The 55,670-nt window shown below is 73.7% G+C and carries 54 protein-coding genes and 1 pseudogene (1 of these 55 running past the window's edge); 16 read left to right on the plus strand and 39 right to left on the minus strand.

All coding sequences use genetic code 11. From position 1 onward, the window contains the following. Positions 1-155 precede the first annotated feature (155 nt). Positions 156-506 (minus strand): winged helix-turn-helix transcriptional regulator, encoded by a 351-nt coding sequence (locus tag ACWEJX_RS17160; RefSeq protein ID WP_403791467.1) that lies wholly within the window; start codon positions 504-506, stop codon positions 156-158. Between the two features lie 112 nt (positions 507-618). Between ACWEJX_RS17160 and ACWEJX_RS17165 the strand changes: the two genes are divergently transcribed. Next, positions 619-1,515 carry an NAD(P)-dependent oxidoreductase gene (locus ACWEJX_RS17165; RefSeq protein WP_451608252.1) on the plus strand — a complete coding sequence of 299 codons (897 nt, stop codon included), beginning with the start codon at positions 619-621 and terminating at the stop codon, positions 1,513-1,515. Positions 1,516-1,518: 3 nt separating this feature from the next. On the opposite strand, the gene ACWEJX_RS17170 is transcribed toward ACWEJX_RS17165, so the two are convergent. Further along, on the minus strand, positions 1,519-2,691 hold the full coding sequence (locus tag ACWEJX_RS17170) for an alpha-hydroxy-acid oxidizing protein (RefSeq protein WP_451608253.1): 1,173 nt from the start codon (positions 2,689-2,691) through the stop codon (positions 1,519-1,521). 97 nt (positions 2,692-2,788) lie between these two features. Then, complete coding sequence (locus tag ACWEJX_RS17175) at positions 2,789-3,370, minus strand: Type-2Aa cytolytic delta-endotoxin (RefSeq protein ID WP_451608254.1); 582 nt, start codon at positions 3,368-3,370, stop codon at positions 2,789-2,791. Between the two features lie 384 nt (positions 3,371-3,754). Between ACWEJX_RS17175 and ACWEJX_RS17180 the strand changes: the two genes are divergently transcribed. From ACWEJX_RS17180 to ACWEJX_RS17195, 4 genes and pseudogenes are all read left to right on the plus strand, one after another. Next, positions 3,755-4,849: a molybdopterin-dependent oxidoreductase gene (locus ACWEJX_RS17180; protein WP_451608255.1), complete on the plus strand. Its 1,095-nt coding sequence runs from the start codon at positions 3,755-3,757 to the stop codon at positions 4,847-4,849. 42 nt (positions 4,850-4,891) lie between these two features. Continuing rightward, entirely contained in the window at positions 4,892-6,262 is a 1,371-nt protein-coding gene (locus ACWEJX_RS17185) for an MBL fold metallo-hydrolase (RefSeq protein ID WP_451608256.1), read from the plus strand. Between the two features lie 167 nt (positions 6,263-6,429). Further along, positions 6,430-7,585: pseudogene (locus ACWEJX_RS17190) on the plus strand (YncE family protein). 59 nt (positions 7,586-7,644) lie between these two features. Continuing rightward, positions 7,645-8,160 carry a nucleotide triphosphate diphosphatase NUDT15 gene (locus tag ACWEJX_RS17195; RefSeq protein ID WP_451608257.1) on the plus strand — a complete coding sequence of 172 codons (516 nt, stop codon included), beginning with the start codon at positions 7,645-7,647 and terminating at the stop codon, positions 8,158-8,160. Here ACWEJX_RS17195 and ACWEJX_RS17200 read toward each other — a convergent pair. Then, entirely contained in the window at positions 8,145-8,927 is a 783-nt protein-coding gene (locus ACWEJX_RS17200) for a methyltransferase domain-containing protein (RefSeq protein WP_451608258.1), read from the minus strand. The genes ACWEJX_RS17195 and ACWEJX_RS17200 overlap by 16 nt on opposite strands. A gap of 28 nt (positions 8,928-8,955) precedes the next feature. On the opposite strand from ACWEJX_RS17200, the gene ACWEJX_RS17205 reads away from it, so the two are divergent. The 3 genes from ACWEJX_RS17205 to ACWEJX_RS17215 all read left to right on the plus strand — a co-directional run bounded on the left by ACWEJX_RS17205 (position 8,956) and on the right by ACWEJX_RS17215 (position 11,203). Continuing rightward, on the plus strand, positions 8,956-9,378 hold the full coding sequence (locus tag ACWEJX_RS17205; RefSeq protein WP_451608259.1) for a MerR family transcriptional regulator: 423 nt from the start codon (positions 8,956-8,958) through the stop codon (positions 9,376-9,378). A gap of 25 nt (positions 9,379-9,403) precedes the next feature. Continuing rightward, on the plus strand, positions 9,404-10,285 hold the full coding sequence (locus ACWEJX_RS17210) for a hypothetical protein (RefSeq protein ID WP_451608260.1): 882 nt from the start codon (positions 9,404-9,406) through the stop codon (positions 10,283-10,285). A gap of 126 nt (positions 10,286-10,411) precedes the next feature. Then, complete coding sequence (locus ACWEJX_RS17215; protein WP_451608261.1) at positions 10,412-11,203, plus strand: VOC family protein; 792 nt, start codon at positions 10,412-10,414, stop codon at positions 11,201-11,203. 91 nt (positions 11,204-11,294) lie between these two features. On the opposite strand, the gene ACWEJX_RS17220 is transcribed toward ACWEJX_RS17215, so the two are convergent. From ACWEJX_RS17220 to ACWEJX_RS17275, 12 genes are all read right to left on the minus strand, one after another. Further along, positions 11,295-12,833, minus strand: coding sequence for a hypothetical protein (locus ACWEJX_RS17220; protein ID WP_451608317.1), 1,539 nt, complete (start codon positions 12,831-12,833; stop codon positions 11,295-11,297). Between the two features lie 197 nt (positions 12,834-13,030). Continuing rightward, entirely contained in the window at positions 13,031-13,225 is a 195-nt protein-coding gene (locus ACWEJX_RS17225) for a hypothetical protein (protein WP_451608262.1), read from the minus strand. A gap of 125 nt (positions 13,226-13,350) precedes the next feature. Next, the gene (locus ACWEJX_RS17230; protein WP_451608263.1) at positions 13,351-13,482 is read right to left on the minus strand and encodes a hypothetical protein; all 132 of its coding nucleotides are present in this window, start codon (positions 13,480-13,482) and stop codon (positions 13,351-13,353) included. Next, positions 13,476-14,168 (minus strand): ABC transporter ATP-binding protein, encoded by a 693-nt coding sequence (locus tag ACWEJX_RS17235; RefSeq protein ID WP_451608264.1) that lies wholly within the window; start codon positions 14,166-14,168, stop codon positions 13,476-13,478. Before ACWEJX_RS17235 ends, ACWEJX_RS17230 begins: the two co-directional genes overlap by 7 nt. Continuing rightward, positions 14,161-15,294, minus strand: a complete 1,134-nt coding sequence (locus ACWEJX_RS17240; protein WP_451608265.1) for an ABC transporter ATP-binding protein — start codon at positions 15,292-15,294, stop codon at positions 14,161-14,163. The genes ACWEJX_RS17235 and ACWEJX_RS17240 overlap by 8 nt, the downstream gene beginning before the upstream one ends. Then, a complete protein-coding gene (locus ACWEJX_RS17245; protein WP_451608266.1) occupies positions 15,291-16,127 on the minus strand; it encodes an ABC transporter permease in 837 nt (278 codons plus the stop codon). Before ACWEJX_RS17245 ends, ACWEJX_RS17240 begins: the two co-directional genes overlap by 4 nt. After that, positions 16,120-17,085, minus strand: a complete 966-nt coding sequence (locus tag ACWEJX_RS17250; protein WP_451608267.1) for an ABC transporter permease — start codon at positions 17,083-17,085, stop codon at positions 16,120-16,122. The genes ACWEJX_RS17245 and ACWEJX_RS17250 overlap by 8 nt, the downstream gene beginning before the upstream one ends. A gap of 68 nt (positions 17,086-17,153) precedes the next feature. After that, the gene (locus tag ACWEJX_RS17255) at positions 17,154-18,752 is read right to left on the minus strand and encodes an ABC transporter substrate-binding protein (protein WP_451608268.1); all 1,599 of its coding nucleotides are present in this window, start codon (positions 18,750-18,752) and stop codon (positions 17,154-17,156) included. Between the two features lie 89 nt (positions 18,753-18,841). After that, a complete protein-coding gene (locus tag ACWEJX_RS17260; protein WP_451608269.1) occupies positions 18,842-19,984 on the minus strand; it encodes an acyl-CoA dehydrogenase family protein in 1,143 nt (380 codons plus the stop codon). Then, on the minus strand, positions 19,981-21,174 hold the full coding sequence (locus ACWEJX_RS17265) for an acyl-CoA dehydrogenase family protein (protein ID WP_451608270.1): 1,194 nt from the start codon (positions 21,172-21,174) through the stop codon (positions 19,981-19,983). The genes ACWEJX_RS17260 and ACWEJX_RS17265 overlap by 4 nt, the downstream gene beginning before the upstream one ends. Then, on the minus strand, positions 21,171-22,139 hold the full coding sequence (locus tag ACWEJX_RS17270; protein WP_451608271.1) for an NADPH:quinone oxidoreductase family protein: 969 nt from the start codon (positions 22,137-22,139) through the stop codon (positions 21,171-21,173). Before ACWEJX_RS17270 ends, ACWEJX_RS17265 begins: the two co-directional genes overlap by 4 nt. 104 nt (positions 22,140-22,243) lie before the next feature. Further along, a complete protein-coding gene (locus ACWEJX_RS17275; RefSeq protein WP_451608272.1) occupies positions 22,244-22,891 on the minus strand; it encodes a helix-turn-helix domain-containing protein in 648 nt (215 codons plus the stop codon). Positions 22,892-23,103: 212 nt separating this feature from the next. Here ACWEJX_RS17275 and ACWEJX_RS17280 point away from each other — a divergent pair, with 212 nt between their 5' ends. After that, on the plus strand, positions 23,104-23,880 hold the full coding sequence (locus ACWEJX_RS17280; RefSeq protein WP_451608273.1) for a VOC family protein: 777 nt from the start codon (positions 23,104-23,106) through the stop codon (positions 23,878-23,880). A 178-nt stretch (positions 23,881-24,058) separates the two neighbouring features. On the opposite strand, the gene ACWEJX_RS17285 is transcribed toward ACWEJX_RS17280, so the two are convergent. From ACWEJX_RS17285 to ACWEJX_RS17335, 11 genes are all read right to left on the minus strand, one after another. Next, positions 24,059-24,805 carry a PIG-L deacetylase family protein gene (locus ACWEJX_RS17285; protein WP_451608274.1) on the minus strand — a complete coding sequence of 249 codons (747 nt, stop codon included), beginning with the start codon at positions 24,803-24,805 and terminating at the stop codon, positions 24,059-24,061. Positions 24,806-24,869: 64 nt separating this feature from the next. Continuing rightward, positions 24,870-25,763: an SIS domain-containing protein gene (locus ACWEJX_RS17290; protein ID WP_451608275.1), complete on the minus strand. Its 894-nt coding sequence runs from the start codon at positions 25,761-25,763 to the stop codon at positions 24,870-24,872. Positions 25,764-26,013: 250 nt separating this feature from the next. Further along, entirely contained in the window at positions 26,014-27,330 is a 1,317-nt protein-coding gene (locus ACWEJX_RS17295; RefSeq protein WP_451608318.1) for an alpha/beta fold hydrolase, read from the minus strand. 121 nt (positions 27,331-27,451) lie between these two features. After that, the gene (locus ACWEJX_RS17300) at positions 27,452-27,841 is read right to left on the minus strand and encodes a VOC family protein (RefSeq protein WP_451608276.1); all 390 of its coding nucleotides are present in this window, start codon (positions 27,839-27,841) and stop codon (positions 27,452-27,454) included. Positions 27,842-27,991: 150 nt separating this feature from the next. After that, a complete protein-coding gene (gene nadE / locus ACWEJX_RS17305) occupies positions 27,992-28,822 on the minus strand; it encodes an ammonia-dependent NAD(+) synthetase (protein WP_451608277.1) in 831 nt (276 codons plus the stop codon). 86 nt (positions 28,823-28,908) lie between these two features. Continuing rightward, positions 28,909-30,036 (minus strand): sulfite oxidase, encoded by a 1,128-nt coding sequence (locus ACWEJX_RS17310; RefSeq protein ID WP_451608278.1) that lies wholly within the window; start codon positions 30,034-30,036, stop codon positions 28,909-28,911. Positions 30,037-30,138: 102 nt separating this feature from the next. Beyond that, the gene (locus ACWEJX_RS17315) at positions 30,139-31,749 is read right to left on the minus strand and encodes a molybdopterin-dependent oxidoreductase (protein WP_451608279.1); all 1,611 of its coding nucleotides are present in this window, start codon (positions 31,747-31,749) and stop codon (positions 30,139-30,141) included. 45 nt (positions 31,750-31,794) lie between these two features. Next, entirely contained in the window at positions 31,795-32,712 is a 918-nt protein-coding gene (locus tag ACWEJX_RS17320; RefSeq protein WP_451608280.1) for an amino acid ABC transporter permease, read from the minus strand. Next, positions 32,709-33,374, minus strand: a complete 666-nt coding sequence (locus ACWEJX_RS17325; RefSeq protein WP_403790368.1) for an amino acid ABC transporter permease — start codon at positions 33,372-33,374, stop codon at positions 32,709-32,711. The genes ACWEJX_RS17320 and ACWEJX_RS17325 overlap by 4 nt, the downstream gene beginning before the upstream one ends. A gap of 10 nt (positions 33,375-33,384) precedes the next feature. After that, positions 33,385-34,260: a glutamate ABC transporter substrate-binding protein gene (locus ACWEJX_RS17330; protein WP_451608281.1), complete on the minus strand. Its 876-nt coding sequence runs from the start codon at positions 34,258-34,260 to the stop codon at positions 33,385-33,387. Further along, positions 34,260-35,015 (minus strand): amino acid ABC transporter ATP-binding protein, encoded by a 756-nt coding sequence (locus ACWEJX_RS17335; RefSeq protein WP_451608282.1) that lies wholly within the window; start codon positions 35,013-35,015, stop codon positions 34,260-34,262. Before ACWEJX_RS17335 ends, ACWEJX_RS17330 begins: the two co-directional genes overlap by 1 nt. 396 nt (positions 35,016-35,411) lie before the next feature. Here ACWEJX_RS17335 and ACWEJX_RS17340 point away from each other — a divergent pair, with 396 nt between their 5' ends. Beyond that, on the plus strand, positions 35,412-35,870 hold the full coding sequence (locus tag ACWEJX_RS17340) for a Crp/Fnr family transcriptional regulator (protein ID WP_451608283.1): 459 nt from the start codon (positions 35,412-35,414) through the stop codon (positions 35,868-35,870). Between the two features lie 22 nt (positions 35,871-35,892). Here the strand turns inward: ACWEJX_RS17340 and ACWEJX_RS17345 are convergent, their stop codons facing one another. Both ACWEJX_RS17345 and ACWEJX_RS17350 read right to left on the minus strand, forming a co-directional pair. Beyond that, complete coding sequence (locus tag ACWEJX_RS17345; protein WP_451608284.1) at positions 35,893-36,459, minus strand: hypothetical protein; 567 nt, start codon at positions 36,457-36,459, stop codon at positions 35,893-35,895. 71 nt (positions 36,460-36,530) lie between these two features. Next, the gene (locus tag ACWEJX_RS17350) at positions 36,531-36,965 is read right to left on the minus strand and encodes a GNAT family N-acetyltransferase (RefSeq protein ID WP_451608285.1); all 435 of its coding nucleotides are present in this window, start codon (positions 36,963-36,965) and stop codon (positions 36,531-36,533) included. Positions 36,966-37,159: 194 nt separating this feature from the next. Between ACWEJX_RS17350 and ACWEJX_RS17355 the strand changes: the two genes are divergently transcribed. The 3 genes from ACWEJX_RS17355 (at position 37,160) to ACWEJX_RS17365 (ending at position 39,698) form a co-directional block, all read left to right on the plus strand. Beyond that, the gene (locus ACWEJX_RS17355) at positions 37,160-38,539 is read left to right on the plus strand and encodes a diacylglycerol/lipid kinase family protein (protein ID WP_451608286.1); all 1,380 of its coding nucleotides are present in this window, start codon (positions 37,160-37,162) and stop codon (positions 38,537-38,539) included. A 79-nt stretch (positions 38,540-38,618) separates the two neighbouring features. After that, the gene (locus ACWEJX_RS17360) at positions 38,619-39,164 is read left to right on the plus strand and encodes a phosphatase PAP2 family protein (protein WP_451608319.1); all 546 of its coding nucleotides are present in this window, start codon (positions 38,619-38,621) and stop codon (positions 39,162-39,164) included. 102 nt (positions 39,165-39,266) lie between these two features. Further along, positions 39,267-39,698, plus strand: a complete 432-nt coding sequence (locus ACWEJX_RS17365; protein WP_451608287.1) for a PPOX class F420-dependent oxidoreductase — start codon at positions 39,267-39,269, stop codon at positions 39,696-39,698. Between the two features lie 58 nt (positions 39,699-39,756). Here the strand turns inward: ACWEJX_RS17365 and ACWEJX_RS17370 are convergent, their stop codons facing one another. The 9 genes from ACWEJX_RS17370 to ACWEJX_RS17410 form a co-directional block, all read right to left on the minus strand. Further along, on the minus strand, positions 39,757-40,473 hold the full coding sequence (locus ACWEJX_RS17370; RefSeq protein WP_403790350.1) for a GntR family transcriptional regulator: 717 nt from the start codon (positions 40,471-40,473) through the stop codon (positions 39,757-39,759). Positions 40,474-40,513: 40 nt separating this feature from the next. Next, positions 40,514-41,503, minus strand: a complete 990-nt coding sequence (locus tag ACWEJX_RS17375) for an ornithine cyclodeaminase family protein (RefSeq protein ID WP_451608288.1) — start codon at positions 41,501-41,503, stop codon at positions 40,514-40,516. Further along, positions 41,500-42,564, minus strand: coding sequence for a proline racemase family protein (locus ACWEJX_RS17380; RefSeq protein ID WP_451608289.1), 1,065 nt, complete (start codon positions 42,562-42,564; stop codon positions 41,500-41,502). Before ACWEJX_RS17380 ends, ACWEJX_RS17375 begins: the two co-directional genes overlap by 4 nt. Further along, a complete protein-coding gene (locus ACWEJX_RS17385) occupies positions 42,561-43,565 on the minus strand; it encodes a proline racemase family protein (RefSeq protein WP_451608290.1) in 1,005 nt (334 codons plus the stop codon). The genes ACWEJX_RS17380 and ACWEJX_RS17385 overlap by 4 nt, the downstream gene beginning before the upstream one ends. Before the next feature lie 146 nt (positions 43,566-43,711). Then, on the minus strand, positions 43,712-44,620 hold the full coding sequence (locus ACWEJX_RS17390) for a dihydrodipicolinate synthase family protein (RefSeq protein WP_451608291.1): 909 nt from the start codon (positions 44,618-44,620) through the stop codon (positions 43,712-43,714). A 73-nt stretch (positions 44,621-44,693) separates the two neighbouring features. After that, a complete protein-coding gene (locus ACWEJX_RS17395) occupies positions 44,694-46,091 on the minus strand; it encodes an FAD/NAD(P)-dependent oxidoreductase (protein WP_451608292.1) in 1,398 nt (465 codons plus the stop codon). 55 nt (positions 46,092-46,146) lie between these two features. Continuing rightward, positions 46,147-46,458, minus strand: coding sequence for a (2Fe-2S)-binding protein (locus ACWEJX_RS17400; protein ID WP_403790339.1), 312 nt, complete (start codon positions 46,456-46,458; stop codon positions 46,147-46,149). Beyond that, entirely contained in the window at positions 46,455-47,618 is a 1,164-nt protein-coding gene (locus ACWEJX_RS17405; RefSeq protein WP_451608293.1) for an NAD(P)/FAD-dependent oxidoreductase, read from the minus strand. The genes ACWEJX_RS17400 and ACWEJX_RS17405 overlap by 4 nt, the downstream gene beginning before the upstream one ends. Before the next feature lie 71 nt (positions 47,619-47,689). Then, complete coding sequence (locus ACWEJX_RS17410; RefSeq protein ID WP_451608294.1) at positions 47,690-50,032, minus strand: collagenase; 2,343 nt, start codon at positions 50,030-50,032, stop codon at positions 47,690-47,692. 221 nt (positions 50,033-50,253) lie between these two features. On the opposite strand from ACWEJX_RS17410, the gene ACWEJX_RS17415 reads away from it, so the two are divergent. Together ACWEJX_RS17415 and ACWEJX_RS17420 are read left to right on the plus strand one after the other, a co-directional pair. After that, positions 50,254-50,868 carry a TetR/AcrR family transcriptional regulator gene (locus ACWEJX_RS17415; protein ID WP_451608295.1) on the plus strand — a complete coding sequence of 205 codons (615 nt, stop codon included), beginning with the start codon at positions 50,254-50,256 and terminating at the stop codon, positions 50,866-50,868. Between the two features lie 142 nt (positions 50,869-51,010). Then, complete coding sequence (locus tag ACWEJX_RS17420; protein WP_451608296.1) at positions 51,011-53,083, plus strand: galactose-binding domain-containing protein; 2,073 nt, start codon at positions 51,011-51,013, stop codon at positions 53,081-53,083. Between the two features lie 92 nt (positions 53,084-53,175). On the opposite strand, the gene ACWEJX_RS17425 is transcribed toward ACWEJX_RS17420, so the two are convergent. Further along, on the minus strand, positions 53,176-54,447 hold the full coding sequence (locus ACWEJX_RS17425; RefSeq protein WP_451608297.1) for a YncE family protein: 1,272 nt from the start codon (positions 54,445-54,447) through the stop codon (positions 53,176-53,178). 345 nt (positions 54,448-54,792) lie between these two features. Between ACWEJX_RS17425 and ACWEJX_RS17430 the strand changes: the two genes are divergently transcribed. After that, positions 54,793-55,670 carry the 5' portion of an ATP-binding protein gene (locus ACWEJX_RS17430; RefSeq protein WP_451608298.1) on the plus strand. The gene runs 211 nt beyond the window's last position, so only the first 878 of its 1,089 coding nucleotides appear in the window; it begins with the start codon at positions 54,793-54,795; its stop codon lies beyond the right edge, outside the window.

A 55,670-nucleotide genomic window follows, 5' to 3' on the forward strand; every position in this document is an offset into this window, starting at 1 on the left:
GCCCGCGCCACGGCGCGGGCCGCACGTGTACCCACTTTTTTGTGGGTACTTGTCGCCGCGCGGGCACCGGGAGAGGCTGGTCACGACCGAGGGAACGGACCGCGAAGAACCGGAAGGAACAACCGAGGAACACAGTCAGTCTCAGAAAGGCGCTCTCAGGACACGGCGCGCTCCGCGGCGAGCCGGTCGAGCCGGCGATGGCCCCACGCGGAGACCGGGGCCAGCGCCTCGGAGAGCTCGCGGCCCTCGGCGGTCAGCGAGTAGACGGTCTTCGGCGGCTTCACGTCGTACACCTCCCGGTGCACCAGACCGTCCGACTCCATCTCCCGCAGCGCCTGGGTCAGCACCTTCTCGCTGATCTGCGGGATCGTCCGGCGCAGTTCGCCGGGCCGCTGCGGCCCGGCCTCCAGGAGCCACAGCAGCAGGGTCTTCCACTTGCCGTCGATCACCGCGACGGCTGCGGTCACGCCGCACACATCGGTGTCCCTGGCCCGCCCGCGCGTCATCCGTCCCGTCCTCCGCTTCCTCGCCCACGCCGTCCGGCCGGCCGCGCCGTACCCACACGTCGCTCACACCTTGCTCACTCACACCTTGCCTCACCCATAAGGGAGTTCCGTCATGTCTTCTTCCCCGCTGCCCGCATCCGGGTCCGCCGTCACCGTGCTCGGGCTCGGCCCGATGGGCCGGGCGCTGGCCGGCGCGTTCGTCGCCGCCGGTGTGCGCACGACGGTGTGGAACCGTACGCCGGGCCGGGACCGCGAGCTGGTCGAGCGCGGTGCGACCGGGGCGGCGAGCGCCGCCGAGGCGGTCGCCGCGAGCCCGCTGACCGTGGTCTGCCTGGTCAACTACGACGCCACGGACGCCGTACTGCGCCAGGGCGACGTCACGGCGGCGCTCAAGGGGCGCACCCTGGTCAACCTGAGCGCCGACGTCCCCGAGCGGGCCCGGGACACCGGGCGCTGGGCCGACCAGCACAGGATCGCCTATCTCGACGGCGCCATCATGACCCCGACGCCCACCATCGGCACCCCGCACGCGGTGTTCCTGCACAGCGGCCCCGAGGAGCTGTACCGCGCGCACCGCCCGGTGCTCGACGTCCTCGGCGGCACCCACAGCCACCTGGGCGCGGACATCGGCCGGGCCGCCGCGTACGACATCGCGCTGCTCGACGTCTTCTGGACGTCGATGGCCGGCTATGTGCACGCCCTCGCCGTGGCGGGCGCGGAGGGCATCACGCCGCGCGAACTGGCCCCGTTCGCCCAGGGCATCGGCGCGATCCTGCCGCCGCTGTTCGAGGAGTGGGCCGGGGACGTGGAGGACGGCGGTTTCTCCGGCGAGGGCAATCCGCTGACCTCGGCGGTCTCCACGATGGCGCACATCGTGCACGCGTCCGAGGCGCACGGCATCGACGCGGGCGTGATGCGCGCGGCCGAGGGCCTGGCCCGCCGCACGGTCGCACTCGGCCACGGCGCGGACGGCTTCTCCCGGATCGCCGAGGTCCTCGGCAGGCGCTGAGCCCTACGCCCGGACGCGGCGCAGCGCGCCCTCCGCCCGCAGGTCCGCGAGGGTCGGGTAGCCGTCGACGGCCATCAGCAGGTCGGCCTCGGCGAGCAGGGAGCGCAGGACGTGGACGACGCCGTCGGTGCCGTCGAGGGCCAGGCCGTAGACGTAGGGGCGGCCGACGGCGACGGCGGTGGCGCCGAGGGCGAGGGCCTTGACGACGTCGGCGCCGCTGCGGACGCCGGAGTCGAAGACGACGGGCAGTCCTTCGGCGGCGGCGACCACGTCCGGCAGGGCGTCGAGGGCGGGCAGGCCGCCGTTGGCCTGGCGGCCGCCGTGGTTGGAGCAGTAGACGCCGTCGACGCCGCCGTCGCGGGCGCGCCGGACGTCCTCGGGGTGGCAGATGCCCTTGAGGAGGATCGGCAGATCGGTGAGCGAGCGCAGCCAGGGCAGGTCGTCCCAGGTCAGCGGGTTGCCGAAGATGCGGGTCCACTCCAGGACGGCGGCCTGCGGGTCCTCCTCGGGCGTCTTGGCGAGGCGGGCCCGGAAGACCGGGTCGGAGGTGTAGTTGGCGAGGCAGTGGCCGCGCAGCTGCGGGAAGTTGGCGGTGCCGAGGTCGCGGGGGCGCCAGCCGGTGACCCAGGTGTCGAGGGTGACGACGATGCCGCGGAAGCCGGCCGCCTCGGCGCGGCGCACCAGGCTCTCGGCGAGGGCGCGGTCGGTCGGGGTGTAGAGCTGGAAGAGGCCCGGGGTGCCGCCGAACTCGGCGGCGACGTCCTCCAGCGGGTCGACGCTCAGAGTGGAGGCGATCATCGGCACGCCGGTACGGGCCGCGGCGCGGGCGGTGGCGAGGTCGCCGTGTCCGTCCTGGGCGCACAGGCCGACGACGCCGACGGGCGCCATCAGCAGCGGGCCGGGCAGTGGTATTCCGCACAGGTCGGCCGTGAGGTCGCGCGCGGTCGCGCCGACCATCATCCGGGGCACCAGGCCCCACTGCCGGAACGCCTCGGCGTTGGCGCGCTGGGTGTGTTCGTCGCCCGCACCGCCGGCGACGTAGGACCAGACGGACGCCGGGAGGGCGGCCTCGGCGCGCTGTTCGAGTCCGGCGAAGTCCATGGGCAGTTTCGGCAGGCTGCCGAAGAGGCCGTTCAGATAGATCTCGTTCTGGTAGTCGCCGAACCGCTGGTTCATCGTGCCCCTCGCCTCGTACGCGTCTTCGCGGGAGAGCGACGCTACCGCCGGGTACGGGCGGTTGACCATGGCCCGGGACGGCGGGCCCGGCAGCTGGTCAGACGGCGACGGGCTGGAGTTCCTGGCGGACCACGATCGCGTTGAGCCGGATCGCGAAGGGGACGGTGTCGGTCATGCCGAGGGCGCCGACGCGGGCCTTGTCGAGGCCGATGGTGACGTCGACGCAGAAGGCGACGGCGTAGAGATAGCCGCCGGTCTCCTCGTCCTGGAGGGCGAAGAACAGGTCCTGGTAGTAGCGGGTGCGGTCCGGGCTCTCCTCGTAGTACGAGAGTCCCGGCCGGCCCTCCTGGGCGGCGAGGCCCGTGAAGGCGTCGACGAGTTCGCGCTCGATGGTCTCCCAGAAGGTGGCCTCCGCCGCCTCGGGCGGCAGGGCCTGGCGGACCGCCTCCTTGAGGGAGAGCACCATGACCAGGACGGGGGCCTGCTCCTGGAGTCCCCAGCCGCGCACCATCTTCACGACGGTGCTGTCGGGGACCGCCGCCGCGGCCGCGTGGATGTGCTCGAAGTCGTAGTTGACGGTGGCGGGCGCGATGGCTTCCTGGAACGCGCCGGCCAGGCCCTCCGCCTGGGCGACATGGGCGGGGCCCACTTCGATGACCGTCTTGAAACTGCCGGCCAAGACTCCTCCTTAAACAGTCTGTTGAAAGGAGGCGTCAGTATGCCGCAGGCGCGAAGAGGGATGGGCACCGGGCCCGGACATGACAGTCCCCGGCCATCCTCGTCCGGTTGCGCGGTCATCGGCCGTCACCGATGGCGGCGTCACCGGCGGGATCTGCCGGGGGCCTGGCCAGAGCCGAGAACGGGGGTCACGCCGGCCTTCGGACGTCTCCGTCGGCGGGTGCGGCTCTCTCTGGTTGTCTGGTGTACAGACAAGCTTCCTCCCTATTCGCACCAAGTCAATACCTTCGTCATGATTGGTACGTACAGATTCGATCCATCCGCAGATCCCTCCGTGGATCCCCCCGCAGGTCCGCCCCGAAGTGCGACCCAGCCTGAAGGAACCATGTGCGCCTCCGTCCTCCCCCGTGGGCCGGGCGCCACCGCCTGGTCTCCCGAGACGGTGGCCTCCGACCCGTACAACGCCCAGACGCCGTCGGCCGCGCTCGCCCCGCCGGTCACGCCCGCCGACGCCCTCTTCGTGCGCGACCACTTCTCCGTCCCGGTCCTCCGGCCCGCCGACTGGCGGCTGCGGTTCGAGGGCGCCGTGCGCAGGCCGTACACCCTCGGGTACGGGGAGCTGGCCGCCCTCCCCCACACCGAGCTCGACGTGGTCGTCGAGTGCGCGGGCAACGGGCGCGCCCAGATGGTCCCGCGGCCGCCCGGACTGCCCTGGGGGCAGCGGGCGGTGGGCTGCGTCCGCTTCGCGGGCGTGCCGTTCCGGCTGCTCGCCGAGCGGGCCGGGGTCGACCCGGCGGCCGTCGAGTTCGTGTTCGCCGGCGCCGACTCCGGGGCCGTGCGCGGCCGCCGCGCCCCCTTCGAACGCAGCCTCCCGCTCGCCGTCGCCCTCCACCCGGACACCCTCCTGGCCACCGCGCTCGACGGCGCGCCCCTCAGCCGCGAACACGGCGCCCCGGTGCGCCTGGTGGTGCCCGGGCACTTCGCCGTGGCGGACGTGAAGTGGCTGACGGGGGTACGGGCGGTCACCGAGCCGTTCGCGGGCGTGTTCCAGGCCGAGGAGTACGTGTACGTGGACGCCGAGGGCCGGGCCCAGGGGCCGGTCGGCGCGCTGCGGGTCAAGTCGCTGATCACCGAGCCCGAGCCGGACGAGGACCTGCGGCGCGGCCGGGAGACCGTGGTGCGCGGGCACGCCTGGGCGGGCGGCGGGGTTCCGGTGAGCCGGGTCGAGGTCCGGGTGGTGCACGAGGACGAACCGGCCGAGGCGCCGGACGACTGGCACGAAGCGGACCTGGCGGCGCCCTCGGGGCCGTACGCCTGGACCGACTGGTCGCTCCGCTGGACCCCGCGCTCCCCCGGCCGCTACCGGCTGCTCGCCCGCGCGACCGACGCGCACGGGGAGACCCAGCCGCGGCACGCGCCGTGGAACGCCCGCGGCTACGGCTGCAATCCGGTGGCCGCCGTCGAGGTGGTCGTGGTGTGAGGTCCCCGGCGGCGTGCCGTGCGCCCCGCGAGAGGTGAGGACATGCACGAGATCGAGGTCATGACCACGGCGTCGCTCGGCGACACCAGCTACCTCCTCGTCAGCGGCGACGAGGCCGCCCTCGTGGACCCGCAGCGGGACAGCTGGGCCCTGATGGAGCGCTGCGAGCGGCGCGGGGTGCACATCCGGTACGCCCTGGAGACCCACGTCCACAACGACTACGTCTCCGGGGCCCTGGAGGTGCGGGCGGCGACCGGGGCCGTCGTCGCCGGCCCGGCCCGGGCCCCGTACGCCTTCGACCACCTTCCGCTGGCCGAGGACGACGAGATCACCGTCGGGGACGTCACCCTGCGGGCGATGGAGACGCCCGGCCACACCGCCGAGCACACCGCGTACCTCGTCCTGGACGATCCGGCCGGACCGCCGGACGCCGTGTTCACGGGCGGCAGCCTGCTCGTGGGCAGCGCCGGCCGCACCGATCTGTCGGGCCCCGCGCACACCGAGGAGCTGGCCCGCGCCCAGTACCGCTCGCTGCACCGGCTCGCGGGGCTGCCGGACGGCACCCGGGTGCTGCCGACCCACGGCGCGGGCAGCTCCTGCGCGTCCGCGCCGGTGACCGGGGAGCGGGGCCGCACGACGACGGTCGGGGACGAGCGGCACGGCAACCCGGCGCTCACGCCGCGCGACGAGGCCGCGTTCGTCGCGGCGCGCGCCACCGGACTGCCGCACTATCCCGCGTACTACCGGCACATGGCGCCGATCAACCGCTCCGGTCCCGCCGTCCTCGGCGGCCCGCCCGAACCCCGGTGGCTGTCGCCCGCGATGGTCGCCGGGCTCGCCGGTGAGGGCGCGCAGATCGTGGACGGGCGCTCGCGCTCGGAGTTCGCGGCAGGACATGTGCCGGGGGCGCTCGGCGAGGAGCTGGACGACCGCTTCGCGAGCCTGGTCGCGGAGGTGGTCCCGTTCGGCACCCGCCTGGTGCTCGTGCTGCCCGAGCCGGCGGCCGAGGCCGCCGAGGAGGCGCTGGTACAGCTGCTGCGGATCGGTTACGAGAACGTCGCCGGCGTCCTCGCGGGCGGCACCGACGCGTGGGCGGCGGCGGGCAGGACGGTGCGGTCCTTCCCGACGGCGGACGCACGGGAGCTGGCCCGGCGGTTGGGGCGCGACGAGGCGCGGGCGCTCGACGTGCGCCCGGAGCACCCGGAGGGCGGGGTGCCCGGCACCCTCGCGATCCCGCTGGCCGAACTGCCGGCGAAGGTCGGGGACCTGCCGCGGGACCGGGAGATCTGGACGTTCTGCGGGAGCGGGCGGCGGGCCACGGTCGCGGCGAGTCTGCTGGACCGGGCGGGCATCCCGGTGCGGGCGGTGACCCACGGCGGGGCGGATGACCTGGTGGGTCGGCCGGGGCGCTGACACCGGGGTCAGCCGTTCGGACGACCCGGGAGGGCCGGGGGCGGCCGGAGCATGGGGAGCGGGGCGGTCCGCCTGTGCCGCCCGTGCCCGTCCGCGCCAGTGCGTGTCCGTCCTTGCCCCTCTGCGCCCCCGTCCAAGTCCGTCCGCGCCCGTCCGGAGCCCTGTCGATGTACCGATCCCGTGTCCGCGCTCTCGCCGTACTGGCCGCATCGGTCGCGCTGCTCGTGGGCTGCGCGCAGGGCGGCGGGGGCATCGCGCGGGGCGCCGGGAGCTCCGGGCCCGGCCCTTCCGCGAGCGCCCCTTCGGCGAGCCGCCCGGCGACGGTTCCCGCCCCCGCCCCGGCCGGCACCACGCCCGCGGGCACCCTTCTCGTGTCCGACTTCGGGGCGGACACGGTGACCTTCGTCGACCCGGCGCACGGCCCGTTCGCCTCCGTGCGGGTCGGCACCGCTCCGTACGGGCTCGTCGTCGGCGCCGACGGCCGGGCCTGGGTCGCCGCGGCCGAGGGCGTGGCCGTCGTGGACACCAGGACCCGCACGCGCCTCGCGCTCGTGCCGTACCGCACCGCGACGGGTCCGGTGACCACCGGCGAGTACCGGGGCGGCGGCATGGGCATCGCGCTCTCCCCCGACGGCCGCCGGGTCTACGTCGGCGTCAACGTCCCCGGCGGCAACGGCGCACTTGAGGTCGTCGACACCACCGCGCTCCGGGTCGTGGACCGGGTGCCGGTCGGGCGCCGCCCGTTCGACGTGGACGTCTCGCGCGACGGCTCCGAGGTGTACACGACGAACCACGACTCCTTCGACGTGACCGTCGTCGACTCGGGCACCCTGAAGACCCGGCGGATCGAGGTGGCCCCGTACGGCACGGAGGGCGGGCGGCTCCTGGCTGAAGCCGCACTACACGGCCGTGCGGCCGTCGGACGGGCAGCTCCTGCTGCCCTTCGAGGGCGAGCGGCTCGCCGTGGTCGACCCGCGCACCGGCCGCACCCGGATCCAGCCGATGACGGCCGACACGCACCAGCACGGCGTCACCGTCACCCCCGACGGCACCCTCTTCGCCGTCGGCACCGGCCCGATCGACCCGGCCGTCGACCGCGGGCCCTCGCTCACCGTCCGCAAGCCCGACGGCAGCGAGCGCGTCTACCCGCTGGACGGCCCGCACGAGCACGTCGCGGTCTCCGTGGACGGCCGTACGGCCTATGTCACGGGCGGCTTCACCCGCGACGGCTACTGGGACGGCCTGACCGTCGTGAACCTGACCGACGGCTCGACGCGGCGGCTGGCCGCGGGGTCGCGGCCGCTGGGCATCGCGGTGCTGTGAGGCGTTGTCAGTGCGGTGGTGTTGGCTGGGACCGTACCGACCCCGTACGAGGAGACGCCATGGCCCCCGCCGCCGAATCGGCCGCCGAACCCGCCGGATCCACCCCCGAACCCGCCGACCGCAACGCCCGGCCGCCCGCCGCCCAGGCGTCCCTCGGGGCGGGCGTCATCGTGACCGACGCGACCGGGCGGGTGCTGCTCGGGCTGCACCACTCGGGCGTCTGGGAGCTGCCCGGCGGCAAGGTCGACCCGGGCGAGTCCATCGAACAGGCGGCGGCCCGCGAGCTCGCCGAGGAGACGACGCTCGTCGCCGACCCGTCCGGCGTCGCGGTGATCGGCCTGATCCTCGACACCGAGAGCTCCGCCGCGCTCACCCGGATCACGGCCGCGACGGTCGTCCGCGCCCACACCGGCACCCCGTCCGTCGCCGAGCCCGACAAGATCGACCGCTGGGAGTGGTTCGCCCCCGACCGCCTCCCGGCACCCCTCTTCGTCCCCTCGGCCCAGACCCTCCGCTTCTGGCGCCCGGAACTCGACCTGCCGGAGGGGGCTTTCCACCGCTACCGGGTGGCGTGACCCGGCGGCCGGACCCCCGCGGCCAGGAACATCGGCAGGGCCAGGAAGAAGCGGTCGGTGTCGGCCCTGTGGCGTTGTTCCGCGAGCCAGTCGCGGACCTCGGCCGGGTCCGTCGCGCCCGCCGCGGTGGCCGAGTCGGCGAGGCCGGCGAGGCCGGCGACGAGTGGGAGCATCTCCGGGCCGGTGAGGACGGCGGTGCGGACCTCGACGGTCACGTCCGTGAAGCCGGCGTCGAGCAGCAGGGCGCGGTGGCGGCGGGCGACGCGCGGGTGGGGGACGCGGTCGGCGCGGGCGTGGACGAGGCGGCGGGTGAGCTCGGGGGCGTCGGAGTCGAGGACGACGGTGTCCCAGTCCTGGCCGACGAGGACCACCCGCCCGCCGGGCGCGAGCACCCGGTACGCCTCGGCGGCGGCATGGGCCGGGTCGTCGAGCTCGTGGTAGACCTTCTCGGCCCGGTAGCCGTCCAGGGCAGCGTCGCCGAAGGGCAGTCGCGTGGCACTCGCCCGGTGGAAGACCAGCCTGGGGTGGCGGGCGCGGGCGACCGCGAGCGCCTCGGGATCCGTGTCGGCGCCCTCCGCCCGTACGCCTCGCTCGGCCAGTTCCGCGACCGCCCGCCCGGCGCCGCAGCCGACGTCGAGCACCCGCGCGCCGGGCCGGGCCGCGAGCAGGTCGTAGGTGCGGGCGCGGAGCCGTCGGGCCGACGGCAGGGAGTCGAAGCGGTCGAGCAGGGCGAGGAGCGGCGGTACGGCCGCGGGCGTCGTGGACATGAGTGCCACGCTGCCGTTTCATGTCGACATGAAGTCAAGCCAAGTCACCGAGGACGAGGCCGTGTTGAGCATCGGGGCGCTGGCCGGCCGTTTCGGTCTCGCCCCGCACGTGCTGCGCCACTGGGAGAGCATGGGGCTGCTCAGCCCGGCCCGGGACACGGCGGGGCGGCGGGTCTACGGGGCGGCGGACGTCGTACGGACGGCGGTGGTGCTGCGGGCCAAGGAGGCCGGGCTCTCGCTCGACGCGATCGGCGCGATGCTCGCATCCTCCGACCGGCGCCGTGACGTGCTGCGCGCGCGGGCGGCCGTCCTGCGGGAGGAGATCGCGCGGGCGCAGGCCCAGTTGGAGCTGGTGGAGTGCGCCCTCGGGTGCGAGCACGCGGACATCGGGAGCTGTCCGGACTTCCGGAGAGTCGTCGCGGAGGGGATGGCCCGCGCCGGGGGCCGCTGACATCATGCGGACGGGGGGATGCGCCATGGGAGAGTTCGACCGGGTGACCGTACCGCCGCCGGACGAGGCCGCGACCGGCGCGGCGCGCGAGGCGGGTCTCGGCGTCTATCTGCGGGCCTTCCGGGCCCGGCACGGCGAGGGTCCGGCCGGGGCCGGGGACCGGCGGCCCGCGCGGACCCCGCTCGCGGTGCTGCTGCTCGCCGCCGCCTCCCTCGTCCTCCCGGCGATCGCCACGAGCCTGGTGGGGACAGGGCTCGGGATCCCGCTGCTCCTGCTGCCGTTCGGGGTGTTCGGCAGGCTGCTCTGGCACTCGCTGCGCGCGCCCGCGACGGCGTTACGGCCCGGCGAGTACGTGTACCTGTACGAGCGCGGCCTCGTCTGCCCGCACGCGGACGGCGGCGCCCGGGCCGTGCCCTGGGGGTCGGTCACGGCGATGCACCAGGACGTGACCCGTACCTATGTCGACGGCGGATACACCGGAACCCACTACGCGTACCGGCTGCTGGTCGACGGGCTCGCCGGAGGGCCGCGCGAGGTGACCGTCGGCGGGTTCCTGAACGAGGAGGCGGTGCCGCGGCCGGCCGACTCGCAGATCCGGGAGCTGGCCCAGATCGTCCTGGACGAGACGGTGCGCCGGGCGCTGGCGCCGGCGGTGGCGGCGCTGGAGGCGGGCGGGCGGGTCGCGTTCGGCGAGGTGGCGCTGGACGGGCATGGCATCGGGCTGCCGTCGGGGACGGCGCCGTGGGAGCGGGTGCGGCACTGCGAGTGGCGCGGGGACGGTCTGGTGGTGGTGCGGACGGCGGGCGCGGGCCGCTGGGCACGCGAGTCGAAGCACATCCCCGACTTCCCGGTGTTCTGGGCGCTGGTGAAGGAGCTGTGCCCGGAGGCCCGGGAGTACCGCCGCTGAGCTTCCGCGCCGCCTTTCACCCGACCGGCGGACGGGTGTCACGTGGTGTCACCGAGCGGGGTGGGCCTGACCTGATTAGCGTGGCCGATAGCGACGGAACGTATCGATCGGAAGCGAGTCATCGTCATGGCCTCACGACCTGAAGGCACGCCGTGCTGGACAGACGCCATGTTCACCGATGTCGAGGGCGCGAAGGAGTTCTACGGCGACGTCCTCGGCTGGACCTTCGGCGAAGCGGCCTCGGAGTTCGGCAACTACACCCAGGCGTACAAGAACGGCAAGGCGGTCGCGGCGGTGGTCCCGCCGATGCCGGGCCAGGAGGGCGAGCCGAAGTCGGCCTGGTGCCTGTACTTCGCGTCGCCGGACGTCGCCGCCACCGCCGAGAAGATCAGCGGCGCGGGCGGCACGCTGCTGATGGAGCCGATGCAGGTGGGCTCGTTCGGCTCAATGTGCCTGGCGCAGGATCCGACGGGCTGTGTGTTCGGCGTCTGGCAGGCGGGCGACCACGAGGGCTTCGAGCTCCAGGGCGAGACGGGCGGCTTCGCGTGGGCGGAGGTGTTCACGCGGGAGCCCGCGAAGGCCGACGCCTTCTACACGACCGTCTTCGGCTACGACTCGAAGAAGATCAAGGACATGGACTACCGGGTCTTCGACCTCGGTGCCGACCCGCTGCTGGGCCGGATGGTGATGACCGCGGAGGACTTCCCGCCCGAGGTCCCCGCGTACATCCAGGTCTACTTCGCCGTCGACAACTGCGACACGGCGTGCGAGGTGGCCGTGCGGGGCGGCGGGAAGAAGGTCTTCGGGCCGATGGACAGCCCGTTCGGGCGCTTCGCGGCGCTGGTCGACCCGCAGGGTGCGGCGTTCGCCGTGATCGACATGCGGACGAGGGTCGGCGACATGCCCGAGATGGAATGACGCCCCCGGCCCCCTCTGCGGGACGCGGATGCCCGGGACCGCGAGGGTCCCGGGCATCCGTACGTCCGGCCACGGAACGTGGCGGGGTCGGTCAGGCGCCGTCGTGGACGGCGACGATGCCGTTGAACACTCCGACGTACGCGGTGCCGTCGGGGCCGAGCGTGACGGGCGCCCAGTTGTTGTCGTAGGCGAGGCCGGTGCCGGTGAGCCGGGACCAGGCGCGGGCGCCGGTGCGGAAGTCGACGGCCGTCAGGTACCAGGCGTCGATGCCGAGGGCGTTGGGCCGCTTCTCGTAGAAATAGAGCAGGCCGTTGGCGGTGGACAGCTTGGGCACGGTGGAGGGCGAGCGGACGTCGCTCTCCCACACGGTGTCGCAGCCGCTGCCGTCGGGGCGGACGTCGACGCGGGTGACGCCGCCGACGACGCTGCGGCCGAAGGTGAGCGAGGTGACGTTCTCGTAGCCGTAGTTGTTCTCGACGACGAGGCTGTTGCCCCAGCTGATCAGGGAGTTGTCGGTGGTGGAGGCGCCGGTGCCGAAGACCGGGACGCGGCAGACGAGCCGGTCGGCGTCGGCGACGTCGGTGCCGCGCCGGTAGACCAGGATGTTCATGCGGTCGTCGGCGTTGTCGGTGATGGCGACGTATTTCGCGCCGTCCTGGCCGAAGAGGTCCGGGGTGGTGCCCGAGCCCTGGTTCACGGAGCCGGGCTTGGTGCCGGTGCCCCGGTCGTACGTCTGCCGCCACTGGATCCGCGGGGTGCCGTCGGGGTCGGCGCGGAAGCTGTAGAGGGCGTGGTCGGAGACGATGGAGACGCCGTCCTCGGCGACGGAGAAGGAGTTCTGGATCTCCTCGCCGTCGAGCCGGATCGCGCGCAGTGCTCCGGTGGCGGGGTCGATGGTGCCGACCCGGCCGAGGCGGGTGACCCACCAGACGCGTCCCTGCCAGTCGGGCATCACGGAGGTGACGGGGTCGCAGACGCCGCTGGGGAAGAGGTTGGTCCAGGTGACGCAGTCGTGCGGGACGAGGGCGGTCAGGTCCCAGTCGTCCTCGACGGCGAACTCCCAGCCGCCGTCCGCCTTCTGGCGGTGCGCGATGCGCAGCACGTGCTGCCGGGAGTCGGCGAGGACGACCCGGTCGCGGTTGTCGAGGTAGAAGTAGGCGCCGCCGGAGGTGTCCTTGAAGATCTTCTCGAAGTCGAGCCGGGTGATGGCCTCGACGGTGGAGGAGCGCTGCGGCAGCTGGTACTCGGCGAGGGTGGCCAGGCTGCGCGGGTCGAGCAGCTTGAGCAGGAAGCCGCTGAAGGTGCCGCAGACGGTGATCAGGCGGCCGTCGGCGTCGAAGGTGACGGTGGCGCACTCGCCGCCGAGGGCGGCGATCTTCTCGCTGGTGACGTGCGGCTGGCGGCCGAGCGGCCCGGACCAGGGGTAGGTGGCGCTGCCGGCGGCGTCGGCGTGCATGCCGCTGCGGCCGTTGGGGGCGAGGTACGGGTGCTGGGGCGGCGCCTCGCCGGGCACGGGCCGCGCGGTGGCGGGCGCGCCGTCGTACTGCGCCACCAGCCGGTGCCCGGGGGCGAGCGGTATCTCGCCGGCGTGGGCGACCGGTCCGGCGAGCGCGAGCAGGGTCGCGCCCATCGCGGCGGTCAGCGCGAGTGCGCGGGCCGTCCGCCTGGGGGGTCGGGTGGTCAATGCGGCTCCTCGGGTCCGTTCGAAGGTCGCGCCGGCGGCCGACGCTAGGCCCGAGTGCGTGAGAAGTACATGGCAACGGCCCCTGTTTCACGCCCACTTCACGATCATGAAACGTATCCGTGGGCGGCAGGTCCGCCGCCCGCTCACGGCCGGAAGCTGGAGACCACGTTCGCCGTGGCCGCGACCCCGTTCTGGATCGTGGGGGCCATGTTGGTGCCGGCCAGGAAGAAGCCGAGCAGCGCGCAGACCAGGGCGTGGGAGAACTTGAGGCCGCCGTTGCGGAGAAAGATCACGGCCAGGACCAGCAGAAGCAGCACCACGGAAATCGAAATGGCCATCGCGCTCACCCTCCTTGCGCCGCACCGGGATTGCGGCGTTCGGCGGACAGTGTGACGGAACGGACTATCCGGACGGCGGCATGGCGGGGCGGCCATCCGGGTGAAGTTCCGGACCCGGCCGTTCCTCAAGCGCGGGACAAGACCTCCGCGATGCTCGGCATGCGGACGGCCTCCAGCTCCTCGTCGGCCGGCAGGGCGGCGACGAGCACGGCGCTGCCGAAGACCTCGGTGGCGCTCAGCTCCCAGTCGGTCAGCACGAACCAGGAGCCGTCGGCCCCCGTTCACCAGCGTCCAGGCAGGCGGCCCACTCGACCGTTCGGTCGCACCAGCGCTCCAGGAGCACCCGGTCGTGGCCGACGGCGAGCAGGCCCGCGCCGGTCTCGGCCCGGTAGGTCTCGACGGCGGCGACCAGGGCGGCCGTGGTGGAGGCGTCGAGCATCGCGGTCATCTCGTCGCAGATCAGCCAACGGGGCCGCAGCACCAGGGCGCGGGCCAGGCACGCGCGCTGGAGCTGGCCGTCGCTGACCTCGTGGGGGCGGCGGCCGAGCAGGTCGTCGGTGAGGCCGACGGCGGGCGCGAGGGCGGCGAGGCGTTCGGCGACCGCGGCGCGGCGACCGGTCGCGCGCAGTGGTTCGGCGATCAGGTCGGCGAGCCGCAGGCGCGGGTCGGCGGCGAGCCGCGGCTGCTGGAAGACGACCCCGACGGCGGTGCGCAGCTCGCGCGGGGCGCGGTGCCGCCAGGCGCGCACCTCGGTGCCGTCGAGCACTACCCAGCCCGCGTCGGGCCGGTGCAGCAGCGCGGCGACCCGGGCCAGGGTGGACTTGCCGCAGCCGCTGGGGCCGAGCAGTCCGACGGCCTCGCCGGGCGCGACGGTGAGCCCGGCGGAGCGGAACACCGGGGAGCGGCGGGCGTATCCGGCGGTCACGGCGTGCAGTTCAAGCACGGTCGGCTCCTCCCGCGTCCTGTTGGGGGCCACGGTCGGTTCCTCCCGCATCCCGCTGGGGGCCACGGTCGGCTCCTCCCGCGTCCTGCTGGGGGTGGTGGCAGGCGACGCCGGCCCGGAGGTCCGGGCGGGCGGCGCAGGCGCCGGTCGCGCGGGCGCAGCGCGGGGCGAAGGCGCAGCCCTCGGGCAGCCTCGACAGTTCGGGCGGCAGCCCGGGGATCGGGGTGAACTCCCGCTCGGGCAGGGCGTTCAGCAGACCGCGGGCGTACGGGTGCCGGGGGCCGGGCCGGCCGAAGAAGCGCGCGGCCGGGGCGATCTCGACGATCCGCCCCGCGTACATCACGGCCACCCGGTCGGCCACCCGCCGGGCCGCCGCCAGGTCGTGTGTGACGAGCAGCAGCGCCTTGCCGGTGTCGACGTGCCGGCGCAGCTCGTCGGCGGTCCGGTCGACTAGTTCCCGGTCGAGCCCGGTGGTCGGCTCGTCGGCGAGCAGCACCGGCGCGTCGCCGATGAGCGCGAGTGCGGTCGCCGCGCGCTGCGCCAGCCCGCCGGACAGCTCGTGCGGGTACCGGTCGAGGTGTCCCACGGGAAACGCGGCCCGCTCGGCGGCCGCCTCGGCCGCCGCCCGCCGTGCCCGCCGCGGGGTGCCGGTCAGGGCCCGGACCGTCTCCTCCAGGTGCGCGCGCACGGTCCGTACGGGCGTGAGGTGCGCGGCGGGGCTCTGCGGTACGAGTCCGATGCGGCGTCCGCGGACGACGCGTGCGAGGGTGCGCTCGTCGGCCGCGAGCAGGTCGAGGGCGCGCTCGTCGGCCGCGAGCAGGTCGAGGGCGCCGCTTCCGTCCCCGGCGGGTGTCCCGCCCGCCAGCCACGCCGTGCCCTCCGTTTCCGCGTTGCGCGGCAGCAGGCCGAGCAGGGCGGAGGCCAGGACCGACTTGCCGCAGCCGCTCTCGCCGACGAGGGCGAGGCATTCGCCCGGTGCGAGGTCGAAGGCGGCGTCGGTCACGGCGGCGACGGTGCGGCCGCCGCGGAGGTGGAAGCGGACGGTGAGGCCGCGGACGGTGAGGACGGCGTCGTGGGCGCGCTCGGCGGTGACGGAGTCCAGGGCGCGCAGGATCCGTTCGTTCACAACATCAGCTCCGAGCGGCGGCGGGGGTTGAGTCGGTCGCGCCAGATGCCGGCGAGGCCGGCGAGGGCGAGGGTCGGGACGATCAGGAGGAGGCCGGGGAAGAGGGTGGGCCACCAGGCGCCGGCGAGGAGGGACGAGCGGGCGTTCTGGACCAGGTTGCCGAGGCTGGCCCGGTGGCTGGGGAGGCCGAGGCCGAGGAAGGAGAGGGCGGACTCGTGCCACATCGCGTGCGGGACCATCAGCACGGCGGCGAGTCCGGCCTGCGGCAGCACGGCGGGCAGCAGATGCCGGACGGTGATCCGCCACCGGGACGCGCCGCCGGAGATCGCGGCGTCGACGAAGGGCCGGGAGCGCAGCGAGAGGACCTCGGAGCGGACGATGCGGGCGGTGGACAGCCAGTGGGTGAGCGCCACGGAGGCGATCACCGGCCAGACGCCGGGCCGGAACACGGCGACGACGAAGATGCCGAGCAGCAGGTGCGGCACGGACGAGAAGCCGTCGACGACCCGCATGACGAGCCGGTCGGTGCGGCCGCCGAGCGCGCCGGCCGCCGTGCCCACCGTGGTGCCGACGACGGTGGCCGCGAGGGCGGCGACCAGGCCGACGAGCAGCGAGACGCGCAGCCCGTAGACACAGCGCAGGAGCAGGTCGCGACCGAGGTCGTCGGTGCCGAAGGGGTGCTCCCAGGAGGGTGGCAGGAGCTTTCGCCCGAGGTCGACGGCCTGTTCGTCGAGCGGGACGAGCGGCGGCACGAGGAGGACGGCGAGGGCGAGGCCCCCGACGGTCAGGGCGGAGGTCCACAGCCGCAGGCGGCGGGTGCGCGGGTCAGCCATCGAAGCCCACCCGGGGGTCGGCGAGCCCGTACAGCAGGTCGGAGAGGAGGTTGCCGAGCAGCACGGCGGCGGTGGCGAGCACGGTGAGCGCGGCGAGCAGCGGGAAGTCGGCGGAGACGGCGGCCTGGACCGTGGCGGCGGCGATGCCGGGCCAGCTGAAGACGGTCTCCACGAGGAGGGCTCCGGTGATGAGTTCGGGCACGCGGGAGCCGACGAGGGTGAGCACCGGGAGCAGGCCGGAGCGCAGGGCGTGGCCGGTGAGGACGGTGCGTTCGGCGAGACCGCGGGCGCGGGCGCCGCGCACGGGGTCCTCTTCCAGGGCGTCGCCGACGCCCTGTCTCACGTACAGGAAGAACCAGGGCAGCTGGGAGACGCCGAGGACGAGTGCGGGCAGCACGAGGTGGGTGGCGACCTGGCCGGCGGTGATGGTGTCGCTCGCGGTGTCGGTGAGTCCGCCGGCCGGGAGCACGCCGAGCCGGAGGGCGAAGAACCAGACGGCGAGCAGGCCGAGCCAGTAGGCGGGGGCGGCTTCGAGGATGTACGCGGCGGAGCCGGCGGCCCGGTCGAGCAGGCCGCCGCGGCGGCGGCCGGCGAGGACGCCGAGGGCGGTGCCGAGGGTGACGGCGAGGAGGAAGGCGGTGGCGGCGAGCAGCACGGACCAGCCGAGGCGTTCGGCGATGACGTCGGCGACGGGCTGCCGCATGACGGTGGAGTCGCCGAGATCGCCGCGTACGGCGTGGCCGGCCCACTCCCACCAGCGGGTGAACCAGGGCCGGTCGGCGCCGAGGTTGGCGCGGAGCCGGTCGAGGTCGGCCTGCGAGGCGGTGAGTCCGGCGGTGCCGGCGTAGGCCTTGACGGGGTCGAAGGGCGAGGCGGCGGCGACGGCGAAGACCGCGAGGGTGACGGCGAGGAGGACGAGGACGGCGGCGAGGGCGCGCCGGCCCGTCATCCGCGCCATGGCGTGGAGAGGAAGAGCCCGGAGAGGAAGAGAACGGAGAGGAAGGGCACGGAACAGAAGGGAACGGCTCACTTCTTCGGCTTCCAGTCCTCGACGTTCCACCAGGGCCCGGAGCCGAGGCCGTGCTCGTGCGGCTCGACCTGGGTGGAGAGCCCGTCCCAGCGGTCGGCGACGACGTAGACGTGGTCGACGTGGGTGAGGAAGGTGTAGCCGGGGTTCTTGACCAGTTCGCGCTGGATCGTGTCGTACGCGGCGCGGCGCTCGGCGGGGTCGTCGGTGCGGCGACCGTCCTCCAGGGCGCGGTCCACGACCGGACTGGCGTACGCGGCCATGTTGTTGAAGCCGTCGCCGGCCAGGGAGGACTTGAGCAGCAGGTACTGGTCGAAGTCGGGGTCGCCGGGCGAGCCGCCGCCGGCGAGGACGGCGTCGGTCCTCATGCGGGGTTCGATGACCTCCCAGGTGCCGGACTGGGTGGTGAGGGCGATGCCGGCCTTCTTGGCGTCGGAGGCGTAGGCGAGGGCGTGGTCCTGGCGGAGCTTGTCGCCGGAGAGGTACCAGAGCGGGAAGGCGGCGCGGACGCCGTTCTTCACTCGGACGCCGTCGGGGCCGGGCTTCCAGCCGGCCTCGTCGAGGATCTTCCGGGCGCCGGCGAGGTCGTGGCGGCGTTCGGTGCCCTTGGCGAACCAGGGGCTGTCGGTGGGGACGGGCCCGTAGGCGGGCCTGCCGGCGCCGTCGAGGATCCGGTCGACCATGGTCTGCCGGTCGACGGCGAGGTCGAGGGCGCGCCGGATCGCGGGATCGCCGGCGACCCTGTTGTGGCTGGGCAGGGTGACGGTGCGGTAGTCGTACGTCGTCGCCGTGTACGTCCGCCGGGCCTTGTCGTCCTTGAAGCCGGCGGCGAGGGCGGGCGGCAGGACGGCGGCGTCGAGGTCGCCGGCGCGCAGCCGGGTGGCGCGGACGTCGTCGTCCTTGACGACGGCCATGGTGAACCTCTTCACGGCCGGCGCGCCGCCCCAGTAGTGCTCGTTGGCGGTGAAGGTGAGCTTCTCGCCCCGGGACCAGCCGGTGAGGACGTACGGGCCGGTGCCGACGGGCCTGGTGGTGAACGGGCCGGTGTTGACGTCCTGCCGGCCCGCGATGTGCTCGGGGGCGATGGCGAGGACGGTGCGCTGGGCGAAGGGCGCGTAGGGGTACTTGAGGGTGAAGACGACGGTGTCGTCGCCGACGGCCCGGACGTCCCGCAGGGCGTCGAGCTCGGTGCGGGAGGGATTGTTGGTCTTCGGGTCGAGGATCGTCGTGTACGTGAAGACGACGTCCTTCGCGGTGAAGGGCCGGCCGTCGCTGAACCGCACGCCCTTGCGGAGCCGGTAGGTGTACGTGAGGCCGTCGGCGCTGACCGTCGGCAGCGCGGCGGCGAGGGCGGGCCGGAGCCTCATGTCCGCGTCGAGGGCGAGCAGCCCGTCGAAGATCTTGGAGTTGCCGTCCTTGCCGTAGCCGAGCAGGGGGCTGAGGGTCTCGGGTTCGTAGGCGATGCCGACGACCGCGGAGTCCTCGGTTCCGGCGGCGCCCGCGGCGCCGCCGCCCGGTGTCGAGCAGGCCGCCGCGGTGAGGGCCGCGGCCCCGGTGAGTATCGCGGCGGTCGCGCGGCGGATCGTACGGGCACCCAAGACGTCCACACCCCTCTTGAACATCAACTGTTATTGCGAACAGGTCGCAATTAAACAGTATGTAGAGGGGTGCGGACGTAGGCGGCCCCTTACCGCGGTGCGGGCAGGTCCATCAGCTCCGCGATCACGTCCTGGTGCCGGCCGGCCGAACCCAGCGCCGTCTGGTCCGACTTGGCCCGCTTGAGCGCCAGGTGCGCCGGGTGCTCCCAGGTCATCCCGATGCCGCCGTGCAGCTGCACGCACTCCTCGGCGGCGTGCACGGCGACCTTGGAGCAGTACGCCTGGGCGACGGCCACGGTCAGTTCGGCGTCGTCGGCACCGGTCGCGAGCGCGTCGGCGGCGGCACGGGCCGCGGCCCTGGCGCCGACGAGTTCCAGCCACAGCTGGGCCATCCGGTGCTTGAGGGCCTGGAAGGAACCGATCGGGCGGTTGAACTGGTGGCGCTCCTTCGTGTGCCGGACGGTCTCCTCCAGACACCACTCGGCGATCCCGAGCTGCTCGGAGGCGAGCAGTCCGGCGCCCGCGAGCAGCCCGCGCCGCACGGCCGCCCGGGCGGAGTCCGCGTCGGCGAGCCGGGTGCCCCCGGCGCCGCGGGCGTCGACGACGGCGAGCGGCCGGGTGAGGTCCAGCGGGACCTGCGGGGTGATCCGCGCCTCCGCCGCCGGGACGGCGTACAGGCCGTCGGCGCGCGGCACGAGGAGGACGTCGGCGGCGGCCGCGTCCGCGACGGCGGGCACGGGCCCGTCGGTCACCGGGTCGGCGCCCGGCGCGGTGGAGAGCGGCACGGCGAGGACGGCGACGGTGGCGCCGCTCGCGAGCGCGCGGAGCAGGTCGACGGCGGGCCCGGACCCGTCGCCGAGGGCGAGCAGGGTCTCGGTGGCCACGACGGCGCTGGTGAGGTACGGGGCAGGGGTCACCGCCCGGCCCAGCTCCTCCAGGACCACGGCGGCCTCGCGGTGGCTCGCGCCCTGACCGCCCAGCTTCTCGGGAACGAGCAGCCCGGCGGCGCCGATGCCGCCCGCGAGGGCGTCCCACAGACCGGGCAGGTACGGGCTCGGCTGCTCGATGCGGCCGAGCACCTGCTGCGCGTCGGCCCGGTCGGCGAGCAGCGAGCGGACGGCGGCGCGCAGGTCGTCCTCCGCCTCGGAGTAGAGCAGATCCAACGGGGCGGAGGCCGGTCGGATCGTCTCGGGCGTCTCGGGCGTCTCGGGCGTCTCGGGCGTCTCGGTCATCGGGCGAGGTCCTTCCAGGCGACGTCCTTGTCGTTGCGCGGCTCCGGGGGCAGGCCGAGGACCCGCTCGGCCACGATGTTGAGCAGCACCTCGGTCGTGCCGCCCTCGATCGAGTTGCCCTTGGCGCGCAGATAGCGGTAGCCGGCGTCACGGCCGGTGAAGTCGACCAGGTCGGGCCGGACCATCGCCCACTCCCCGTACAGCAGGCCCTCGTCGCCGAGGAGTTCGACCTCCAGGGCGCTGATGGCCTGGTTGAGCCGGGCGAAGCCGAGCTTCATGGCGCTGCCCTCGGGTCCGGGCTGGCCGGCGACGAGCTGCTGGCGCAGCCGTTCACCGGTGAGCCGGGCGACCTCGGCGTCGACCCACAGGTCGAGCAGCCGGCGGTGCAGGTCGTGGGTGCGCAGTTCGGGACGGGCGCGCCAGGTGCCGGCGGCCTTGCCGATCATGCCGCCCTCGCGCGGGATGCGGGCGCCGCCGATGGAGACGCGCTCGTTCATGAGGGTGGTCTGGGCGACCCGCCAGCCGTCACCGACGTCGCCGAGGCGGTGGGCGTCGGGGATGCGGACGTCGGTGAGGAAGACCTCGTTGAACTCGGCCTCGCCGGTGATCTGGCGCAGCGGCCGGACCTCGACGCCCGGGTCGGTCATGTCGCAGACGAAGTACGTGATGCCGCGGTGCTTGGGCAGCTCGGGATCGGTGCGGGCGATGAGGATGGCCCAGCGGGCCACATGGGCGCTGGAGGTCCACACCTTCTGCCCGTTGACCACCCACTCGTCGCCGTCGCGCACGGCGCGGGTGCCGAGGGCGGCCAGGTCGGAGCCGGCGCCGGGCTCGCTGAAGAGCTGGCACCACACCTCCTCGCCGACCCACAGCGGCTTCAGGAAGCGCTCCTTGACCTCGTCGGAGCCGTACGCGAGGAGGGTCGGGGCGGCCATGCCGAGGCCGATGCCGATCCGGCGGGGGTCGTTGTCGGGGGCGCCGGCGGCGGCGAGTTCGGCGTCGACGACGGCCTGCAGGGCGCGCGGCGCGTCGAGCCCGCCGAGGCCGGCCGGGTAGTGCACCCAGGCGAGTCCGGCGTCGAAGCGGGCACGCAGGAAGTCGGTGCGGTCGGTGCCGGCCGGCGGGTGCTCGGCGAGCAACCGGCGGGTGCGCTCAAGGAGTTCGGCGGCGTCGGGGCGGTGTGCCGTCATGCGCGGGTTCCTTCCGGGAGGACGACGAGCCGGCCGGTGGTGCGGCCCTCGGCGAGCCGCTGCACCGCGTCGGCGGCGGCCGCGAAGGGGACGCGCTCGCTCACGTACGGCTTGATCAGGCCCTTGGCGGCGAGTGCGGTGAGGGTCTCGTGACAGCGCAGTACGGCGGCCGGGTCCTTGAGGTTGTAGAGGCCCCAGTGGAGGCCCACGATCGAGTAGTTCTTCACGAGGGCGTGGTTGAGGGCGGGGGCGGGGATGGTGCCGCTGGCGAAGCCGACGACCACGATCCGGCCCTCGAAGGCGACGAGCTTGGCGGACTGCTGGTAGGCGGCGCCGCCCACCGGGTCGTAGACCACGTCGGCGCCGCGGCCGCCGGTGGCCTCCTTGACGGCGGCGACGACGTCCTCGGCGTGCCGGTCGACGACCGTGTCGCAGCCGAGTTCGCGGGCGACGGCGGCCTTGTCCGCGCCGCCGACGACACCGATGACGGTGGCGCCGGCCGCCTTGCCGAGCTGGACGGCGGCGCTGCCGACCCCGCCCGCGGCGGCGTGCACGAGCAGCGTCTCGCCCTCCTTCAGGGCGGCCCTGCGGTGCAGGCCGAACCAGCCGGTCTGGTAGCCGATGTGGAGGGCGGCGGCCTCGGCGTCGTCGAGCGCCTCGGGGGCGGGAAGCAGCGCCGCCTCGTCGGCGACGGCGTACTCGGCGAGGCCGCCGTACGGGAGTGCCGGGGTGGCGATGACCCGGCGCCCGTCCTCGGTCTCGGCGCAGATCTCGACGCCGGGCGTGAAGGGCAGCGGGGGCCGCACCTGGTACTGCCCGCGGCAGAGCAGCGCGTCGGGGAAGTTGAGGCCGGTGGCGCGGACCTTCAGGAGCACCTGGCCGGGACCGGGCACGGGCCGGTCGGTGTCGTCGCGCTGCATCACCTCGCCGGGCTCGCCGTTCTCGTGCACTCGCCATGCCTGCATGCGGACGCCTCCAGCTGCCTTCGTGATCCGTTCCGTACCGCACGGTCGGTACCGCGGCGGTGAGCGCATACTAAGCGGTCGCTTGGCTTAACGGAACCAGGCGCTCAGGACTTCTTGGGACTCCGGGAGTCCTCGGACCCTTGGGCGCTCCGGCGGCTCTTGGGGCGCGCCCGTACGTGCATGCGCTCGCCCTGCGGTCCGAACAGGCTCAGGAACTCCACCCGCCGCTCCCCCGCCGGCCCGAACCAGTGCGGGACGCGGGTGTCGAACTCGGCCGCCTCACCGGGCCCGAGCACCACGTCGTGCTCGCCGAGGACGAGCCGAAGCCGCCCGGAGAGCACGTACAGCCACTCGTACCCCTCGTGCACCCGGGGATCGGGCACCTCGGCACCCGGCTCCTGGACCATCTTGTACGCCTGGAGGCCGCCGGGCTGGCGGGTGAGCGGGTACAGGGTGCGGCCGTCCCGGACGATCGGCTTCGCCCTCACCCGCGGATCGCCCACCGGCGGCGCGCCCACCAGCTCGTCGAGCGGGACCTGGTGGGCCCGGGCGATGGGCAGCAGCAGCTCCAGGCTGGGCTTGCGCTGCCCGGACTCCAGACGGGAGAGGGTGCTCACCGAGATGCCGGTGGAGGCGGAGAGCTCGGCCAGGGTCGCGCCGCGCTCACGGCGGATCCGGCGGAGCCGGGGGCCGACCTCGCTGAGCACGTCGTCGAGGCGGTCGTCACGGGCTTCGCGGTCTTCTTCAGTCACCTTCCCCATTTGCGGAAACGGCAACTTCGTTTGTCAACCGTGCCGGCCCGGAGCAGCGGCGGACTGGGCCGCGCGGATGAAAGCCGGGCGCCGGGGCTGCGCGGGGCGCGCGCGAGGGTGAGGATCGGCCATGGTGGCCGGAACCTGGCCATCCGCCGTCACGACACGGCCTCCCCGCACGACCTTCACCCCGGAAGGACGGGACACACTCCATGCTCGGTACGGACTTCACCAAGGGCTCGCCCGACTGGCTGGACCTCGGCAGCCCCGACATCAACGCCGCCGCCGAGTTCTACGGCCGCGTCTTCGGCTGGGACTTCGCCACGGCCGGCCCCGACGCGGGCGGCTACGGCTTCTTCCAGCAGGACGGCAAGACGGTCGCCGCGCTCGGGCCGCTCGGCGAGGGCGCGAGCAGCGCCTGGACCGTCTACTTCCAGACCCCGGACGCCGAGGCGACCGCCCGGGCGACGGAGCAGGGCGGCGGCACGGTACGGATGGCGGCCATGGACGTGATGGACGCCGGGCGGATGGCGGCGCTGACCGACCCGGCCGGTGCCGAGTTCGCCGTCTGGCAGCCCGGCACGGTGCAGGGCCTGGAGCGCACCTCCTCGCCCAACACCCTGCTCTGGGCCGAGCTGCACGTGCCGGACCCGGAGGCCGCGCTCGGCTTCTACCAGGGGCTGTTCGGCTGGCGCTGGGAGGAGATGGAGGCGCCCGGGATGACGTACCGGGTGATCTCGACGGCCGAGGGCGACCTGAAGGACGCCTCGTTCGGCGGCGCGGCTCCGCTGCAGCCGGGCGCGGACAAGTCGCGCTGGATCCCGTACTTCATGGTGGAGGACGCGGACGCGACCTCGGCGTCGGTGCAGGAGAGCGGCGGCTCGGTCCTGATGGCCCCGGCGGACGTGCCGCAGGTCGGCCGCATCGGCTGGTTCGCGGACCCGTTCGGCGCCCCCTTCGCGGTCCTGACGCCCTCCCCCGACATGTGAGCCGACGACGAGGGCAGCGGGGAGGTGTGCCGCGGCGCACCTCCCCGCTGCCCTTGTCGTCCGGTCCCGGCGGTCACTCGCCCCCGCGTGCCAGCCTGACGCCGAAGCCGATACCGCAGAACCGATACCGCTGCTCGCGACGACCGGGACCCGCTTCGCGACAGGTCCGAGACACCCCCTAGCCCCGGGGGAACACCTCGAAGGCCACCGCCGGGCGGTCGCCGAAGCGGGCGGCGGCGCGCGAGGTGGACTGGGTGACGAAGTCGCGGACGTACTCCTCCGGGGACTGGTCGGTGAGGGCCTCGATGTAGGCGCGGTGGGCGAGCAGGGAGCGGACGGCGCGGTCGAGTCCGGGGCGGGCGTCGACGGCGTGGGTCGGGGTGGTGGAGCCGGCGACGGCGACCCAGCGGACGCCGTTCCAGGGTTCGAGGCCCTGCTCGACGAGCTCGGGGAAGATCCAGCGGTTGCCCGCGTCCGCCGCGGCGTCGAGGGTGGCACGGCCGACGGCGCGGTGGTCGGGGGTGTTCCAGAAGCCGCCGGGGCCGGGGCCCCAGGTGTCGCGGTGGTTGAGGGTGATGACGAGTTCGGGCCGGTGGCGGCGGATCGCGGCGGCGATGTCGCGGCGCAGCCCGAGCCCGTACTCGATCATGCCGTCCTCGTGGTCGAGGAACTCCACGGTCGTCACGCCCACCACGGCCGCGCTGTCCTGCTGCTCGCGCTCACGCACCGGGCCGCAGACCGCCGGGGCGAGGGAGTCGATGCCCGCCTCGCCGCGGGTGGCGAGGACGTAGCCGACCTCCTTGCCCGCGTCCGTCCAGCCCGCGACGGCGGCGGCGCAGCCGTACTCCAGATCGTCGGGGTGGGCGACGACGGCGAGGGCGCGCTGCCAGTCGCCGGGCATCTCTTCGAGTTGCGTGTCGTTCATGCGCGCAGGATACGGGGCGGGGCCCAACCTCCCCGCGCCGCAGTCCCGTTCGGCGCGACCGGGTTCAGCGCGCGCCGGCGAGGATCACCGAGCGGGTGAGGTTGCGGGGGCGGTCGGGGTTGAGTCCGCGGCGGCCGGCGAGGGCGACCGCGAGGCGCTGGGCGCGGACGAGCGCGGCGACCGGGTCGACGGCGTCGGCGACGAACTGGGCGCCGGTGGCGTTGACCTCGTCGCTGAGACCGGGCGGCACGGGGCCGAAGCACCACACCAGGCTGCCGGGGTCGCTGATGCTGATGGGCCCGTGCCGGTACTCCATCGCCGGGTACGACTCGGTCCAGGCGCGGGCCGCCTCGCGGAGCTTGAGCGCGGCCTCGTCGGCGAGGCCGACGGTCCAGCCGGTGCCGAGGAAGGTGAACTGGCCCTGCCGCGCCCAGGCGGCGGGCAGCGGCTCGTACAGGGCGAGTTCGGCGTCCACGATCGCCGGGCCGAGGTCCACGCCGAGCGCGGCACGCAGGAGCTGGAGCGCGGTCGTGGCGAACCGGGTCTGGACGACGGAGCGTTCGTCGGCGAAGGACAGGTCGAGGACGGTGTCGGCGTGGTGCCCGGCCGGGCTGTCCGGGACGCCGGTGAGGACGAGGGTCGGGATCCGGCCCGAGGCCCGGGCGAGCAGCTCGGCGACCTCGGTGGTGGTGCCGGAGCGGGAGAGCGCGACGATCCGGTCGTAGCCGCGGCCGAGCGGGGTCGGGTCGGAGGCCGGGAAGGCGTCGGTCTCGCCGCCGCCCAGGGACTCGCGCAGGGCCGCGTAGGCGCGGGCGATGAAGTACGAGGTGCCGCAGCCGACGACGGCGATCCGCTCGCCCGTACGGGGCAGCAGCCCGTCCCGCTCGACGGCCAGTTCGGCGGCGCGCCGCCAGCAGTCGGGCTGGCTGGCGATCTCGGTGTCGACGTGGGTGGTCATGTCCGTCCTCTCTCGGCGCGGTGAGCCGTCCCCCGGTCGCGCGGGGGGCTCGGACGGATTTCTATCCCGCGCGGAGGAAGCGGACCATGAGCAATCAGTGAGCACCGCTTGGACTTTTGTGCGCGCCGCGCCCCCGGCCGCCGGTCCGATGGCCGCGCCGCGGGAGGCGCGGACCACGAGGCGGGGCCGCAGCCGCACCTGGTGCGTCTCGGCGGCGAGGCCCGCTCGCACCTCTCCCCGTACGGGGAGGTCAGACCTCGTCGCGCACGAGTGCGAGCAGCCGGTCCAGGACCCGCGGCCCGCCGGCCCGTACGCCGTCGTGCTCGAACTCGTCCGTGACCCAGGTGCGCAGCCCCCGGATCGCCCGCGCGGTCTGAAGCGAGTGGGCGGTGTCCACGTACATGTCGTCGTGGTAGACGGCGGCGGCGACCGGCACCTCGTTGGCGGCGAGCCGCGCCGGGTCGTAGAGCGGGGTCCAGTCGGTGCGCGCCGCGAGGTGCTCGGCGGTCTCGCGCAGCGGACGCAGGGCCGGGTCGGTGGCGAAGTGCCAGGGGTGGACGGTCTCGCCGGTGAGGAGGACCGGCCCGGCGCCGTCGAGCGCCTTCGCCGCGTCGAACTCGGGGAACTCGGCCCGTACCCGCTCGGCCGCCCAGTCGGTGGGGCCGTGGCCGCGGGTGGCGCCCTGGGCGTAGATGGCCTCGTGGAGGACGGCGTAGAGCGGGTGCCCGGCGTAGGAGAGCTCGGCGCGGACGCCTTCGAGGAAGGCGTCGGAGAGGGCGGGTCCGGCCGGCGTGGGGACGAAGGCGTCCTCCAGGAGCAGATGGAGCTGGTGGGTGCCGGAGCCGGAGCCGAGGAGGATGCCGAGCGACTGGAACGCCTCGGGGGTGAGCCGGCCGCCGCCGGGCAGGGTGACCTCGTGCTCGTGGAGGTGGGCGGCGATCCGCCGGACCCGCTCGACGTCGTCGGGGTAGCGGGCGTAGTGGGCCGCGTTCTTGCGCTGGACGCGGGGGTAGGCGGCCCGGTACACCTCGTCGGCGCTCGCGTGGAGCGAGGGCAGGCCGCCGGTGACGAGGACGGCGGCGAGGCCCTCGGGGGCGGTGGAGAGGTAGTTCGTGGCGCAGAAGCCGCCGAAGCTCTGGCCGAGGACGGTCCAGGGGGCGCCGCCGGTCAGCTCGCGGCGGACCAGCTCACAGTCCTTGACGATGGAGTCGGCGCGGAAGTGGCCCAGGTAGGCGGCCTGTTCGCGCGGGGTGCCGCGCAGCGGCAGGGTCTGCCGGTTGGCGGGCGTGGAGCGGCCGGTGCCGCGCTGGTCGAGGAGGAGGACCCGGAACTCGCGGACGGCCCGGCCGAGCCATGCCTGGGGCCCGACGAAGCGGCGGGCGCCGAAGCCGGGGCCGCCCTCCAGGTACAGCAGCCACGGCAGGCCTGCCCGGTGCGCCGCCTTCTCGGCCGCGACGACCTCGCGCCCGTACAGCTCGATGGTCTCGCCGTCGGGGCGCGCGTGGTCGAGGGGAACGGTGAAGCGGTGGTCCGTGAGGACGAGCCCGGGCTGACGGTAGGTGGACACGCTCGACTCGCCGGACTCACTGGACACGCTGGACACGCTGACTGCTCCTGTTCGTGACGCCCCCGCCGGGACAGTGGATCACATGGCGGGGGCGCAGGGGCGCGCGGGGGCGCGCCGGGGCTCAGCGCTGCATGATCGCCAGGACGTTCTGCGCCGGGTCGGTGAACCAGGCGATGGCCTCCGGGCCCTGAGGATCCCGGACGATGCCCTTGTCGTCGGCCTCGAAGCCGGGGTAGCGCTGGAACTCGACGCCCTTCGCGGACAGTGCGTCGACGGCCGCGTCGATGTCGTCGACCTGGAAGTTGAGGATGGTGAAGCTGGCCGGGGTGTGCTCGTCGCCCTTCGGGTAGACGAAGATCCTCGCCCCGCCGGCGAGGGTGAGGAAAAGGACCTGCATGTCGTGGTCCGACTCCTCCGTCACCTGGAGGCCCAGGGTCCCGCCGTAGAAGAGGCGGGCGGAGTCGATGTCGTCGACCGAGAAGCTGCTGAATGCGGTGGTGCTGCCGAACACGCGCGGTTCTCCCTTCGCTGGAACGTCCGCTGTTGTCCGCTGACGTCCTCTCAGGGCACACCACGCTCCGCGCACCCGGCCGCGCCCGCCACGCGGACACGGCCGGATGGTCGTGCGCCTGTCACCCGGGGGTGAAGGGCGCGCCGGTGCTCAGGGAGCGATCGGGAGGCGGCGCTTGTGGTCGGTCATCCGGTAGCGGCGCACGATCGACGCGAAGGCGTCCTCGCCGACCGGCTTGCCCTCCAGGAAGTCGTCGATCTGGTCGTACGTCACGCCGAGCGCGTCCTCGTCGGGCTTGCCCGGGTCGAGGGTCTCCAGGTCGGCGGTCGGCGTCTTCCACACCAGCTCGGTGGGGGCGCCCAGCTCGGCGGCGACGGCGCGGACCCGGCGCTTGGTGAGGCCGGTGAGCGGGACGAGGTCGGCGGCGCCGTCGCCGTACTTGGTGAAGAAGCCGGAGACGGCCTCGGCGGCGTGGTCGGTGCCGACGACGAGGCCGTCGTGGGCGCCGGCGACCGCGTACTGGGCGATCATCCGCTGCCGGGCCTTGATGTTGCCGTGCACGAAGTCCTGGTGGTGGGCGTCGCGGAAGGTGACGCCGGCGGCGCGGGCGGCGTCGAGTGCGGCGTCGCTCGCGGGCTTCACATCCACGGTGAGGACGTGGTCGGCCTGGATGAAGCCGAGCGCGAGCTGGGCGTCGTGCTCGTCGGCCTGCACGCCGTAGGGCAGCCGCATCGCGTAGAAGGTGGCGTCGTGGCCGAGGGCGCGGGCCCGCTCGACGGCGAGCTGGCAGAGCCGGCCGGCGGTGGTGGAGTCGACGCCGCCGCTGATGCCGAGGACCAGGCTGCGCAGGCCGCTGCCGGTGAGGCGCTCGGTGAGGAAGGCGACCCGGCGCTCGATCTCCTCGCGCGGGTCGAAGGTCTCGGAGACCTCCAGCTCCCGGGCGATCTGCTGCTGCAGGGCGGTGGTCTCCGCGTCGGTCACGCATGCTCCTCGGTCGTGCGGTGCTTGGGCCCTCGGGTACGGCGGGCCACCGTCGACTCTATCCGGCCGGACCGGCGGTCCGGCCCTCAGGTGAGGCAGAGCACCTCGACCCGCTGGACCAGGTTGTTGCCGAAGCCGCCGCGGTTCCAGGGGGCGGTGAGCGGCTGGGCGTGGCCGGCGGCGTCGGTGGCGCGGACGGTGAGGACGTACGGGCCGGGGCGCGCGGTCCAGGTGGTGTGCCAGGCGGCCCAGGCCCAGGGGCCGGCCGGGTCGGCGGTGACCTCGGCGTCGGTCCAGCTCCGCTCGCCGTCGGCGCTGAGCTCGACCCGGGTCACCGGGGCGTGACCGGACCAGGCCCGGCCGGTGAGCGGGACGGGGCCGGGGCGGACGACGCGGGTGCGGGACATGAAGTCGGGGAAGCCGGGCGGGATCATCAGGGCGCGGGGCGCGATGACGTCGACGGGCTCGCCGGGGTCGTCCGGGCGCTGCCGGTAGCGGTAGGCGACGGTCTGCTGGAAGCCGGTGAAGGGGGTGTCGGTGACGGTGATGTCGCGCAGCCACTTCACCGACGCCATGCCGTACCAGCCGGGCACGACCAGCCGCAGCGGCCGGCCGTGCTGGGGCGGCAGCGGGGCGCCGTTCATGGCGTACGCGACCAGCACGCCCCGCGCCGGGTCGGCGGCCACGTCCAGCGGCAGGCTGCGCCGGTAGTCCTGTTCGACGCCGCGTTCGACCCCGTGGTCGGCGCCGGTGAACACCGCCTCGACGGCGCCGTCCCCGACGCCCGCCTCGGCGAGCAGTTCGGCCAGCGGGACACCGGTCCAGTCGGCGGTGCCGACGGCCTCGACGAGCCAGGGCTGGCTCACCGGGCGGGGGTCGAGCCGGGCCCGGCCGTTGCCCGCGCACTCCAGGGTGACCCGGTGGGTCACGGCCGGCCGCGCGCGGAGCGCGGCCGCGTCGAGGCTGAGCGGCCGCTCCACCCGCCCGCCGACGCTCAGCCGCCAGCCGTCGGCCTCGGCGGGGTCGACGCAGGGGATGTCGTAGTGGACCAGGACGTAGTGCAGACCGGGCGGTGTGGTGTCGTAGCGCAGCGCTTCCAGGGGCAGCCCGTGGTTACGGGCGGCGAGCGCCAGCTCGGCGGTGCTGACGCCCTCACCGGCCCCGGCGAGGCGCCCGGGGGCGCTGACGTCGCCGAGTCCGGGAGTGCCGTCCATGTCTTCATGGTGCGCCGCGCGGGGCGTGGCGGCATCCGGCGGAGCCGGAGCGCACGGCCGCCGAGCCGTCGGCGGCGGTGCGGCTTCGGTCGGGCCGGCCGCTCAGTGGGCCGTGACCTCGATCGAGTGCCAGCCCGTCGCACCGTCCGGCATCGTGTCGGCGCGTTGCTCGGTCTGGACGGTGCCGGTGCCGTCGGTGGCCCGGACGGTGAGGGTGTGCTTGCCGGGGGTGGGGTGCCAGCGGTAGACCCACTGGCGCCAGGTGTCGCGGCTGTCCTCGGCGCCGAGTTCGGCGTCCTGCCAGGGGCCGTCGTCGATCCGTACCTGTACCCGGGAGATCCCCCGGTGCTGGGCCCAGGCGACGCCGGCGACGGCGACCGGGGCGGGGCCGGCGGTGACCTTGGAGAAGGCCTTCGGGGTGTCGATGCGGGACTCGGTCTTGACCGGGGCCTGCGCGGCCCAGCCGCGCGGCACCCAGTAGGCGTCGTAGGCGGCGAAGGTGGTGAGCTCGATGGAGGTGATCCACTTGCAGGCGGAGACGTAGCCGTACAGGCCGGGGACGACCATGCGGACGGGGAAGCCGTGCGCGAAGGGCAGCGGTTCGCCGTTCATGCCGAAGGCGAGCAGGGCGTCCCGGCCGTCCATGACCGTCTCGACGGGGCTGCCGATCGTCATGCCGTCGGCGGAGCGGGCGACGATCTGGTCGGCCGGGCCGCCTTGGGACGGCGGGCGGACCCCGCATTCGCGCAGCAGGTCGGCGAGGCGCACGCCGAGCCAGCGGGCGTTGCCGACGAGGGAGCCGCCGACCTCGTTGGAGACGCAGGCGAGGGTGACGTCACGTTCGACGACCTCGCGGCGCATCAGCTCGGGCAGGGTGAAGACGCGTTCGCGGGGCACGCCCGTGCCGTGGACGCGCAGCCGCCAGCTCGTGGCGTCGAGGCGCGGGACGACGAGGGCGGTGTCGACCCGGTAGAAGTCGCCGTTGGGGGTGACGAAGGGGCTGATGCCGTCGACGGGGAGCTGCGCGCCGCGCGGTACGGCGGGTGCGGGTGACGCGGGCCGGGGCAGCCGCAGCGCGTCACGGGACGCGCCCGCGTTCTCCGAGCGGGTGGCGCCCACGCCGCGGGCCAGGAAGAGGGTTCCGGTGGCGCCGGCCACGACGCCGGCGCCGGCGAGCAGGAAGCCGCGCCGGTCCGGGGCCGTGGCGGCGGGGCGCGGGACGGTGAGCCGCCGGGTGAGCACGTACAGGACGGCGGCGCAGGCGGCCGCGCCGGCGAGCGAGGGCAGCGCGTCGGCGGCGGACGTGGAGTCGGGGCGGGTCACGGCGGCGAGGAGGCCGACCACGCCGAGGGCGGCCACCACGAGGGCGGCGGCGGGCATGCTGCGCAGGGCGAGCAGGCCGATGAGGGCGGCGAGCACGGCGAGCAGCACCATGATGCCGGCCTCCAGGACCGTCTTGTCGTTCTCGCCGAAGGTGCGGATGGCCCATTCCTTGACGCCGGTGGGGCTGCGGTCGACGACCCAGTCGCCGACGGCGGCGATCGGCCCGGCCTCGGGCCGGACGAGGTCGGCGACGAGCGCGGCGACGGCGAGCCCGGCGTATCCGGCGGCGAGGCCGCCGAGCGCGGCGAGCAGTCGGTCCGCGAGGGTGCGGCGCGGGGCGGGCGCGGGGTGCGCGGGAGGGGTGGGGCGGGCCGGGGGCGTGGCGGTCATGTGCCTGATTCTCGACGGCGGAGGTGGTGGAGCCGGGCATTGTGCTCAGGTGCGGTCGCCGTCGCCCGCCGGCGGGTGTTCGCCCGGTGCCGCCAGTTCCTGCACGGCCTCCACGCCGACGACCGCGCCCGTCGACTTGCGGCCGCGCCGCAGCCGGCCTTCCAGCCAGGAGGCGAAGCTGGTGAGGGCGAAGTTGAGGATGATGAAGACGACGGCGACGACGGTGAAGGAGGCGATGGTGTTGGCGCCGTAGTTGGCGCTCATCGGGCGCACGGAGGCGAGGAGTTCGGAGAAGCCGAGCATCGCGCCGCCGAGTGCGGTGTCCTTGACGATGACGACGAGCTGGCTGACGAGCGCGGGCAGCATCGCGGTCACGGACTGCGGCAGCAGCACGTACGTCATGGTCTGGCCCTTGCGCATGCCGATGGCCTTGGCCGCGTCGGTCTGCCCGGCCGGCAGGGCGAGGATGCCGGCCCGGACCACCTCGGCGAGGACCGACGAGTTGTAGAGGACGAGGCCGGTGACGACGGCGTACAGCGGCCGGTTGTCCGGGCTGACGTCGGTGAACTGGGCGTACGCGGCATTGGCGAACAGCATCAGGATGAGGACCGGGATGGCGCGGAAGAACTCCACGATCACGCCCGCCACCCACCGCACCCAGCCGTGGTCGGAGAGCCGGGCGATGCCGAAGAGGGCGCCGAGCGGCAGGGCGAGGGCCATGGAGAGGGCGGCCGCGATGACCGTGTTCTTCAGGGCGGGCAGGAGGAAGGTGGTCCAGGTCTGCGAGTCGGTGAAGAACGGCGACCACTTGGCCCAGTCGAGCTGGTTCTTGTCGGCGAGGCTCGCCACCACCCACCAGACGACGGCGGCGAGGGCGACCAGGAAGACCAGGGTGAACAGGAGGTTGCGGCGCCGGGCGCTCGGCCCGGGCACGTCGTAGAGGACGGTGGCCCCGTGCTTCATCGTTTCACCGCGACCTTCTTGGCGACCCAGCCGAGGATGAGCCCCGTCGGCAGCGTCAGACAGATGAACCCGAACGCGAAGATGACGGAGATGAGGATGATCTGGGCCTCGTTCTCGATCATCTCCCGCATCAGCAGGGCGGCTTCGGCGACGCCGATGGCGGCGGCGACGGTGGTGTTCTTGGTGAGCGCGATGAGGACGTTGGTGAGCGGGCCGACGACGGACCGGAACGCCTGGGGCAGCACGATCAGCCGCAGGGTCTGGGTGAAGTTCAGGCCGATCGCGCGGGCGGCCTCGACCTGCCCGAGGGGCACGGTGTTGATGCCGGAGCGCAGCGCCTCGCAGACGAACGCCGACGTGTAGGCGATGAGTCCGAGGACGGCGAGCCGGAAGTTGATGACGTCGAAGTCCGTGGCGCCGAGGCTGACGCCGAGGGTCTGGAAGAGGCCGAGCGAGGTGAAGACGATGATGACGGTGAGCGGGATGTTGCGGACGATGTTGATGTACGCGGTGCCGAAGCCCCGCATGAGGGGGACGGGGCTGACGCGCATGGCGGCCAGCAGCGTCCCCCACACCAGGGAGCCGATCGCTGAGTAGAAGGTCAGCCGGATCGTGGTCCAGAAGGCTCCCAGCAGGTCGTAGCCTTGGAGGAAGTCGAACACGACGGCCCGCTCAGGTGACGACCACGCCGATCTTCGGCGCGGGTTCGTTCTTGTATCCGGCCGGGCCGAAGTTCTTGTTCACGGCGGCCTGCCAGGAGCCGTCGGCCACCATCTTCTCCAGGGCCTTGTTGATCTTGTCCTTGAGTTCGGTGTCGCCCTTCTGGACGCCGATGCCGTAGTTCTCGTTGCTCAGCTTGAAGCCGGCGAGCTTGAACTTGCCCTTGAACTGCGGCTGTGACGCGTAGCCGGCGAGGATCGAGTCGTCGGTGGTGAGGGCGTCGACGACCCCGTTCTCCAGGCCGGTGAGGCATTCGGAGTAGCCGCCGTACTCCTGGAGCTGGGCCTTGGGCGCGATCTTCGTCTTGACGTTCTGCGCGGAGGTCGAGCCGGTGACCGAGCAGAGCTTCTTGTTGTTCAGATCGGACGGCTTGGTGATCGAGTTGTCGTTCGCCCGGACGAGGACGTCCTGGTGGGCGAGGAGGTAAGGGCCGGCGAAGTCGACCTTCTCCTCACGCTTCGGGGTGATCGAGTACGAGGCGACGATGTAGTCCACGTCGCCGCGCTGCAGCAGGGTCTCGCGGTCGGCGCTCTTCGCCTCCTTCCACTCGATGTCCTTGGGGTCGTAGCCGAGCTGTTTGGCGACGTACGTGGCGACGTCGACGTCGAAGCCGGTGTAGGCGCCGCTGGGAGTCTTGAGTCCGATGCCCGGCTGGTCGAACTTGATGCCGATGGTGACCTTCTTGTTCTCGCTGCCGCCTCCGCCGCTGTTGCCGTTGTCGCTGCTGCACGCGGCGCCGGTGAAGGAGAGCACGACGGCGGCGGCCACGGCCAGGGTCAGCCTTCGGGTGGCGCGTGGGGTGTTGATCGGGTTCATGGTCCTACCCATCAGTGCTTGAGGATCTTCGACAGGAAGTCCTTGGCGCGCTCGCTGCGCGGATTGCTGAAGAACTCGTCCGGGGTGGCCTGCTCGACGATCCGGCCGTCCGCCATGAACACCACGCGGTTGGCCGCCGAACGCGCGAAACCCATCTCGTGCGTCACGACGACCATCGTCATGCCGTCCCTGGCCAGCTGCTGCATCACCTCCAGGACCTCGTTGATCATCTCCGGGTCCAGGGCCGAGGTCGGCTCGTCGAAGAGCATCACCTTCGGCTCCATGGCGAGCGCGCGGGCGATCGCCACGCGCTGCTGCTGGCCGCCGGAGAGCTGTGCCGGGTACTTGGCCGCCTGCGTCTCGACGCCCACCCGCTGCAGGAGCGCGCGGGCGCGCTGCTCGGCCTTCTTGCGGTCCGTCTTGCGGACCTTGATCTGGCCGAGGGTGACGTTGTCGAGCACGGTCTTGTGCGCGAAGAGATTGAAGGACTGGAACACCATGCCGACGTCGGCGCGGAGCGCCGCCAGTGCGCGGCCCTCGGCCGGCAGCGGCTTGCCGTCGACGGTGATGGTGCCGGAGTCGATCGTCTCCAGGCGGTTGATGGCGCGGCACAGCGTGGACTTGCCGGACCCCGAGGGCCCGATGACCACCACGACCTCTCCGCGGTGCACGGTGAGGTCGATGGACTGGAGCACGTGGAGCGGGCCGAAGTGCTTGTCGACGTCTTTCAGTACGACGAGTTCGTCCCCGCCGTCCGGGACGGGCATGGCTCCCTCCTGGGTCCCCTCCCCCGCTGGCCGCTGTTTCTGAGGTTCATGCTCCGCCCTGCACCGGAAAGGCGCACGCCGGAGTGGGCCGACCGCGCCCGGAGGGCGGCCGGGGCGCGGTCACCCCGGCGCCGCCCCGGAATCCGTGGACGAGGACGACGGCGGGCTTGGCTGCCATGCGGGGCACCCTTCGTGCCGGGGGGGTGGTGGATTGCGGCTCACGCCGGACGGAGGGTGACCGGCCGCCACCGTCCGTAGTGCCCGTACGGCTTCCGTGTGAGTCCGTCCGCCGCCCGTGCCCCGTCCGGCGCCGGCTGACTGCGTACGGACCGGGGCGGGCGGACACTGGAGGCGGAGGGGGGCGCGTCGCATCCGACCGGCCCGAGGAGGCCCGCCATGACCACCGCCGCACCCAAGGTCAGCACCCTGCCGGCCGAACACCGGGAACGCCTCATGGCCTATGCGGAGGACGTGTACTTCGAATCCGGTGACCGGCTCTTCGAGGAGCAGGACCACGCCGACCGGTTCTGGATCGTCAAGACGGGCGCGGTCACCCTGGACGCCAGGGTGCCGGGACGGGGCCGGCCGGTGATCGAGACGCTGCGGCACGGCGAACTGGTCGGCCTGTCGTGGCTGTTCCCGCCGTATCTGTGCCAGTCGGGCGCGGAGGCGATGACGCCGGTACGGGCGTACGAGTTCGACGCCACGGCCGTGCGGTCGATGTGCCGCACGGACCCCGAGTTCGGCGCCTCCGTGATGTTCTGGGTGGGCCAGATCCTCGCCCACCGCCTCCACGTGACGCGGGTGCGGCTGCTCGACCTGTACGCGCCGCACGGCAGCGGGATCATGGCCTGAGCCCGGCCCGGCGGACCGCCGCTCAGCCACAGGCGAGGCGGAAGCTGGTGTGGTCGACGGTGACCTCGCCGGGGTCGGGCATGCCGTTGAGGTTGGCGTCCTCGTAGACGATCCGCCGGCGCTCCTTGATGGTGAGCGTGCCGACGGGGGTGCCGTCGGCGGCGCGGATGGTGCGTTCGTCGAGGGTGTCGGTGCTCTCGACGGTGTGGTGCGGGGCGGTGAGGACGACGTTGAAGCGGTCGTAGTCGACGTCGCTCCGCACGGTCCGCCCGTCGGGCAGCGTCATGCGGAAGTCGACGTTGTTCAGGCCGGTCACGACCAGGGCGCGGCCGGCCCGGACGACCTTGCCGACGGAGTGCTCGGTGAGGGTGACGGAGCCGACGAGGTCGGCGGGCAGGCAGCCTTCGAGCGGCGCGTCGTAGGTCTGGGTGTGGGTCTCGTCGAAGTGGTCCACCACCACCTGCTCCGCGTGGGCGGGGGTGGGGGCGGCGGCGAGCAGCCCGGCGGCCGCGGCCAGCGCGGCGGCGGACAGCGCGAGACGGCGCGGGGCCCGGGCGCGGGCGGCGGGGGCGAGGGGGGTGTGGGTCATGGTGCCGACGCTAGTGAGGCCGTACGGCTCCGGCACCGCGGGCGCGACCGGTCGGTGGAACCGCGGCGGCCTCAGGGCCGTACGAGTTCGCGCACGTACCAGTCGGACAGGGTGCCGTCCGCGTGGCTGATCTGGCCCCGGCGGGCGAACCCGGCCCGGCGGGCCACGGCGGCCGCGTCGGTGTGTCCGGCGGGCACCAGGATCACGGCCCGGCGGGCGCCCACCGTACGGGCGTGGTCGCACACCAGCCGCACGGCCCGGGCGGCGAAACCGCGGCCGCGGGCGTCCGGGTGGAGGGCGAAGGCCAGGTCGACGTCGCCGCCCGCGAACCCGGTGGTGGCCGGGCGCAGTTCGACGGTGCCGACCGGCCGTCCGGCCCGGATGGCGAAGGTCAGCGCGGGGCCGTGCGGGCGCCAGCGCGCGGGCGGCTCGTCGGTCCGGGCCGGCGCGGGGTCCACGGGCGACAGGACGACGACGCCGTCACAGAGCTTCACTTCATCACGCATCCCAGCGATCTTGTCGTCAATCGGCCCCTGCCACAATCGTATGCGGTCGGACACGCGGACGTTGGCGAGAGCACGCCGTCACCCGGTCGGCCCGATGCGAGCGGTGCACCCCGGCGAGAGGCACCAGGCTGGGGCCGTGAACGTTGCGGTGTCGTGAGGAATGCGGGGCGGCCGGCACGGGAAGGCGGCGGACTGTGAACGGTGGTGGGGCACGGGCGGGCGTACGGGCGGAAGCGCGGGCGCGGTTCTTCGCGCGGTGCGCGCTGCTCGCCGCCGTGGCGTCGGTCGTGGGTCTGTTCGTGCCGTTCGGCGGCGCCGGTCTGGTGATCCTCGTCAGCGGCCTCGCCGCGCTGTGCCTGGGTGCGGCCGGCGTGTGGTGGTTCCTGGCGCACCGCGGCCTGACCCGGCTGCTCGGCGCCCTGCTGGCGATCGCCGCGCCGGCGGCCCTGCTCTACCTCTACATCCACGGCGGTCTGTGGTCGACCGCCATGGTCGCGCTGGCGCTGTGGGCCGTGGCCCTCGGCTGCGCCCGGATGGCGCTGCGGCGTTCCGAGCGCGCGCGCCGGCCGGTGCCCGCGGTGCGCCCCCGACGGCCGGTGCTCCTGATGAACCCGAAGTCGGGCGACGGCAAGGTCGAACGGTTCGGGCTCGTCGAGAAGGCGGAACGACTCGGCGCCAAGGTGGTCGTGCTCGGCCCCGGCCCCGACGGGGAGTTCACGGACGTGGCCGAGCTGGCCCGTACGGCGGTCGCCGAGGGCGCCGACCTGCTCGGGGTGGCGGGCGGCGACGGCACCCAGGCGCTGGTGGCGGCGGTGGCCGCCGAGCACGATCTGCCGTTCCTGGTGATCAGCGCCGGCACCCGCAACCACTTCGCGATGGACCTCGGGCTCGACCGCACGGACCCGGCGCGCTGTCTCGACGCGCTGACCGACGGCGAGGAGCTGCGGGTCGACCTGGGCGACGTGGCGGGCCGGCCGTTCGTCAACACGGTCTCGTTCGGGGTGTACGCGGATGTCGTGCAGCGCCCCGAGTACCGGGCGGCCAAGGCGGAGACCGCGCTGAGCCTGCTGCCCGACCTGCTCGCGGGCGGCGCGGGCCGCCGCCTGGACGCGGCGGCCGACCATGCGCGGCTGCCCGGCCAGCAGGCGCTGCTGGTCAGCAACAATCCGTACGACTCCCCCGATCCGCTCGGCGGCGGCTTCCGGCCCCGCCTGGACAGCGGCAGGCTCGGTGTGATCGGCATCCGGGTGGACGGCGCGGCCCAGGCGGCCGCGCTCGCGGTCCGCGGCACGCAGTCCGCCGGTCTGAACGTGCTGACCGCCCGGCGGGTGGAGGTCACCGCCGACGCCGGGACCATGCCGGTGGCGGTGGACGGCGAGGCCCTGACGATGCCGACGCCCGTCGTCTGCACCCTGCGCCCCCGCGCGCTGCGCGTCCTCGTGCCCCGCGACCGGCCCGGCTCGATGCCGGCGAGCGAGCCCCTGTCCTGGCGCCGGGTGGCCGCCCTGGCCTTCAACCGCGACCGACGACAAGCCACCGGAGCCGCTGTCGGCGAAGGAGAGTCCCGTGACTGAGTCACCCGTGCCGCCCGTACCGCCCGGTGCCCCGGAGGACACGTCCGCGCTGCGGGCGGTGCTCTCCGATCTGCACGCCATGGACGGCGCCGTGTACGCGGCGGTCGCCGCGACACCCACCCCGGCCCTGGACCGCGGGCTGCGCCGGCTGTCGAACGCGGCCGACCACTCCAAGATCTCCCTGGCCGTCGCCGCGGCCCTCGCCCTCGCCGGCCGCCGCCCGCGCCGGGCCGCCGCCGTCGGTCTCGGCGCCGTGGCGCTGGCCTCGGCGACCACGAACCTGCTGGGCAAACGGCTGGTGCGGCGGGCCCGGCCGGACCGGGACGCGGCGCGGGTGTCGGTGGACCGGCAGGTGCGGATGCCGACCTCGGCGTCGTTCCCGTCCGGGCACACGGCCTCGGCCGTCGCCTTCGCCTCGGCCGTGGGGATGGAGCTGCCGGCTGCGGCGCTCCCGCTCGGCATGCTGGCCTGGGCCGTGGGCTACTCACGCGTGCACACCGGCGTGCACTATCCCGGCGACGTCGCCGCCGGCGCCGTCGTCGGCCTCGCGAGCGCGGCGGCCGCCCTGGCGGTCGTCGACGCGGCGCCGTGGGGTGACCGGCCGCTCGACCGTCTGCGCGGGTGAGGGACGCGGCGCTTACCATCGGGAGGTGAGCGGTGGCCGGATCCTGACGTTTCCAGGATCGAGGGGGAACAGATCGACGCCGTACCGGGCTTGGAGGCGGACATGACTTCCGCATCGTTCGATCCCCGCACCCTGCTCGCCGAGAGCCGGCTCGGCGTCCTCGCGACCCTCAAGGCCGACGGGCGCCCGCAGCTCTCACCCGTGATGCCGTACTTCGACGAGAAGACCGACACCCTGTACGTGTCGATGACCGAGGGCCGCGCCAAGACGGCGAACCTGCGGCGCGACCCGCGGGCGGCCCTGGAGGTGACCGCCCCGGACGGCTGGTCCTGGGCCACCGCCGAGGGCACGGTGACCCTGACCGGGCCCGGGACCGACCCGCACGGGCCGGAGGTGGAGGCCCTGGTGGACTACTACCGGCTGGCCGCCGGCGAGCACCCGGACTGGGACGAGTACCGGGCGGCGATGGTCGCCGACCGGCGGGTCCTCATGCGGATGACGGTCGACCGGGTCTACGGGCAGCGCATCCGCTGAGGTCCCTGGAGGCCTCTCGCGTCTCGTGGGGCCTCTGGTGGTCCCTGCGAGCCGCGGCTCAGCCCTTGCGGACCGGGCCGAGGCGGCCGGCCGGGCGCTCGACCGGTTCGTCGCGGGCCTCGGCCCACAGCGAACGCACATGGCCGAGGTGGCGCATCATGCACGCCTCGGCGGCCGCGCGGTCGCCGGCGATCATCAGCTCGAGCAGCTCGCGGTGCTCCTCCGCCGAGGAGACCAGCTTGCCGGCCTCGTCGAGCCCGGTGAGCCCGTAGAGCCGGGACCGCTTGCGCAGATCGCTCACCGTCTCGACGAGCCGGTCGTTTCCGGCCAGTCCGAGCAGGGTGAGATGGAAGCGCCGGTCCGCCTCCAGATAGCCGATGAGGTCGTGCTCGCGCGCCTTCGTGACGATCTCGTCGGCGAGCGGGCGCAGCTCCTCCAGCTGTTCGCGGCTCGCGAGTTCGGTGACCCGGCCGACCGTGGGCACCTCGATGAGCATGCGCAGCTCGGTGCACTGGTCGAGCTCGCGCTCGCTCACCTCCGTGATCCGAAAGCCCTTGTTGCGCACCGGCTCGACCAGGCCCTCGCGCGCCAGGTCGAGCATCGCCTCGCGCACGGGTGTGGCCGACACCCCGAGCTCGGCGGCGAGCCCGGGCGCCGAGTAGACGCTGCCCGGCCGGAGTTCACCCGCTATCAGGGCGGCCCGCAGGGCGTGACCGACCTGGTCGCGCAGCCGCTCCTGGGCTTTGATGAGACTGTGCTGCTTCAGGTCACCCACGCTGATCCTCCGATAACTCGCAGAGGCACAGCGTACAATGTCACGTTTCGCTGTCGCCGCCCGCCGCCGCACCGACCTGGGTCGCCGCGCGGTACACGGCGACGGCCACCGCGAGATCCTCCCAGGCCATGCCCACGCTCTTGAACAGGCGCGGCACCTTCGGATCCGGCGGAGCCGCCCGGCCGGCGACCAGATCGGCGAGGGTGCCGGCGATGTGGTCCGGGCCGATCGCCCCCTCGGCCTCGGGAATCAGCAGATCCCCGGCCTCGCGCCGGGCCGCCGCGCGCGACTCGACGTACACGGCGGACCGGCGCACGAGCGCCGTGTCGGTCTCGCGGGCGTCCGGCTCGTGCGAGCCGACGGCGACGACCGTCGCGCCGGGCGTCACCAGCCGCCCGTCGAAGAGGGGCATACGGGCGGTGGTGCAGCACAGCACGAGGTCCGCGCCGGCCACGTCCTCGGCCGTGCCGGTACGGGCCTTCGGCACGCCGAGGTCGCAGGCGTGCAGGGCGAGCCGCTCGGCGCCGCGGTGGGCGCGCTCCGGGTCGCGGGCGACGACCACCGCCTCCGCCACGTCCCGTACCGCGAGGACGGCTTCGAGATGCGCGTACGCCTGCGGTCCGGAGCCGAAGAGCACGAGCCTCAACTCGCCCTCTGCGGAGGTGAGGTGACGGATCGCCAGGGCCGAGACCGCAGGGGTGCGCAGAGTGGTGAGGGCGGCGCCGTCGAGCAGGGCGACCGGACGCAGGGTCGGGCCGTCGAGGAGGAGGAAGCTGCCGGTGATGCGGGGCAGCCCGAAGGCGGCCGGGTTGTCCGGCGCCACTCCGACGATCTTCACCCCGGCCCACGACCCGGAGGCCGCGGGCATGAGGAGCAGTTCGCCGGCGGGCACCGGCAGGGTGGTCCGCTGCGGTCCGGTCTCCGGGTCGAGGCCGGCGCGGAGCGCCTCGGCGAGGGCGTCGACCGCCCCGGCCGGGGACAGCAGCCGTCGTACGGCCGGGGCGTCGAGGTGGAGCAGGTCGGCCGTCACAGGCGGAATCCCGTGCCGAGGGTGTCGTCCGGGTCGAGCGTGAAGCGGTGCTCGCCGGTGCGGTGGGAGCTGCCGGTGACCTCGGTGACGAGGCCGTCCGCCGAGCCGGCCGCACCGGGGACGATCCGGCCGGTGAAGACCGTGCCGACGACGGACTCGTGGGTGAGCTCCCGGCCTTCCGTCAGGACTCCGTCCTCGGCGAGGAGGGCGAGCCGGGCGGAGGTGCCCGAGCCGCAGGGCGAGCGGTCGATCTGGCCGTCGGCGAAGACGGTGACGTTGCGCTGGCGCGGCCCGGCCGGGGTCTCCGGCAGCTCCTCGTACAGGGTGACTCCGTACACCCCCGAGAGCAGCGGACCGTCGGGATGCAGGGTCGCGGGGTGGCCGGTGAGGGCGGCCCTGATCTCCCCCGCCGCGCGGACGAGTTCGGGCAGCGCGGCCCGGTCCACGGTGAGGCCGAGGGAGCGGGCCGGGAGCGAGGCGTAGCAGGCGCCGGCGTGGGCGAGGTCCACCTCGGCCCGGCCGAGACTTGTGTCTGCCTTCACCCCGCGGCCGGTGACGCGGGCCGGGACGTTGCGGAAGGTGATGCCGGTGGTGCGGCCGCCGGCCCGGTGCACCGTGGCGGTGACCCGGCCGGACGGCACGTCGATGCGGACCTGGGCGTCCCCGTCGTCCGGCGCCGCGACCCGGCCCGAGTCGACCGCCCAGGCGCCGAGGGCGAGGGTGCCGTGGCCACAGGCCGTCGAGTAGCCGTCCTTGTGCCAGAACACCACGCCGAAGTGGGCGCCGTCGTCGTCCGGCGGCACGACGAGTCCGCCGTACATGCCGGAGTGGCCGCGTGGCTCCCGCGCGAGGAGCAGCCGCAGCTCCTCCTGCGGCAGGCCGGGACGCGGGGCGGTGCCGTCGCCGCCGGGGACGAGCAGGTTGGCGCGCCGTTCGGCGACGGTGTCGCCGGGCGGGCACGGGAGTGGCGCGTCGGCGGCGGTGAGGTCGACGATCCGGAAGGGTTCGCCCGCGGTCTGGTAGTCGGTGGTCCGCACCTCCGGGGGGTGCACGGTGCTCACAGCAGGAAGCCTCCGGGGAACGGGTCGGTCGGGTCGAGGAAGTACTGGGCGGTGCCGGTGAGCCAGGCCCGGCCGGTGACGGTCGGCACGACGGCGGGCCGGCCGCCGACCGTCGTCTCGCCGACCAGCCGGCCGGTGAACTCGGTGCCGATGAAGCTCTCGTTGACGAAGTCGGTGTGCAGCGGGAGCTCCCCGCGCGCGTGCAGCTGGGCCATCCGCGCGCTGGTGCCCGTACCGCACGGGGAGCGGTCGAACCAGCCGGGGTGGATCGCCATCGCGTGCCGCGAGCGGCGCGCGTCGGAGCCGGGGGCGGCCAGGTACACGTGCTTCAGTCCGGCGACGGCCGGGTCCTCCGGGTGCACCGGGCGGTCCGGGCCCGCGTTGACGACGTCCATGAGCGCGAGACCGGCGGCCAGCAGGTCCTGCTTGCGGGCCCGGTCGAAGGGCAGGCCCAGGGAGTCGAGGTCGACGAAGGCGTAGAAGTTGCCGCCGTACGCCAGGTCGTAGGTGACGGTGCCGAAGCCGGGGACCTCGGCCTTGAGGTCGAGCCCGACGCTGAAGGCGGGCACGTTGGTGAGCGTGACCGCCGTCGCGGCGCCGTCCTCGACCCGCACGTCCACGCTGACCAGGCCGGCCGGGGTGTCGAGCCGGACCGTGGTGACGGGCTCGGTGACGGGCACCATGCCGGTCTCCACGAGGACGGTCGCGACGCCGATCGTGCCGTGGCCGCACATGGGCAGGAGGCCCGACACCTCGATGAACAGCACGCCGTAGTCGGCGTCGGGGCGGGTCGGCGGCTGGAGGATGGCGCCGCTCATGGCGGCGTGGCCGCGCGGCTCGTACATGAGGAGGGTGCGGAGGTGGTCCAGGTGCTCGATGAAGTGGAGCCGCCGCTCGGCCATCGTGGCGCCGGGGATCACCCCGACTCCCCCGGTGATCACCCGGGTGGGCATGCCCTCGGTGTGCGAGTCCACCGCGTGAAAGATGTGACGGGTACGCATGGGTCTCCCCCGGTCGCGTCGGTCGGGTCGGTGTCGGGTCGGGTCGGGTCGGTTGGGTCGGATCGGTGTCGGGTCGGAGCAGTCAGGTCGGGTCGGTCGATGAGTTCGGCCGGCCGGCCGGTCAGTGGGGCCGGCCGGCCGGTCGGTCAGTGGTGGCCGTCGGCCAGGGCCTTCTCGGTCGCCGAGCGTACGGCGGTCTCCGCCGCGCCGGTCAGCGGGTGGCGGGGCGGGCGGGTGACTCCGCCGGGGCGGCCCGCGATGTCCATCGACAACTTGATGGCCTGCACGAACTCCGTCTTGGAGTCCCAGCGCAGCAGCGGGTGAAGCGACTTGTAGTGCGGCAGCGCGGTGGCCAGGTCCCCGGCGACGGCGGCGCGGTACAGCTCGGCGCAGGAGGCGGGCAGGGCGTTGGGGTAACCGGCGATCCAGCCCACGGCCCCGGCGAGGGCCAGCTCCAGGAGGACGTCGTCGGCGCCGATCAACAGGTCGAGCTCCGGGGCGAGTTCGGCGATCTCGTAGGCCCTGCGGACGTCGCCGCTGAACTCCTTCACGGCGACGATGTGGCCCGCGGAGTGCAGCCGGGCGAGGAGGGCCGGGGTGAGGTCGACCTTGGTGTCGATCGGGTTGTTGTACGCGACGACCGGGAGGCCGGCCCCGGCGACCTCCGCGTAGTGCGCGAGCACGGCGCTCTCGTCGGCCCGGAAGGCGTTCGGCGGCAGCAGCAGCACCGAACCCGCGCCCGCCTCGGCGGCCTGCTCGGCCCAGCGCCGGGACTCGGCGCTGCCGTAGGCGGCGACGCCGGGCATCACCCGGGCCCCGTCACCGGCCGCCTCCACCGCCGTGCGGACCACGCGGGCGCGCTCCTCGTCGCTCAGGGTCTGGTACTCGCCCAGGGAGCCGTTGGGTACGACTCCGTCGCAACCGTTGTCGATCAGCCAGCGGACGTGCTCGGCATAGGCGTCGTAGTCGACGGACAGGTCCTCGCGCAGCGGGAGGGCGGTGGCGACCATGATGCCGCGCCAGGGACGGGTGGTGCTCCAGGTGGGGACGCTCATCAACAACTCCTTTGTAGTGTGTGACATTTTACTGATAGACGCAGGGCGGTCACAAGACCGCGAACGGGGTGGGTTACGGGAGGTCCGCGAGGTGGCGGAGCGGTACCGGGCAGGCGAACGGCCTGCGGTCGGGCGCCGGGCCGTCGCCCGAGAGAGCCGCCACCGCCGGGCCGCACATCCGGCCCTGGCACCAGCCCATGCCCGCACGGGTGAGCAGTTTGACGGTGCGTGCGTCGTGGGCGCCCAGCTCGTCGACCGCCTCCCGGATGCGGGCCGCCGGCACCTCCTCGCAACGGCACACGTCCGTCGTGGCGCTCACCCAGTCCGTCCAGCCGGCGCCGGGGCGGTGCGCGGCGGCCATCGCGTCGGCGAAGGCGCGCAGGCGCGTGCGGCGGTGACGCAGGGCGTCGGTCGCCTCGGTGTGCCCGGCGATCGAGTGGGCCGCCAACTCTCCTTCGACGAGCGCGAGTTGTGCGCCGCCGATGCCGCCCGTCTCGCCGGCCGACCAGACGCCCGGCACGGACGTGCGCAGGTCTTCGGTGAGCTCCAGGGCGATCGTGCCGTCCGGGGTCGTGCGGGTCGCGCAGCCGAGGGCCGTCGCGAGGGACAGCTCCGGGACCAGCCCGTGGCCCACCGCCACCGCGTCGCACGGGATGCGGCGCCCCGTCCCCGGGACCGGCCGCCACTCCCGGTCGAGTTGGGCGACCGTGACGGCCTCCACCCGGTCGGAGCCGTGCGCCTCGACGACGGCGTGGCGGGTGAGGAGGCGGGTGTGGTGGCGCAGGAGCGCCGAGCCGTAGCGGGCGCCTTCGAGGAGTTTGGCCGGGTTGCGGAGCAGGGTGCCGGTGTGGCGCGCGTAGCCGCCGTACGCCGACGCCTCGGCCACGGCCGGGACGCGGGCGCCCGCGCTCGCGAGGGACGCGGCGACCGCGAGCAGCAGCGGGCCGCTGCCGGCCACGACGATCCGGCGACCCGGGAGCGCGAGGCCGCTCTTGAGCATGGCCTGCGCTCCGCCGGCGCCGACCACGCCGGGCAAGGTCCATCCAGGAAAGGGGAGTTGACGCTCGTACGCGCCGGTGGCGAGGAGGACGGCACGGGCGGTGACGGCCGTCGCGGTGTCCTCGTCCGTGCGCGCGTGGACGGTCAGGGCGCCGCTGGATTCGGGCGTGACGGCCCACACCTGGTGGGACGGACGGTAGCTGACGCGCTTCGCCTTCCGGTGCGCGTCGAGGCGCCGTACGCGGGAGGTGAAGGCCCGCCACTCGTGGTGCAGCGCCTGCGGGCGCGCCGCGCCCAGTTCCGGCGCGGGGTGCCGGTAGAACTGGCCCCCGGGGCGGGCGCCCGCGTCCAGCAGGGCGACCCGCAGGCCGAGGTCGGCGGCCGTCACGGCGGCGGCCAGACCCGCCGGGCCCGCGCCGACGACGGCGAGGTCGACGGCCGAACCGACGGCGGGATCGACGATGGTATCCACGGCGGAATCGAGGACGGAATCGACGGCGGGATCGACGGCGGGGTCAGCGCCGGGTTCAGCAGCCGAGTGCGGCACGGCCGGTTCCCTCCTGGGTGGTGACGGAGTCGCCCGGGCGGGCCGGGACGAGGCAGGCACGCTGGTTGGCGCGGCCGTTGACGGTGACGAGGCAGTCGTAGCACTGGCCGATCCCGCAGAACGCGCCGCGCGGCGCGCCGGTGGTGCGGGTGGTGCGCCAGGAGACGATGCCGGCCGACCAGAGCACGGCAGCGATGGACTGCCCCTCGGCGACGGGGAGTTCACGGTCGTCGAAGCTGAGCGTGTACGTGCGGTGCGGGGCGCCGCCCACGAGGTCGCGTGGGGTCGTCACTGGGAGGCTCCTTCGTGGGTGTCGAACGCGCGGTCCGGGCGGAACGGCGTCGGGTCCAGGGGTGGCTCCGCCCCCGTGAGCCCGGCCGCGACCAGCGCTCCCGTCGCCGGGGCCAGACCGATGCCCGCGCCCTCGTGGCCGCACGCGTGGTGCAGGCCCGGGACCCTGGGGTCCGCGCCGATGGCCGGGAGGTGGTCCGGGAGGTAGGGGCGGAATCCGTGGTAGGTCCGGATCACGTCGACGTCCGCCAGGACCGGGAAGAGCGCGGCGGCCTGGGCGGCGAGGCGGCGCAGGGCCTCGCGGGACAGCGTGCGGTCGAAGCCGACGCGTTCGCGGGTCGCGCCGATCAGGACCGGGCCGGCGGGCGTTCCCTCGACCACCGCGGAGGACTGCAGCGACGCCGACCCGCTGGCGACGTCGGCGATGTAGTCCGCCGCGTACACCTTGTGCCGTACGACACGGGGAAGCGGCTCCGTCACGAGGACGAAGCCCCGTCGGGGCAGGACCGGGAGCCGGGTGCCCGCGAGGCGGGCGATCTCGCCGCCCCAGGTGCCGGCCGCGTTGACGAGGGCGGGCGCGAGCAGTTCGCGGCGCGGGGTGCGGACGCCCCGGACGGCCCCGGCGGGGTCACGGAGGATCTCCGTGACCTCCTCGCCGAGATACGTGGGGATCCGGGCCGCGGCAAGGAGCCGGGCCGCCGCCTTCGCCGGCTGGACCTGGGCGTCCTGCGGGTAGAGGAAGGCTCCCGCCTGGTCCTCGGCCAGGTTCGGTTCGAGGGTGGTGAGCTGCTGCGGCTCGATCTCGGTCGCGGTGACGCCCGCGGTCCGCTGGCCCTCCGCGAAGGCGCGCAGCGCCTTCAGGGTGGTCTCGTCGGGCGCCACGACGAGACCGCCCTTCGGCTCGTACTCGATGTCCGGCGGGAGTGCGTCGGACAGTTCGCGCCAGAGTCTCGTGGACAGCAGCGCGAGGTCGAGCTCGGGGCCCGCCTCCTTGTCGGAGACGAGCAGGTTTCCTTCCCCGGCACCCGTGGTGCCGCCCGCGACGGGACCGCGGTCGACGACGGCGACGGAGAGGCCGGAGCGGGCCGCGTAGTACGCGCAGGCGGCTCCGACGACGCCGGCACCGATGATCACGGCGTCCAGGGAGTGTCTCTTGGGCACGGCAGTAATATGTCACATTCTTTTGACGGTGCCCAGGCCCTCACGGGCCTGGGCGGGAACATGAGGGGCGGTCAGCTGCGGAGCGGGCCCTCGCAGCGGTAGCTCGACGTGCCGGCGGCGTGGTTGGACCAGATGTCGATCGGTCCGAAGCTGCAGTTCATGTCGGCCAGGTTGTTCAGGCGGGACTCCGCGGCGCGGTCGAGGATGAAGTAGTCGACCGTCTCGGACATGTCCTTGAAGTTCTGGTCGTCGCTGCTCCAGTTCGTCAGGTTGGCCGTGATGCGTCCGGTGCAGATGAAGCGCCGCTTGCCGGTGTCGCCGTTGTCGACGCAGTCCGGGTTGCTGTACGTGGCGCCGGCGAAGGCGGCCTTCACGCCCGCCACGGTGGAGTACGTGAGCTGGTCGTTGGGCGTGAACGTGGTGTTCGGCACGTACAGGCGGTCGACCTGGGCGATCTGCGCGTCGAGGAAGCGGTCGTAGGCGGCCTGCAGGTTGGCGTCGGCGCCCATGCGGTCGCGCCAGGCGTCGAAGCCGGCGACGTCGTTCGCGCGGATGTGGGCGTACATCTCGCGCAGCAGGCCCGGGTGTTCGGTCCACAGGAACTCGAAGAACGTGCCCGCGTAGTTGTAGAAGCGGAAGCCGTCGCCGTCGTAGGTGGCGTGCAGCAGCTGGCGCACGTTCATCCGCGGGCCGCCGCCGGCCGTGTCGTTGATGATGCCGCGGACCAGCGACTTGCGGACGGCGATGCCGTTGTCGCGGGTGGCGCCGTCGAAGAACTCGGCCGTGCCCTCGTCCATGGCGGTGGTGCGGTCGCCCTGGTACCAGGGGCCCTCGCCGAAGAAGCCCGGGACCGCCCAGCGGCCGTTGAGGTAGTGGGTGTACTCGTGCCGGAACAGCTCTTCGAGGGTGAGGGTGGAGTCCTGCGGGACGCGCCGCTGGTACGTGTAGAAGGTGGCGCCGTTCTCGATGTAGATGCCGCCGTTGTTGGTGGAGTAGCCGGTGAGCAGCGGGTGGTAGACCTCGTAGTCGGCGCGGGAGGCGTAGAGCACGATGTTGAGGGTGCTGTTGGGGTCGCCGGCCAGCGGCTGGTCGGTGCCGAGCACCCGGTGGAACTGCGTCTTGACCTGCTTGCTCGCGTAGTAGAGCTGGTCGACGGTGGCCCGGTCGAGGGCGGTGCGGACCTTGATGCCGCCGTTGTCGTACGTGTACGTGTTGGGGAAGAGGCGCTTCTCGATGTCGGCCTTGCAGACGTTGTACGGCGCGCAGGCGCCGTAGAGGTCGAGCCAGCTGACGATCTTGCCCCACGGCTCGCTGCCGTAGCCGAAGTTCGTCTCGACGGTGCCGAGCAGGCCGCCGAGGTCCGCGGTGATGCCGTCCTTGAGTCCGTCGATCTGACCGAAGCGGCCGTACTCGGAGAGCGCGTCGCGCACCACCCAGGCGTTGGCCGTGCCCTTGAGGTGGGTGTAGCCGGCGAACGCCTTGAACGTGGCTCGGTAGGCGGGGTCGGCCTTGGCCGCGGCCTGGAAGGCGGCGTCCTGGTTGCCCGGGTAGACGCCCAGGTAGTTGACCGAGAGCGCGGCGAGGGCGGCGCCGCCCCAGGCGGCGTCCTGGTTGGTGGCGGTGTGCGCGGCGTCCATGGTGGCGAGCACCTTGACGATGGTGCCGAGCTGGTACTGGCGCAGGCCGGGGGCGCTGCCGGCGTAGAGGGCCTCGCGCAGGGTGCGGGCGTTGCTCGCGGTGACGTCGAAGGTGTGGGCGGCGCCGGCGAAGTCGGCGATGGCGCGGCGCATGGCGTCGACGGTCGGCGCGTCGGTGATGTCGATCTCGTCGCGCGAGTAGTCGTGGTAGGCGACCGCGTGGAGGTAGGTGAACATCTCCTCCAGGTGGGTGGTGTTGCGGCCGTCGTGGCCGGCGGCGAGCGCGGATATCCGGTGGGACACGGCCTGCACGTGGGCGTCGGACATGACGGGCGCGAGGCGGGCGTCCCAGGTCCAGATGAGGGTGCGCAGACAGCCGTCGGCGGTGACGGCGGGGTCGGCCAGGAAGTCCGCGAACTGCTCGGGCGTGAGTGCGGTGATGCCGTCGAGGGTGCAGGGGACGCCGGCGGCGAGCGTCGCGGGCGCCGGTGCGGTGCGCCGCGCGGCCGTGGCGGCCTGCGGCGTGGCGGGGCCGAAGACGCGGGGCTTGGCGTTCGTGCCGCCGGGGGCGGGGGCCGGGGCGGGCTTGGCGGGGGTGGCCTTGGCGAGGTGGTCGACCTCGTCGAAGGGGTTGCCGCCGGTCGGCGCCATCGGCGCGAAGGTGGCGGGCGCCTGGGCCCGGACGGGGCCGGGACGCTCGGTGGCCTGGGCCGTGGCCTGTGCGGCGGAGGCGACGAGGGTCGCCGCTATGGCGGTGGCGAGCAGGGATCTACGCACGGTTCTGGGTCTCCTCGTGGGGGATTACGCGCTCTCGACTCCCCTGGCTCGTACGGGAGTTGACGACATGTGAGCCGTCAGCGCATGAGGAGTAAAATAGTAATGTGAAATTGCACTGACAAGGGTTGTGCACCGATCAGTTCTTCCTCGGCGTCGTCGGCACCGGTTCGCCCGCGGGCGGTTAACCTGACCGCGCCCGACCACGACCCGAGGAGGAAGGCATGGCACGGATGCCGTCGGCCGAACGACGCCGTCAGCTGGTCGAGGCCGCCGTCCGGGTCATGGCCAGGGACGGGGTGGGGCGCGCCACGACGCGCGCGATCTGCGCCGAGGCCGGGGTGTCGCTGAGCGTGTTCCACTACTGCTTCGACTCCAAGCAGGCGCTCCTGGAGGCGGCGATCGAGTCGATCACCGGGAGCTACGTGTCCCGGGTGATGTCCGCGGTCGAGCCGAGGGGGACGCTGCGGGAGACGGTGCGGGCGGCGCTCGGGTCGTACTGGGAGCACGTGACGGCGCATCCGGCCGCGCACATGCTGACGTACGAGCTCACCCAGTACGCGCTGCGCGAGGACGGGTTCGAGCATCTGGCGCGGGCGCAGTACGCGCAGTACGTGGCGTCCGCGACCACGCTGGTGGAGCAGGTGTGCGCGGCGCGCGGGGTGACGCCGAAGGCGCCGGTGGAGCTGCTCGCGCGACTGCTCGCGGCGGTGATCGACGGGCTGACGCTGCAGTATCTGGTGCTCGGCGACGAGCGGGCGGCCGAGGCGCTGCTCGACACGACCGCCGACCAGTTCGTCGCCCTCATCGAGGGCGCCGAGGGCCGATCCGGACCCTGACGCTCCATCAACAGGTCATTTGACCCGGACCCTTGACTCACTCGGCGATCGCCGCGATCCTCGGCCCGAGCCGCCTGTTACCCACAGAAACACCACAGGCGGCTCGCAGCCCGGTATCCCCCCGACCGAAGGCATCGCTGACATGATTCGACCATCACGACGCGGGGCGGGCGGCCGGTTCGCCCTGGTGTCCCTGTTCATCGCCCTGGCCACCGTCGTCTTCGGCGCGGGGCCGGTCCCCGCCGCCGACACCGGTGGCCACTGGTGGGAGCCGACCGCCCGGCCCGCTCCCGACTCGCAGATCAACGTCACGGGCGCCCCGTTCACCGGGACCGACGCCCAGGGCAAGGTGCGCGGCTTCATCGACGCGCACAACCACCTGATGTCCAACGAGGGCTTCGGCGGCCGCATGATCTGCGGCCAGACCTTCTCCGAGGCCGGCGTCGCCGACGCGCTCAAGGACTGCCCGGAGCACTACCCCGACGGCTCCGGCGCGCTCTTCGAGCATCTGACCGGCGGCGACGACGGCCACCACGACCCGGTCGGCTGGCCCACCTTCAAGGACTGGCCGGCCTACAAGTCGCTGAGCCACCAGCAGAACTACTACGCGTGGGTCGAGCGGGCCTGGCGCGGCGGGCAGCGGGTCCTGGTCAACGACCTGGTGACCAACGGCCTGATCTGCTCGCTCCTGCCGCGCGACCGCGGCTGTGACGAGATGGACGCCATCCGGCTGGAGGCCCGTAAGAGCTACGAGCTGCAGGACTACGTCGACAGGATGTACGGCGGCCCGGGCAAGGGCTGGTTCCGCATCGTGACCGACTCCGCACAGGCCCGCTCGGTGATCGAGCAGGGCAAGCTCGCGGTGGTCCTGGGCGTGGAGACCTCGGAGCCGTTCGGCTGCAAGATGATCCTGGACGTCCCCCAGTGCTCGCAGGCCGACATCGACAAGGGCCTGGACGAGCTGTACGGCCTCGGCGTGCGCAGCATGTTCCTGTGCCACAAGTTCGACAACGCGCTGTGCGGCGTCCGCTTCGACAGCGGCACGACCGGTGTCGCCGTGAACATCGGCCAGTTCCTGTCGACCGGCACCTTCTGGGCCACCGAGAAGTGCGCGGGCCCGCAGCACGACAACCCGATCGGCCTGGCCACCGTCCTGCCCCCGCTGGCGGAGAAGCTGCCGGCCGGGGTGACCGTCCCCTCGTACGCCTCCGACGCCCAGTGCAACAAGCGGGGGCTGACCAGGCTCGGCGAGTACGCCGTGAAGGGCATGATGCAGCGCGGCATGATGCTGGAGCTCGACCACATGAGCGTCAAGGCCGCGAGCCGCGCCCTGGACATGCTGGAGGCCGAGGAGTACCCGGGCGTCATCTCCAGCCACAGCTGGATGGACCGGGACTGGACGGACCGGGTGTACGGGCTCGGCGGGTTCGTCGCCCAGTACATGTCCGGCGCGCAGGGCTTCATCGGCGAGGCCGCCCAGAAGGCCGACCTGCGCAAGAAGTACGGCGTCGGGCTCGGCTACGGCACCGACATGAACGGGGTCGGCGGCTGGCCGGCACCGGTCGGCGCGGACGCCCCGAACGCCGTGAAGTACCCCTTCCGCAGCTTCGACGGCGGATCGGTCCTGGACCGCCAGGTCACCGGTGAGCGCACCTGGGACTTCAACACCGACGGCGGTGCGCACAACGGGCTCGTCCCGGACTGGATCGAGCAGATCCGGCTCACCCCGGGCGGCCCGGGCGTCGTGGACGAGCTGTCCCGGGGCGCCGAGTCGTACCTGACCACCTGGAAGAAGACCGAGAAGCACGAGATGGGCGTCGACCTCGCGGCGGGGCAGCCGGCTTCCGCCTCCACGAGCGAGTGGTGGAACCCGTTCGTGAACTTCTCGCCCGGCCGCGCCGTGGACGGCGACACCGGCTCCCGCTGGGCCAGCGAGTGGAACGACGACCAGTGGTGGCAGGTGGACCTGGGCACCGAGCGCCGGGTCGGCAGGGTCACCCTGGACTGGGAGACGGCGTACGGGCGGGCGTACCGGATCGAGCTGTCGGACGACGGCGCGAACTGGCGGACCGCGTGGTCCACCGATTCCGGCGACGGCGGCTACGACACGGCCGAGTTCGCCTCGCAGCCGGCCCGCTACGTCCGGATCCACGGCGAGCGGCGGGGCACCGGCTGGGGTTATTCGCTGTACGAGGTGAAGGTCACCCGCTCCTGATCCGCTGAGCGCGCGCACGGAGGGGGCCTGTCGGACGCCGGTCCGGCAGGCCCCTTCGTCGTGTGCGGGCGGATACGGGTGCGGGGAGGCGGTCAGCCGGCCGCGGGGCCGGTCCAGTCGGCGGGTACGCGCGCGAGGCGGACCCGCTGCGGGTGGTCGCCGACGTCCACGGTGGCCACCCGCCGTCCGGTGGCGAAGTCGATCGCGGTCACCCGGTCGGCGCCGCTCTCGGAGATGACGCAGTCCTTGCCGTCGCCGCTGACCGTCGCCCAGTACGGCTTGTTCGCCTCGACCAGCGGGCCCTCCTGGAGGGTGGCCCGGTCGACGACGGTCGCATAGTCGTCCATCGTCCCGGCGACGCACAGCTTTCCGCCGTCCGGGCTGATGGAGAGCCCGTGGTGGCGTGAGTCGTTGACCCAGGTGGTGCGGTCGGGGTTGGTGGCCGGGTTGGCGGGGAGGGTCTTCAGGCGGGTGATGCGGTCGGTGGCGATGTCGTACTCGAGGAAGCCGTTGAAGAAGGAGACCTGGAAGTAGATCTTCTTCTCGTCCGGGGTGAAGACGAGGGGCCGCACCGCGTCGGAGAGGTCGCCGCGTCCGAAGGCGTCGAGCCGCTCGCGCATGTCGATGACCCGTACGGTCCGGAAGGTGGCCGCGTCGACGACGGTGATCTTCCGGTCGCCCTTGGTCCAGTCGAGCCAGGGGGCGTCGAGGGCGGTGGTGACCTCGCCGATGGACATGTTCCACAGCAGGCCGTCGGAGGTGAAGACGTTCTCGTGGGGCTTGGCGCCGGTCTTGAAGGAGCCGAGCTGGCGGCCGGTGACGATGTCGAGGACGTGCACGGTGTCGGCGGTGGAGGCCGAGACGGCGACGCGGGTGCCGTCGGGCGAGACGGCCATGTGGTCGGATCGGTAACCGGCCACCGCAAAGCGCCAGTTGATGCGGCCGGTGCGCAGGTCGATCGAGACGACGTCGGCGAAGCTGGGCCGGGACACGACCATGGCGGTGCCGTCGGGCGTGGCGTACATGTCGTCGACGAACTGGTCGTGGCCCTCGCCCGGTCCGTTGCGGACGCCGAGGAAGAAGCCCAGCCGGATCGGGTCGAGGTAGATCTCGCGGAGCCGCTCCTCCCGGTCGGGGATCACGTTCACCCGGCCGATGTGGCGGAAGTCGCCCCGGGATTCGATGACATCGGCGGTGCCGTCCCAGTTGTTGCCGACGAACATCACCTCGCGCAGTGCGCCGTCGGCGTCCGTGGTGACGGGTCGGGCGAACGGCCGGGCGGCGGCCGGCGTGCCGCCGAGCGCCGCGACGAGGGCGATTCCGGCGGCGAGGACTGCGCCGAGGCGCAGGCGGGGAGAGGGCATGGGGGTTCCTTCTTCCGGCTCCTGACGAGGGCTCCTGACGAGGACTTACCCGAGGTAACCATGGACATGTCACACCGGCAAGACTTTGGCGCGCCCCTCCCGCACCCCGGCCGGCACCACGGGCACAGCTTCCGCACACCGCCTTCACACCGCCCGCGAAACGGCTGGTAGCGGCCCTGTCGGCAGGTGCCCGCTGAGGCACAATGCGTGACGGCGGCAACTCCTGGGGGAACGGTGCACAAGCTGAACGGGTCGATACGACGGTCAATCGGAGCCATCCAGCGGCTGAGCGCGCTGCGCCCCAGGAACGGGGTCGGGTCGGGCCTCCAGCGCGCGCAGTCCTTCATGATCCTGACCACCCTCCTGTACCGGGCCAGTCATCTCACGGTCGGCGTCCTCGCCGTCGCCCAGCGCCGCGACGGCCACCCCGCGCAGTACCTGTGCCTCGCGGCGGCGCTCGCGCTCAGCCTGCTCGTGTACGGGGCGGCGCTGCGGCGCGGCTGGTTCGAGCCGCGGCTCGTGTGGGCCGACGTGCTCGTCACCGGATGCGCGCTGCCGTACGTCCTGTACGGGTGGGGCGGGGTCCGGGAGACCCCGACGATCGGCTGGGCGATGCTGCTCGGCGGCTCGGCGAGCAGCCTCGCCGCCATCGTCCTCGCACGGCGGCAGGCCCTCACCGCGATCGCGCTGCTCGTCGTCACCCATCTGCTGGGCTACCACCTGGTCGGCGCGAGCCGCGCGGTCCTCGGCGGACACCTCAACTCGCTGCTCTCTTCGGCGGCGATGACCGCGATCATGTGGTGGTACCTGCGCCGCCAGGGGCGGCTGCTCGACGAGGCCAACGCGCGCGCCCTCGCCGCGGAGCGCCAGAAGGCGCGGTACGCCGAACGCCTGGACCACCACCGGGCGCTGCACGACACCGTGCTCGCCACCCTGACCGCGCTCGCCGGCGGCGGCATCGACGGCAACGCGCCCGAGGTCAGGGAGCGCTGCGGCCGCGAGGCCGCCTATCTGCGCCGGCTCATCCAGCAGACCGCCGACGAGGTCCACCACCCGGAGCTGGGCGCCGCCCTGGAGGACGCCGTCCGCTCCGCCGAGAGCCTGCGACTGCGGGTCACCGCCCAGTACCACGAACTGCCCCCGGTGCCGCCCGAGGTGGCCGCGGCGTTCGCCGACGCCGCGCGCGAGGCGCTCAACAACGTACGGCGCCACGCGGGCACCGG

The sequence above is a fragment of the Streptomyces sp. NPDC004788 genome, from assembly GCF_053601115.1.

Bases quoted from the DNA above. Each gene is read 5' to 3' on its own strand.
- ACWEJX_RS17385 (WP_451608290.1), bottom strand. From the start codon at position 43,565: ATGCGTACCCGTCACATCTTTCACGCGGTGGACTCGCACACCGAGGGC.
- ACWEJX_RS17290 (WP_451608275.1), bottom strand. From the start codon at position 25,763: ATGACCACCCACGTCGACACCGAGATCGCCAGCCAGCCCGACTGCTGG.
- ACWEJX_RS17250 (WP_451608267.1), bottom strand. From the start codon at position 17,085: ATGGCGCGGATGACGGGCCGGCGCGCCCTCGCCGCCGTCCTCGTCCTC.
- ACWEJX_RS17320 (WP_451608280.1), bottom strand. From the start codon at position 32,712: ATGAAGCACGGGGCCACCGTCCTCTACGACGTGCCCGGGCCGAGCGCC.
- ACWEJX_RS17265 (WP_451608270.1), bottom strand. From the start codon at position 21,174: ATGACGGCACACCGCCCCGACGCCGCCGAACTCCTTGAGCGCACCCGC.
- ACWEJX_RS17415 (WP_451608295.1), top strand. From the start codon at position 50,254: ATGGCACGGATGCCGTCGGCCGAACGACGCCGTCAGCTGGTCGAGGCC.
- ACWEJX_RS17350 (WP_451608285.1), bottom strand. From the start codon at position 36,965: ATGCGTGATGAAGTGAAGCTCTGTGACGGCGTCGTCGTCCTGTCGCCC.
- ACWEJX_RS17420 (WP_451608296.1), top strand. From the start codon at position 51,011: ATGATTCGACCATCACGACGCGGGGCGGGCGGCCGGTTCGCCCTGGTG.
- ACWEJX_RS17280 (WP_451608273.1), top strand. From the start codon at position 23,104: ATGCTCGGTACGGACTTCACCAAGGGCTCGCCCGACTGGCTGGACCTC.
- ACWEJX_RS17425 (WP_451608297.1), bottom strand. From the start codon at position 54,447: ATGCCCTCTCCCCGCCTGCGCCTCGGCGCAGTCCTCGCCGCCGGAATC.
- ACWEJX_RS17390 (WP_451608291.1), bottom strand. From the start codon at position 44,620: ATGAGCGTCCCCACCTGGAGCACCACCCGTCCCTGGCGCGGCATCATG.
- ACWEJX_RS17315 (WP_451608279.1), bottom strand. From the start codon at position 31,749: ATGACCGCCACGCCCCCGGCCCGCCCCACCCCTCCCGCGCACCCCGCG.
- ACWEJX_RS17285 (WP_451608274.1), bottom strand. From the start codon at position 24,805: ATGAACGACACGCAACTCGAAGAGATGCCCGGCGACTGGCAGCGCGCC.
- ACWEJX_RS17245 (WP_451608266.1), bottom strand. From the start codon at position 16,127: ATGGCTGACCCGCGCACCCGCCGCCTGCGGCTGTGGACCTCCGCCCTG.
- ACWEJX_RS17165 (WP_451608252.1), top strand. From the start codon at position 619: ATGTCTTCTTCCCCGCTGCCCGCATCCGGGTCCGCCGTCACCGTGCTC.
- ACWEJX_RS17160 (WP_403791467.1), bottom strand. From the start codon at position 506: ATGACGCGCGGGCGGGCCAGGGACACCGATGTGTGCGGCGTGACCGCA.
- ACWEJX_RS17330 (WP_451608281.1), bottom strand. From the start codon at position 34,260: ATGGGTAGGACCATGAACCCGATCAACACCCCACGCGCCACCCGAAGG.
- ACWEJX_RS17185 (WP_451608256.1), top strand. From the start codon at position 4,892: ATGCACGAGATCGAGGTCATGACCACGGCGTCGCTCGGCGACACCAGC.
- ACWEJX_RS17335 (WP_451608282.1), bottom strand. From the start codon at position 35,015: ATGCCCGTCCCGGACGGCGGGGACGAACTCGTCGTACTGAAAGACGTC.
- ACWEJX_RS17270 (WP_451608271.1), bottom strand. From the start codon at position 22,139: ATGCAGGCATGGCGAGTGCACGAGAACGGCGAGCCCGGCGAGGTGATG.
- ACWEJX_RS17365 (WP_451608287.1), top strand. From the start codon at position 39,267: ATGACTTCCGCATCGTTCGATCCCCGCACCCTGCTCGCCGAGAGCCGG.
- ACWEJX_RS17260 (WP_451608269.1), bottom strand. From the start codon at position 19,984: ATGACCGAGACGCCCGAGACGCCCGAGACGCCCGAGACGCCCGAGACG.
- ACWEJX_RS17345 (WP_451608284.1), bottom strand. From the start codon at position 36,459: ATGACCCACACCCCCCTCGCCCCCGCCGCCCGCGCCCGGGCCCCGCGC.
- ACWEJX_RS17170 (WP_451608253.1), bottom strand. From the start codon at position 2,691: ATGAACCAGCGGTTCGGCGACTACCAGAACGAGATCTATCTGAACGGC.
- ACWEJX_RS17200 (WP_451608258.1), bottom strand. From the start codon at position 8,927: ATGTCCACGACGCCCGCGGCCGTACCGCCGCTCCTCGCCCTGCTCGAC.
- ACWEJX_RS17360 (WP_451608319.1), top strand. From the start codon at position 38,619: ATGGACGGCGCCGTGTACGCGGCGGTCGCCGCGACACCCACCCCGGCC.
- ACWEJX_RS17195 (WP_451608257.1), top strand. From the start codon at position 7,645: ATGGCCCCCGCCGCCGAATCGGCCGCCGAACCCGCCGGATCCACCCCC.
- ACWEJX_RS17220 (WP_451608317.1), bottom strand. From the start codon at position 12,833: ATGGGCGCGACCCTGCTCGCGCTCGCCGGACCGGTCGCCCACGCCGGC.
- ACWEJX_RS17310 (WP_451608278.1), bottom strand. From the start codon at position 30,036: ATGGACGGCACTCCCGGACTCGGCGACGTCAGCGCCCCCGGGCGCCTC.
- ACWEJX_RS17180 (WP_451608255.1), top strand. From the start codon at position 3,755: ATGTGCGCCTCCGTCCTCCCCCGTGGGCCGGGCGCCACCGCCTGGTCT.
- ACWEJX_RS17210 (WP_451608260.1), top strand. From the start codon at position 9,404: ATGGGAGAGTTCGACCGGGTGACCGTACCGCCGCCGGACGAGGCCGCG.
- ACWEJX_RS17340 (WP_451608283.1), top strand. From the start codon at position 35,412: ATGACCACCGCCGCACCCAAGGTCAGCACCCTGCCGGCCGAACACCGG.
- ACWEJX_RS17215 (WP_451608261.1), top strand. From the start codon at position 10,412: ATGGCCTCACGACCTGAAGGCACGCCGTGCTGGACAGACGCCATGTTC.
- ACWEJX_RS17225 (WP_451608262.1), bottom strand. From the start codon at position 13,225: ATGGCCATTTCGATTTCCGTGGTGCTGCTTCTGCTGGTCCTGGCCGTG.
- ACWEJX_RS17205 (WP_451608259.1), top strand. From the start codon at position 8,956: ATGAAGTCAAGCCAAGTCACCGAGGACGAGGCCGTGTTGAGCATCGGG.